This window comes from Pseudomonas uvaldensis, assembly GCF_021271205.1.
GTDB classification, from domain to species: domain Bacteria; phylum Pseudomonadota; class Gammaproteobacteria; order Pseudomonadales; family Pseudomonadaceae; genus Aquipseudomonas; species Aquipseudomonas uvaldensis.
Map to the genome: position 1 here is coordinate 57,672 of NZ_JAIWKS010000005.1, position 57,671 is coordinate 115,342.

Annotated in this window: 51 protein-coding genes and 1 tRNA gene (2 of these 52 cut by a window edge); 30 read left to right on the top strand and 22 right to left on the bottom strand. The window is 60.7% G+C overall.

Annotated elements, in window-relative coordinates:
- The 13 genes from LCU97_RS12640 to LCU97_RS12700 all read left to right on the top strand — a co-directional run.
- Nucleotides 1–1,037: the 3' end of a bifunctional diguanylate cyclase/phosphodiesterase gene (locus LCU97_RS12640; RefSeq protein WP_232776619.1), read on the top strand. Its footprint begins 2,707 nt before the window's first position; the window shows 1,037 of its 3,744 coding nt (coding positions 2,708–3,744); the start codon falls outside the window, past its left edge; it ends in the stop codon at nucleotides 1,035–1,037.
- Between the two features lie 15 nt (nucleotides 1,038–1,052).
- Nucleotides 1,053–1,129, top strand: a tRNA-Ile gene (locus LCU97_RS12645).
- Between the two features lie 139 nt (nucleotides 1,130–1,268).
- Complete coding sequence (locus LCU97_RS12650; protein WP_332875344.1) at nucleotides 1,269–3,659, top strand: sulfite exporter TauE/SafE family protein; 2,391 nt, start codon at nucleotides 1,269–1,271, stop codon at nucleotides 3,657–3,659.
- A 35-nt stretch (nucleotides 3,660–3,694) separates the two neighbouring features.
- The gene (locus LCU97_RS12655) at nucleotides 3,695–4,156 is read left to right on the top strand and encodes an Lrp/AsnC family transcriptional regulator (RefSeq protein WP_232776623.1); all 462 of its coding nucleotides are present in this window, start codon (nucleotides 3,695–3,697) and stop codon (nucleotides 4,154–4,156) included.
- A gap of 217 nt (nucleotides 4,157–4,373) precedes the next feature.
- Entirely contained in the window at nucleotides 4,374–6,056 is a 1,683-nt protein-coding gene (locus LCU97_RS12660; protein ID WP_053156321.1) for a flavin monoamine oxidase family protein, read from the top strand.
- A gap of 25 nt (nucleotides 6,057–6,081) precedes the next feature.
- A complete protein-coding gene (locus LCU97_RS12665) occupies nucleotides 6,082–6,876 on the top strand; it encodes a carbon-nitrogen hydrolase family protein (protein ID WP_232776625.1) in 795 nt (264 codons plus the stop codon).
- A 41-nt stretch (nucleotides 6,877–6,917) separates the two neighbouring features.
- Complete coding sequence (pqqF, locus tag LCU97_RS12670) at nucleotides 6,918–9,371, top strand: pyrroloquinoline quinone biosynthesis protein PqqF (protein ID WP_232776628.1); 2,454 nt, start codon at nucleotides 6,918–6,920, stop codon at nucleotides 9,369–9,371.
- Nucleotides 9,372–9,507: 136 nt separating this feature from the next.
- Complete coding sequence (pqqA, locus tag LCU97_RS12675; protein ID WP_053156473.1) at nucleotides 9,508–9,582, top strand: pyrroloquinoline quinone precursor peptide PqqA; 75 nt, start codon at nucleotides 9,508–9,510, stop codon at nucleotides 9,580–9,582.
- Between the two features lie 80 nt (nucleotides 9,583–9,662).
- On the top strand, nucleotides 9,663–10,574 hold the full coding sequence (gene pqqB, locus LCU97_RS12680; protein WP_232776630.1) for a pyrroloquinoline quinone biosynthesis protein PqqB: 912 nt from the start codon (nucleotides 9,663–9,665) through the stop codon (nucleotides 10,572–10,574).
- 198 nt (nucleotides 10,575–10,772) lie between these two features.
- Nucleotides 10,773–11,525, top strand: a complete 753-nt coding sequence (pqqC, locus tag LCU97_RS12685) for a pyrroloquinoline-quinone synthase PqqC (protein ID WP_232776633.1) — start codon at nucleotides 10,773–10,775, stop codon at nucleotides 11,523–11,525.
- Nucleotides 11,522–11,797 (top strand): pyrroloquinoline quinone biosynthesis peptide chaperone PqqD, encoded by a 276-nt coding sequence (gene pqqD, locus LCU97_RS12690; protein ID WP_053156306.1) that lies wholly within the window; start codon nucleotides 11,522–11,524, stop codon nucleotides 11,795–11,797. Before pqqC ends, pqqD begins: the two co-directional genes overlap by 4 nt.
- Nucleotides 11,769–12,920, top strand: a complete 1,152-nt coding sequence (gene pqqE, locus LCU97_RS12695) for a pyrroloquinoline quinone biosynthesis protein PqqE (RefSeq protein ID WP_053156303.1) — start codon at nucleotides 11,769–11,771, stop codon at nucleotides 12,918–12,920. Before pqqD ends, pqqE begins: the two co-directional genes overlap by 29 nt.
- On the top strand, nucleotides 12,886–14,715 hold the full coding sequence (locus tag LCU97_RS12700) for an alpha/beta hydrolase family protein (RefSeq protein WP_232776635.1): 1,830 nt from the start codon (nucleotides 12,886–12,888) through the stop codon (nucleotides 14,713–14,715). Before pqqE ends, LCU97_RS12700 begins: the two co-directional genes overlap by 35 nt.
- 63 nt (nucleotides 14,716–14,778) lie before the next feature.
- Here the strand turns inward: LCU97_RS12700 and LCU97_RS12705 are convergent, their stop codons facing one another.
- The 11 genes from LCU97_RS12705 to bioB all read right to left on the bottom strand — a co-directional run bounded on the left by LCU97_RS12705 (nucleotide 14,779) and on the right by bioB (nucleotide 27,696).
- Nucleotides 14,779–14,937 (bottom strand): YqaE/Pmp3 family membrane protein, encoded by a 159-nt coding sequence (locus tag LCU97_RS12705; protein ID WP_003177654.1) that lies wholly within the window; start codon nucleotides 14,935–14,937, stop codon nucleotides 14,779–14,781.
- 331 nt (nucleotides 14,938–15,268) lie between these two features.
- Entirely contained in the window at nucleotides 15,269–17,047 is a 1,779-nt protein-coding gene (locus LCU97_RS12710) for an acyl-CoA dehydrogenase C-terminal domain-containing protein (protein WP_232776638.1), read from the bottom strand.
- Between the two features lie 191 nt (nucleotides 17,048–17,238).
- The gene (locus tag LCU97_RS12715) at nucleotides 17,239–19,035 is read right to left on the bottom strand and encodes an acyl-CoA dehydrogenase C-terminal domain-containing protein (protein WP_232776641.1); all 1,797 of its coding nucleotides are present in this window, start codon (nucleotides 19,033–19,035) and stop codon (nucleotides 17,239–17,241) included.
- Between the two features lie 90 nt (nucleotides 19,036–19,125).
- Nucleotides 19,126–20,415 (bottom strand): GGDEF domain-containing protein, encoded by a 1,290-nt coding sequence (locus tag LCU97_RS12720; RefSeq protein ID WP_053156291.1) that lies wholly within the window; start codon nucleotides 20,413–20,415, stop codon nucleotides 19,126–19,128.
- 251 nt (nucleotides 20,416–20,666) lie between these two features.
- The gene (locus LCU97_RS12725; RefSeq protein ID WP_053156288.1) at nucleotides 20,667–22,472 is read right to left on the bottom strand and encodes a phenylacyl-CoA dehydrogenase; all 1,806 of its coding nucleotides are present in this window, start codon (nucleotides 22,470–22,472) and stop codon (nucleotides 20,667–20,669) included.
- A 273-nt stretch (nucleotides 22,473–22,745) separates the two neighbouring features.
- Nucleotides 22,746–23,042 (bottom strand): hypothetical protein, encoded by a 297-nt coding sequence (locus LCU97_RS12730; RefSeq protein WP_053156285.1) that lies wholly within the window; start codon nucleotides 23,040–23,042, stop codon nucleotides 22,746–22,748.
- A gap of 108 nt (nucleotides 23,043–23,150) precedes the next feature.
- Nucleotides 23,151–23,831 (bottom strand): dethiobiotin synthase, encoded by a 681-nt coding sequence (bioD, locus tag LCU97_RS12735; RefSeq protein WP_053156283.1) that lies wholly within the window; start codon nucleotides 23,829–23,831, stop codon nucleotides 23,151–23,153.
- Nucleotides 23,828–24,640: a malonyl-ACP O-methyltransferase BioC gene (bioC, locus tag LCU97_RS12740; protein ID WP_232776644.1), complete on the bottom strand. Its 813-nt coding sequence runs from the start codon at nucleotides 24,638–24,640 to the stop codon at nucleotides 23,828–23,830. Before bioC ends, bioD begins: the two co-directional genes overlap by 4 nt.
- Nucleotides 24,633–25,364 carry an alpha/beta fold hydrolase gene (locus tag LCU97_RS12745; RefSeq protein WP_232776645.1) on the bottom strand — a complete coding sequence of 244 codons (732 nt, stop codon included), beginning with the start codon at nucleotides 25,362–25,364 and terminating at the stop codon, nucleotides 24,633–24,635. The genes bioC and LCU97_RS12745 overlap by 8 nt, the downstream gene beginning before the upstream one ends.
- Complete coding sequence (gene bioF, locus LCU97_RS12750) at nucleotides 25,357–26,535, bottom strand: 8-amino-7-oxononanoate synthase (RefSeq protein WP_232776648.1); 1,179 nt, start codon at nucleotides 26,533–26,535, stop codon at nucleotides 25,357–25,359. Before bioF ends, LCU97_RS12745 begins: the two co-directional genes overlap by 8 nt.
- A 105-nt stretch (nucleotides 26,536–26,640) precedes the next feature.
- Nucleotides 26,641–27,696 (bottom strand): biotin synthase BioB, encoded by a 1,056-nt coding sequence (gene bioB / locus LCU97_RS12755; RefSeq protein ID WP_053156271.1) that lies wholly within the window; start codon nucleotides 27,694–27,696, stop codon nucleotides 26,641–26,643.
- 90 nt (nucleotides 27,697–27,786) lie between these two features.
- Here bioB and LCU97_RS12760 point away from each other — a divergent pair, with 90 nt between their 5' ends.
- From LCU97_RS12760 to rarD, 5 genes are all read left to right on the top strand, one after another.
- The gene (locus tag LCU97_RS12760) at nucleotides 27,787–28,527 is read left to right on the top strand and encodes a ComF family protein (protein ID WP_232776650.1); all 741 of its coding nucleotides are present in this window, start codon (nucleotides 27,787–27,789) and stop codon (nucleotides 28,525–28,527) included.
- 58 nt (nucleotides 28,528–28,585) lie between these two features.
- Nucleotides 28,586–29,350, top strand: coding sequence for a TOBE domain-containing protein (locus LCU97_RS12765; protein WP_053156266.1), 765 nt, complete (start codon nucleotides 28,586–28,588; stop codon nucleotides 29,348–29,350).
- 66 nt (nucleotides 29,351–29,416) lie between these two features.
- The gene (locus LCU97_RS12770; protein ID WP_053156263.1) at nucleotides 29,417–31,324 is read left to right on the top strand and encodes a PhoX family protein; all 1,908 of its coding nucleotides are present in this window, start codon (nucleotides 29,417–29,419) and stop codon (nucleotides 31,322–31,324) included.
- A gap of 122 nt (nucleotides 31,325–31,446) precedes the next feature.
- The gene (locus LCU97_RS12775; RefSeq protein WP_232776653.1) at nucleotides 31,447–32,421 is read left to right on the top strand and encodes a serine/threonine protein kinase; all 975 of its coding nucleotides are present in this window, start codon (nucleotides 31,447–31,449) and stop codon (nucleotides 32,419–32,421) included.
- 134 nt (nucleotides 32,422–32,555) lie between these two features.
- Nucleotides 32,556–33,443 carry an EamA family transporter RarD gene (gene rarD, locus LCU97_RS12780; protein WP_232776655.1) on the top strand — a complete coding sequence of 296 codons (888 nt, stop codon included), beginning with the start codon at nucleotides 32,556–32,558 and terminating at the stop codon, nucleotides 33,441–33,443.
- Between the two features lie 217 nt (nucleotides 33,444–33,660).
- On the opposite strand, the gene LCU97_RS12785 is transcribed toward rarD, so the two are convergent.
- Nucleotides 33,661–34,179: a glycine cleavage system protein R gene (locus LCU97_RS12785; protein ID WP_053156254.1), complete on the bottom strand. Its 519-nt coding sequence runs from the start codon at nucleotides 34,177–34,179 to the stop codon at nucleotides 33,661–33,663.
- Between the two features lie 416 nt (nucleotides 34,180–34,595).
- On the opposite strand from LCU97_RS12785, the gene LCU97_RS12790 reads away from it, so the two are divergent.
- Nucleotides 34,596–36,773 (top strand): malate synthase G, encoded by a 2,178-nt coding sequence (locus LCU97_RS12790; RefSeq protein WP_232776658.1) that lies wholly within the window; start codon nucleotides 34,596–34,598, stop codon nucleotides 36,771–36,773.
- Between the two features lie 103 nt (nucleotides 36,774–36,876).
- Here LCU97_RS12790 and LCU97_RS12795 read toward each other — a convergent pair whose 3' ends face one another.
- Nucleotides 36,877–37,323, bottom strand: a complete 447-nt coding sequence (locus LCU97_RS12795; protein ID WP_053126003.1) for a response regulator — start codon at nucleotides 37,321–37,323, stop codon at nucleotides 36,877–36,879.
- Between the two features lie 258 nt (nucleotides 37,324–37,581).
- Here LCU97_RS12795 and LCU97_RS12800 point away from each other — a divergent pair, with 258 nt between their 5' ends.
- The 8 genes from LCU97_RS12800 (at nucleotide 37,582) to LCU97_RS12835 (ending at nucleotide 46,659) form a co-directional block, all read left to right on the top strand.
- A complete protein-coding gene (locus tag LCU97_RS12800; RefSeq protein ID WP_332875345.1) occupies nucleotides 37,582–39,516 on the top strand; it encodes a putative nucleotidyltransferase substrate binding domain-containing protein in 1,935 nt (644 codons plus the stop codon).
- Complete coding sequence (locus LCU97_RS12805) at nucleotides 39,513–40,220, top strand: 3'-5' exonuclease (protein ID WP_232776663.1); 708 nt, start codon at nucleotides 39,513–39,515, stop codon at nucleotides 40,218–40,220. Before LCU97_RS12800 ends, LCU97_RS12805 begins: the two co-directional genes overlap by 4 nt.
- A 231-nt stretch (nucleotides 40,221–40,451) precedes the next feature.
- Complete coding sequence (locus tag LCU97_RS12810; protein ID WP_053156243.1) at nucleotides 40,452–40,970, top strand: RNA polymerase sigma factor; 519 nt, start codon at nucleotides 40,452–40,454, stop codon at nucleotides 40,968–40,970.
- The gene (locus tag LCU97_RS12815; protein ID WP_053156240.1) at nucleotides 40,967–41,947 is read left to right on the top strand and encodes a FecR domain-containing protein; all 981 of its coding nucleotides are present in this window, start codon (nucleotides 40,967–40,969) and stop codon (nucleotides 41,945–41,947) included. Before LCU97_RS12810 ends, LCU97_RS12815 begins: the two co-directional genes overlap by 4 nt.
- A gap of 161 nt (nucleotides 41,948–42,108) precedes the next feature.
- Complete coding sequence (locus tag LCU97_RS12820) at nucleotides 42,109–44,547, top strand: TonB-dependent siderophore receptor (RefSeq protein WP_232776666.1); 2,439 nt, start codon at nucleotides 42,109–42,111, stop codon at nucleotides 44,545–44,547.
- A 93-nt stretch (nucleotides 44,548–44,640) separates the two neighbouring features.
- Nucleotides 44,641–45,771: a PepSY-associated TM helix domain-containing protein gene (locus LCU97_RS12825; protein ID WP_232776668.1), complete on the top strand. Its 1,131-nt coding sequence runs from the start codon at nucleotides 44,641–44,643 to the stop codon at nucleotides 45,769–45,771.
- Nucleotides 45,768–45,947 carry a hypothetical protein gene (locus LCU97_RS12830; RefSeq protein ID WP_053156232.1) on the top strand — a complete coding sequence of 60 codons (180 nt, stop codon included), beginning with the start codon at nucleotides 45,768–45,770 and terminating at the stop codon, nucleotides 45,945–45,947. Before LCU97_RS12825 ends, LCU97_RS12830 begins: the two co-directional genes overlap by 4 nt.
- Nucleotides 45,948–46,029: 82 nt before the next feature.
- Nucleotides 46,030–46,659 (top strand): glutathione S-transferase, encoded by a 630-nt coding sequence (locus tag LCU97_RS12835; RefSeq protein ID WP_232776670.1) that lies wholly within the window; start codon nucleotides 46,030–46,032, stop codon nucleotides 46,657–46,659.
- A 181-nt stretch (nucleotides 46,660–46,840) separates the two neighbouring features.
- On the opposite strand, the gene creD is transcribed toward LCU97_RS12835, so the two are convergent.
- The 4 genes from creD to rloA2 form a co-directional block, all read right to left on the bottom strand.
- The gene (gene creD / locus LCU97_RS12840; protein ID WP_053156226.1) at nucleotides 46,841–48,214 is read right to left on the bottom strand and encodes a cell envelope integrity protein CreD; all 1,374 of its coding nucleotides are present in this window, start codon (nucleotides 48,212–48,214) and stop codon (nucleotides 46,841–46,843) included.
- Nucleotides 48,215–48,337: 123 nt separating this feature from the next.
- Nucleotides 48,338–49,756 (bottom strand): two-component system sensor histidine kinase CreC, encoded by a 1,419-nt coding sequence (gene creC / locus LCU97_RS12845; RefSeq protein ID WP_232776672.1) that lies wholly within the window; start codon nucleotides 49,754–49,756, stop codon nucleotides 48,338–48,340.
- Nucleotides 49,756–50,436 carry a two-component system response regulator CreB gene (creB, locus tag LCU97_RS12850; protein WP_232776675.1) on the bottom strand — a complete coding sequence of 227 codons (681 nt, stop codon included), beginning with the start codon at nucleotides 50,434–50,436 and terminating at the stop codon, nucleotides 49,756–49,758. Before creB ends, creC begins: the two co-directional genes overlap by 1 nt.
- Before the next feature lie 69 nt (nucleotides 50,437–50,505).
- Nucleotides 50,506–51,012, bottom strand: coding sequence for a retropepsin-like aspartic peptidase RloA2 (rloA2, locus tag LCU97_RS12855; protein WP_232776677.1), 507 nt, complete (start codon nucleotides 51,010–51,012; stop codon nucleotides 50,506–50,508).
- 172 nt (nucleotides 51,013–51,184) lie between these two features.
- Between rloA2 and LCU97_RS12860 the strand changes: the two genes are divergently transcribed.
- Nucleotides 51,185–52,072, top strand: a complete 888-nt coding sequence (locus tag LCU97_RS12860) for an acyltransferase (RefSeq protein ID WP_232776679.1) — start codon at nucleotides 51,185–51,187, stop codon at nucleotides 52,070–52,072.
- Here LCU97_RS12860 and LCU97_RS12865 read toward each other — a convergent pair whose 3' ends face one another.
- Nucleotides 52,073–52,642 (bottom strand): DUF2780 domain-containing protein, encoded by a 570-nt coding sequence (locus LCU97_RS12865; RefSeq protein ID WP_232776680.1) that lies wholly within the window; start codon nucleotides 52,640–52,642, stop codon nucleotides 52,073–52,075. It lies immediately after the preceding gene.
- Between the two features lie 301 nt (nucleotides 52,643–52,943).
- On the opposite strand from LCU97_RS12865, the gene LCU97_RS12870 reads away from it, so the two are divergent.
- Complete coding sequence (locus tag LCU97_RS12870) at nucleotides 52,944–53,366, top strand: DUF3757 domain-containing protein (protein ID WP_232776681.1); 423 nt, start codon at nucleotides 52,944–52,946, stop codon at nucleotides 53,364–53,366.
- A gap of 141 nt (nucleotides 53,367–53,507) precedes the next feature.
- Nucleotides 53,508–53,849, top strand: coding sequence for a hypothetical protein (locus LCU97_RS12875; RefSeq protein ID WP_232776683.1), 342 nt, complete (start codon nucleotides 53,508–53,510; stop codon nucleotides 53,847–53,849).
- Between the two features lie 102 nt (nucleotides 53,850–53,951).
- On the opposite strand, the gene fdhA is transcribed toward LCU97_RS12875, so the two are convergent.
- From fdhA to LCU97_RS12895, 4 genes are all read right to left on the bottom strand, one after another.
- A complete protein-coding gene (gene fdhA / locus LCU97_RS12880) occupies nucleotides 53,952–55,151 on the bottom strand; it encodes a formaldehyde dehydrogenase, glutathione-independent (protein ID WP_053151494.1) in 1,200 nt (399 codons plus the stop codon).
- Between the two features lie 225 nt (nucleotides 55,152–55,376).
- Nucleotides 55,377–56,234: a formyltetrahydrofolate deformylase gene (purU, locus tag LCU97_RS12885; protein ID WP_053156203.1), complete on the bottom strand. Its 858-nt coding sequence runs from the start codon at nucleotides 56,232–56,234 to the stop codon at nucleotides 55,377–55,379.
- An 80-nt stretch (nucleotides 56,235–56,314) separates the two neighbouring features.
- Entirely contained in the window at nucleotides 56,315–56,947 is a 633-nt protein-coding gene (locus LCU97_RS12890) for a sarcosine oxidase subunit gamma (RefSeq protein ID WP_232776684.1), read from the bottom strand.
- A gap of 160 nt (nucleotides 56,948–57,107) precedes the next feature.
- On the bottom strand, nucleotides 57,108–57,671 hold the 3' portion of the coding sequence (locus LCU97_RS12895) for a sarcosine oxidase subunit alpha (protein WP_232776686.1). 2,454 nt of this gene lie beyond the right edge of the window; only the last 564 of its 3,018 coding nucleotides appear in the window; the start codon falls outside the window, past its right edge — the gene reads right to left on this strand; it ends in the stop codon at nucleotides 57,108–57,110.

Sequence of the window (57,671 nt, forward strand, 5' to 3'; positions counted from 1 at the left end):
CCGAACACATCGCCATGAAGCTACTGAATTGTTTCGCCGCGCCGTTCCAGGCCGGCGAGCACGAATTTTTCATCAGCGCCAGCATCGGCACCAGCCTTTATCCCCAGGACGGTTGCGATGTCGCCACGCTGGTCAAGAACGCCGATGCGGCCATGTATCGCTCCAAGGCCAAGGGCCGCAACCGGGTGGAAAGCTATACCCGCGACCTCACCGCCCAGGCCAGCGAACGCGTGGCCCTGGAACACGAGCTGCGGCGGGCCATCGAGCGCAGCGAGTTGTCGCTGTCCTTCCAACCCAAGATCAGCCTCGCCGACAACCGACTGGTAGGTGCCGAGGCATTGATTCGTTGGACTCACCCCACATTCGGCGATGTGCCTCCAGAGCACTTCATTCCCCTGGCGGAGGAGAACGGGATGATCCTGCAAATCGGCGATTGGGTGCTGGAACACGCCTGCCGGCAGCTGTGTGAATGGAACAGCTCCTGCGAGAGCTTCGGCCCGCTTTCGGTGAACCTCGCCGGGGCCCAGCTGCGCCAACCCAACCTGCTGGGGCGCATCGAGCAATTGCTGCGGGAGCACCATCTCAAGCCCGGCCTGTTGCAACTGGAAATTACCGAAAACTTCATCATGAGCCAGGCCGAAGAAGCCCTGACGGTCCTGCACCAGCTGAAGAAGCTTGGCGTTCAACTGGCCATCGACGACTTCGGCACGGGCTATTCCTCCCTGAGCTACCTCAAGCGCCTGCCATTGGACATCCTCAAGATCGACCAGTCCTTCGTCCGCGGCCTGCCCGACGACCCCCACGATGTGGCCATCGTACGAGCAATCATTGCCCTGGGCCGCAGCATGCAGTTCTCCATCATCGCCGAAGGCGTCGAAACCCTGGCTCAGCAGCAATTCCTGGCCGAAGAAGGCTGTGAGCAGATCCAGGGCTACATCATCAGCCTCCCCCTCTGCGCCGAAGAGTTCGCCGCGACGTTTCTGCGTGTGACCGTATCGGATTTTTCGGATAGCACAGCCGAGAAACCGTCGCTATAATCCGCGGCCTACTGAGGGCCTATAGCTCAGTCGGTTAGAGCAGAGGACTCATAATCCTTTGGTCCACGGTTCGAGTCCGTGTGGGCCCACCAACTTGAAAGCCGCGCATTGCGCGGCTTTCGCGTTTCTGAGAGGGTAGCCGCTTCACTTCTTCGATCTGTTGCACCCATCCTCAACGAGACGCCCATCATCGCCAGCCCTACCCCCAGCCTCCCCCGCCTGTTCCTCGACTTGTTCTGGCAGCTCGGCATCCTGCTGGTGCCCGCCTTTTTCGTCACGGTGCTGCCACCCCCGCTGGCTTTACTGACGGTACTGTTCTTCGGCCTGTTGATGGGACTTGCGGCGCGGCTGGGCTTTCTATCGGTGGGACGGGGCTGTGCCCGGTTGATGATCGGCGCTGTGTTTGGCCTGGGATTCAGCCTGGGCAGGACATTGCCCGAATGGTGGGGCATCCTGGTGGCAATTGTCGCCATTATTGGCGGGCTCGCATGTGTCAGCAAATGGGAGCGGCGTCTTGGCCTGGTTACGGATCCTGTCAATGGGCCCAGCGCCTGGGGTGGATCCGAGCCGCAACAGACCCCTGAAGGCGAGCCGATCAGAGTGTTCAATCATGGGGAAATCGCAATGGGTGGCCCGACCTATTGCGACTTTCTGTTCCCCGATGGCGTGCTTCTGCAAGGCCTGGGTTCTTCTGCCGTGTTTTCTGATGACGGACGATATTTCGCCGCGCCTGTGCCGTCCCGACAGAGCTGGGGACTGGTGCTGCTCGATCGCCAACAGCGCCGAGTATACCGCTGCGAAAACAGCGAGTTCTGGGAACTGGATACGCTGGACCTCAACGGGTTGAGCGACCGCCACAGTCCGCTGGTGGACAACAGCGCACGTCAGGGCCGGCTCGATGAGCTGTTACAAACGGCCAACGTCGTCGATCTGGTGCCGGTCGTCGATCTGTGGCTGGAGCCCGGTTGGTATCCAGAGCATATTCCGCAAACTTTCGAACGACGCTCCGCGGATGGCCTGCAATGTCTGCGGGGCGAGCTATCGCTGCCCACGACTTTCCGCGACCTGCCCCAGCCGTTGGAGCCACTGAGTTCACCGCGCTATACGGTCAGCATCAATGAACAGCCGTCCGGCCTGACGATGGCAGCCGATACACCGGTGATATGGAGCACTGACCAGCGCGCCCTGGTGTGTCAGGCCCAGGAGCAAACCGGTCATCCGGAGGGCGACCGCTACTGGTTGTGGCGCGCCGACGGCGGCTGGCGAGCCCTCCCCTCTCCCTGGGTGAAAAGCGACGCGGAGCCCTCTTTCTATTGGCATGAATTGTTGAGCCTTGACGAGCAGCATGTGCGTATCGCCTCGTACCTCGACTATCCACGGCCCAGCAGCGGCCGCCATGGTTATCGCCTCGACAGCATCCACAGCGACACCGAAATCCAGGCAGGCCACGACGCCGAAGGGCGTGTGCAAGTCGCTGAGTTTCAGTTGACCCGCATGAGTATCGCAATGCCCCTGGACAGCCTGGGCCGGCGAGGCGACTCGTTCATCGAGACGCAGCCGATGCAGGACGGTGTCCGTGCCCATCTGGTCTGGCTGGCTGACAACCATGACGGCCTTGGGACCTACCGCTGCGAAATCGGCGACTGGAAATTACCGGGACGCTGGTTGATGGATCATCGCGTCTGCGATTGCGGGCGCTATCTGGCGTTGTTGCCCTTCACAGATTCGATGCCTTTAGCCACACGTGCGGTGGTGGTCGACGTGGAACACCAACGCCTGTGGGAGGGCCCTGAAATGTGGACGGCCCGAATCCTCGATTTTCGCGATGGCCGCCTGAGCCTGGCCGTCGCTGCCGGCGCGCTAGACGAGGGCCTGGAAAGCAGCGCACTGCAACGCTTCAACATTCCGGCGCCGCCAATAGGCAGCGACCCTGCGTTCTTTCACCCCAACGGACGCTACCGGCTGTTCTACGACACGGTTGAGCTGCAAGTGACCGACTCACAACTCTACCGCGTTGCTCCCTGGCGCCAAGTGGATTGTCCGCAAGTAGCCAACGCCGACGGCGACTTCATCCAGCCCGCCCCCGATCATCAGGACGCCGCCTGGTTGTTCGGCAGCGAGACAGAATATGCAGACAGTTGGGTGCGGCCCAATACGCCGCGACTCGGCGGTTATCTACTGACGGCTTCTGGCTGCGCCTTGAGCGATCTGGCCCCCTCGATGGTCTGGTCAGTGGATGGCCGCTACCTCGCCCTGACCCGTATGGCTACGGATGCGACAGAGCTCTGCGGAAACTACCGGGGCTGGCAGCTGCTGCTACTCGATATCCAGGAACACACGTTACGGGTGCACTCCCAATGGCTGGGCAACCGCCCGCTGTTCGAGGGGTTCGATGAGAAGTACGTGCATGTACGCTGTTTCGAGCGAGACTGGGAAGCCGAAGACGATGATGATCAGGGTTCGCTGCACGCGCTCGCCCTGGATCTGTTGCTGAAATTGCCGGCCGAACAACTGATTTGCCAGGACGGTTTGTGGCTCAGGGCTTCGCAAACGCACCTGGCTCCTGCCTGGCGAGCGCTGACTTTACCTTCTGTTGGCTATTTCGAGCGGCGGAGCCTGTAACATGCCCGCCACCGATGCCTGCACCGGAGTTCACCTTGTCTGACACCCGCCCTCCCGTCCTTGACGAAATCGACCGCCAATTGATCGCGGCCCTGCAAATAAACGCCCGGGAAAGCGTCGCCATGCTTGCCCGCCAGTTGGGCATCGCCCGTACCACCGTGACCTCGCGCCTGGCACGACTGGAAAAAGCCAAGGTCATTACCGGATATGGCGTGCGCCTGGGACAGCGCGTAATCGATGGTGGTCTGCAGGCCTACGTCGGCATCAAGGTCCAGCCGCGCTCCGGCAAGGACGTGTTGCGCCGGTTGAGCGCCATGGCCCAGGTCCAGCAGTTATGCGCGGTCAGTGGCGAATTCGATTATGTGGCTTGGCTGCGTACCGATTCGCCGGAACAGCTTGACCAGTTGCTGGACCAGATCGGTGGCGTGGACGGCGTGGAGAAGACCACCACCTCGATCATTCTCAGCAGCAAGATTGATCGGGGTCAGCCGGTCTAAAGGCCTATGTTGCAAAACCCCTTGTGGGAGCGAGCCCGCTCGCTCCCACAAAGGCCTGCTTCGTCATTTAGACCTGAGCAATTGTCGAAATGACTTGTATCGAATCAAATCGACGACACATTGCGTCTTATTAACGTGTTTCACGCTCTCTAGAATGACCGGCATCTTTCCTATACTCAGACGCGAATGCCGCGTCGAGTCGCCATCAAGGTCAGCCATGAACAAGAACAATCGCCACCCCGCAAACGGCAAAAAGCCCATCACCATTTTCGGGCCGGATTTTCCTTTCGCCTTTGATGACTGGATCGAGCATCCGGCGGGCCTGGGCACCATTCCGGCTCATAACCATGGTGCCGAAGTGGCAATTGTCGGCGCCGGGATCGCCGGGCTGGTGGCGGCGTACGAATTGATGAAGCTGGGCCTCAAGCCGGTGGTCTACGAGGCGTCGAAGATGGGCGGACGCCTGCGCTCACAGGCGTTCAATGGTGCCGAAGGCATCGTCGCCGAGTTGGGGGGCATGCGCTTTCCGGTGTCGTCCACGGCGTTCTATCACTATGTCGACAAGCTGGGCCTGGAAACCAAGCCCTTTCCCAACCCGTTGACCCCCGCCTCGGGCAGCACTGTCATCGATCTGGAAGGCCAGACCTATTACGCCGAGAAGATGGCGGACCTGCCGGCACTGTTCCAGGAAGTGGCGGATGCCTGGGCCGATGCGCTGGAGGACCGCTCGCGCTTCAGCGAGATCCAGCAGGCGATTCGCGACCGCGACGTGCCTCGCCTCAAGGAACTGTGGAATACCCTCGTCCCCCTGTGGGATGACCGCACTTTCTACGATTTCGTCGCCACCTCCAAGGCGTTTGCCAAACTCTCGTTCCAGCACCGCGAAATATTCGGCCAGGTCGGGTTCGGCACCGGTGGATGGGACTCGGACTTTCCCAACTCGATGCTGGAAATTTTCCGCGTGGTGATGACCAACTGCGACGATCATCAGCATCTGGTGGTCGGCGGCGTCGAACAGGTGCCCCACGGCATCTGGAAACACGTGCCGGAGCGCTGCGCGCACTGGCCGGAAGGCACCAGCCTGAGCTCGCTGCACCTCGGCGCTCCCCGCAGCGGTGTAAAACGCATCGCACGCGCCGACAATGGCCAGTTCAGCGTGACGGACGTATGGGATAACACTCGCGAATATGCCGCGGTGCTGGTCACTTGCCAGAGCTGGCTGCTGACCACCCAGATCGAATGCGAGGAAGCGCTGTTCTCGCAAAAGATGTGGATGGCCCTGGACCGCACCCGCTACATGCAATCGTCCAAGACCTTCGTGATGGTCGACCGCCCGTTCTGGAAGGACAAGGACCCGGAAACCGGTCGCGACCTGATGAGCATGACCCTGACCGACCGCCTGACCCGTGGCACTTACCTGTTCGATAACGGTGATGACAAGCCCGGGGTCATCTGCCTCTCGTACTCGTGGATGAGCGATGCGCTGAAAATGCTGCCGCATCCAGTAGAAAAGCGCGTGAAACTGGCGCTGGATGCCTTGAAGAAGATTTACCCCAAGGTGGACATCGCCGCGCGGATCATCGGCGATCCGATCACCGTATCCTGGGAAGCGGACCCGCATTTCCTTGGCGCATTCAAGGGCGCCCTGCCTGGCCACTATCGCTACAACCAACGCATGTACGCACATTTCATGCAGGACGACATGCCGGCCGAACAACGAGGGATCTTTATCGCGGGCGATGACGTCTCATGGACACCGGCCTGGGTTGAAGGCGCGGTACAAACCTCGCTCAATGCCGTGTGGGGAATCATGAAACACTTCGGCGGTGAAACTCACCCCGAGAACCCGGGTCCAGGTGATGTGTTCCACGAGATCGGTCCGATCGCACTGCCTGAATAAGCGGCCCGAATAAAAGGAGTTGTCGATGCGCGTAGCCCTTTACCAATGCCCACCGCTGCCACTGGATCCGGCTGCCAACCTGCAACGCCTGCACCGGGTGGCGTTGGAGGCCAGGGGCGCCGATGTGCTGGTACTGCCGGAAATGTTCCTGACCGGCTACAACATCGGCGTCGACGCGGTGAATGTATTGGCCGAGGTCTACAACGGCGAATGGGCGCAGCAGATCGGCCGCATTGCCAAGGCGGCCGGCCTGGCGATTCTCTATGGCTATCCCGAACGCAGCGAAGACGGGCAGATCTACAACTCGGCGCAACTGATCGATGCCGAGGGGGAACGCCTCGCCAACTATCGCAAAAGTCATTTGTTTGGCGATCTCGACCACGCGATGTTCAGCGCCGGTGATTCGGCGCTTCCGATCGTAGAGCTCAACGGTTGGAGGCTTGGATTCCTGATCTGCTACGACCTGGAATTCCCGGAAAACGCCCGGCGCCTGGCCCTGGCCGGTGCCGAGTTGATCCTGGTGCCGACCGCCAACATGCAGCCCTACGAGTTCATCGCCGACGTCACCGTGCGCGCCCGGGCCATCGAGAACCAATGTTTCGTGGCATACGCCAATTACTGCGGTCATGAAGGTGAATTGTTGTATTGCGGTCAAAGCAGCATCGCCGCACCGGACGGCAGCCGCCCCGCGCTTGCCGGGCTGGATGAGGCCTTGATCGTGGGCGAGCTGGATCGGCAGTCGATACAAGCCTCCCGCGAGGCCTACAACTACCTCCATGACCGTCGTCCCGAGCTTTATGGCGACTTGCACAAACGTTGACCTTATCCGAGCATGAGCGCTTCTCTGCCCTGGAAGCGCTCATGCCGGCCCCCGACTCCCTCCACCTTCATACTGAAACCCTGGCTAACGGTTTGCAGGTGACGCTGCGTCATGCATCCGATCTCAAGCGTAGCGCCGCCGTGTTGCGAGTGGCGGTCGGTAGTCATGACGCACCGCAGGCCTGGCCGGGAATGGCGCACTTTCTCGAGCATCTTTTCTTCCTCGGTACAGAGCGGTTTCCTGCAAAACAGAACCTGATGGCCTACGTGCAACACCACGGGGGCCAGATCAATGCTCGCACCAGTGAGCGCACCACGGATTTCTTCTTCGAGTTGCCATCCACCGCCTTCGCTGACGGGCTGGATCGGCTGGCGGACATGCTCGCCCATCCGCGCCTGGATGAAGCCGATCAGTTAAGGGAGCGGGAAGTGCTGCAGGCGGAATTCGTTGCCTGGTCTCAGGACGTCACGGCCCAGCGGCAGGTGGCCTTGTACAATGGATTATCGGCATCCCATCCATTGCGAGGCTTCCATGCCGGCAATCGAGACAGCCTCGCCGTGCAACAGCCTGAATTCCAGACAGCACTCAGGGATTTTTACCGACAGTTCTATCAGAGCGGCCAAATGACCCTGAGCCTGGCGGGCCCGCAGAGCTTCGACGAGCTAAAGACGCTGGCTGAACGTTTCGCTGGCAACCTGCCCCGGGGACAAACCGTTGTCAGGCCATCGCCGTCGAAGCTGATGGCCTCGCCAGCAGCCAGTTATCAACAGGTCGGCAAAGCTCGCCTCGACCTGCTGTTCACCTTCGAACAGTTGCCGGTCGCCTCGCCCCAAGCCATGGACTTTCTCTGCACATGGATGAATTCCAGTAAAGCTGGGGGATTGCTCGCCACGTTGCGCCAGCTAGGCCTGGTCGACAACCTAAAGGCCACGCCGCTTTACGCGTTTGCAGGGCAGGCGCTACTGCACATTGAATTCAAGCTGGAAAACGATCAAGCGATGGATCGTATCCGGCCGTTGTTGCACGACTGGCTGGGATTTTTCGCCGCCCAGGATGACTGGGCGCCCTTGCGCAATGAGTTCACAGCCGTGCTGCGTCGCCGACAGGAGATCGCCACGGCCTTGCAACTCGCCCGCCAGGACAACGAAGGGCGAGAAGCATCGCTGTCGGGAAATGACCTCGCGAGGCTCAGGGAGATCCTCAACCAGATGCAACCTGCTGAGCACGTCACGGGAGCCTGGCAACTGCCCGCGCCCAATCCTTTCCTGCAAACATCCGGCGAACCTCCCCGCACCGGGCTGATACGCGGCCAAACCAGCGCCCACCGGGGCTTGCGCACCTTCGCTCAGGACCGCTCCCGCAGTCGTCGCGAACGCTCGCCCATGCAGTTCAGCCAGGCACTGCCCGATCACACCCGTGAAGGAGCGATATACCTGCGCTGGCGTTTGGCGGGGCAAGCGCCGGGCGACCTTCAAACCAGGCTCGAGCGACATTTGCTGGATCTACATGAGGATGCCAGTCAAGCGGGCGTGGACGTCACGTTCGAAACCGGCAGTGACCAGTGCCTGTTGAAACTGACCGGCTTACAAGCGCCCATGCCGCAGGTTCTTGAGCACGTGCTGGCGAAGCTGGAACAGCCGCTGCCCCCGCCCCAAGCGGAAAGCGAAACGTCGTTGATGCCGATTCGACAGTTGCTCAAGGCATTGGCTGATCCCGGCTTACACCGCTCGCATCCAACGACGATGCCAACACCCGACGCATCCCTCTGGACCACGGCCCAGTGGGATGGATTGGCCTTGGGCCTGTCAGCGACCACCCAGGCGGCCATGGGCCCGGCATTGGCTCGGGTTCCGGGCATTGCAGGGCACCCTGCCGAATCCACGCGGCCAAACATGCAATGCACCTGGAACAGGCTTCAGACCGAGGGTGACGAACAGGCCGTATTGCTGTTTTGTCCGACACCCACGGCAGAACTGTCCGATGAGGCCTCCTGGTGGCTGTTGGCACAGCTCTGTCAGACACCGTTTTACCAGCGCTTGCGGGTGGAACTGCAATTGGGCTATGCAGTGTTCAGCGGCTTGAAGCAGATCAATGGACAAACAGGCCTGCTCTTCGGCGTCCAGTCTCCCGATATCCCGGCGCCTCAACTGGTCGCCCACATCGAACAGTTCCTGGAGGGGCTGACGGATCTGATCCGACAGACCGACGATTCGACTTTGTGCAGTCACCAGCGGACTCTGGCAGCACAATTCCAGGGCAATGCCCTGGCCTGCGCCCAAGCGGCCGAGCTGCTCTGGCAAGGGAAACTGGCCGGAAGGCCATCTGATTATCTCCAACAGCTGTCCGACGCCATCGGACAGATAAACAGAGAGCAACTGCTGACCGCCGCCCGGCGTTTGATCGATGCCGAAGGTGGGCGTCATTGCTTGAGCAACGGCCCTTGTCCGGAAGGACGCTGGCAAGCGGCACCACGATCGTTACAACCGCTGCAATGAGCTTTCTCAAAGAATCGCCGCGAACGAAAATGTCAGATTTAGTAACATAGCCGCCTAAGCATCTGAACATCTCCGAATGGAGGTGGACTAAATGTATAGATCTCACCTGTCCCACCCCAACCAAAGGAGTATTTCCATGTCCTGGTCCAAACCCGCATATATCGACCTGCGTATCGGTTTCGAAGTCACCATGTACTTCGCCAACCGTTAATTGCTGCAGGCGGTTGAACGCGCAGCAAACGCCTCGGTCAGCCGGGGCGTTTTTTATTTCGGTTTGCAGATGGAGCGGCCATGTTTGTCCAGATTCTAGGTTCCGCCGCCGGCGGCGGTTTCCCTCAGTGGAACTGCAATTGCGCCAATTGCGCCGGGTTTCGCGACGGCAGCCTGCGGGCCCAGGCCCGTACCCAGTCGTCCATCGCGATCTCCGATGACGGTGTGAGCTGGGTGTTGTGCAATGCCTCCCCGGACATCCGCGCCCAGCTCCAGGGGTTCGCCCCGATGCAACCGGGCCGAGCCCTGAGGGACACCGGGATCGGCGCCATCATCCTGATGGACAGCCAGATCGACCACACCACCGGCCTGCTCAGCCTGCGCGAAGGTTGCCCGCATCAAGTCTGGTGCACCGACATGGTCCATGAAGACCTGAGTACCGGCTTTCCGCTGTTCAACATGTTGACCCACTGGAACGGCGGGCTGAACTGGAACCGCATCGAGCTCGACCAGAGCTTCACCATCCCCGCCTGTCCGAACCTGCGCTTCACCCCACTGCCCCTGCGCAGCGCCGCGCCCCCCTATTCGCCTCACCGTTTCGATCCGCATCCGGGGGATAACATCGGCCTGGTCGTCGAAGACCTGCGCACCGGCGGCAAGCTGTTCTACGCCCCAGGCCTGGGCAAGGTGGACGGGCCGTTGCTGGAGATCATGGCCGGCAGCGATTGCCTGCTGGTGGACGGCACGATGTGGGATGACGATGAAATGCAGCGTCGTGGTGTCGGCACCCGTACTGGCCGGGAGATGGGGCATCTGGCGCAAAACGGCCCCGGCGGCATGCTCGAAGTACTGGAGCAACTGCCCGAGCCACGTAAGGTGCTTATCCACATCAACAACACCAACCCGATCCTGGACGAAAACTCGCCGGAACGCGCGGAGCTGGTACGCCGTAGGATTGAAGTGGCTTACGACGGAATGAGTATTGAGTTGTAGCAAGGGTGGGATGATTGTGGATTTGTGTTGTGTCAGTTGACGCTGGCGCCAGTTGGCAGGACGCCTTCGCGAGCAAGCCCGCTCCCACAATGGTCCGAGTAATACGGAACTTTCATACGCTGCGAAACCCCGTGGGAGCGGGCTTGCTCGCGAAGAGGCCGGTTCAGACAGCCCCAAACCCCATCACGGAGAACCAACATGATTGACACCCCCCTGTCCCCCGCCGAGTTCGAAGCGGCCCTGCGTGCCAAGGGTGTGTATTACCACATCCATCACCCGTATCACGTGGCGATGTATGAAGGCCGCGCCACTCGCGAGCAGATTCAGGGCTGGGTCGCGAACCGCTTTTACTACCAGGTGAACATCCCGCTCAAGGACGCCGCGATCCTGGCCAATTGCCCGGACCGGGAAATCCGCCGGGAGTGGATCCAGCGTCTGCTCGATCACGACGGTGCTCCTGGCGAAGACGGCGGCATCGAGGCCTGGCTGAGGCTGGGCCAGGCGGTGGGGCTGGACCCCGATCAACTGCGCTCCCAGGAACTGGTATTGCCCGGAGTGCGTTTCGCGGTGGATGCCTATGTCAACTTTGCCCGCCGCGCCAGTTGGCAGGAAGCCGCCAGCAGCTCGCTGACCGAGCTGTTCGCCCCGCAGATCCACCAGTCGCGCCTGGACAGCTGGCCGCAGCATTACCCTTGGATCGACCCGGCCGGCTACGAATATTTCCGTACCCGCCTGAGCCAGGCCCGTCGCGATGTGGAGCATGGCCTGGCCATCACCTTGCAGCACTACACCACCCGCGCCGGGCAGGAGCGCATGCTGGAGATTCTCCAGTTCAAACTGGACATTCTCTGGAGCATGCTCGATGCCATGAGCATGGCCTACGAATTGAATCGCCCGCCCTATCACAGCGTGACCGGGGAACGGGTGTGGCACAAAGGGATCAGTTTATGAGCTTTGACCGCAGCAAAACCCCTCGCTGGCGCCCCGGCTATCGCTTCCAGTACGAACCGGCACAGAAGGGCCATGTGTTGCTCTATCCTGAAGGCATGATCAAGCTCAACGACAGCGCTGCGCTGATCGGCGGCCTGATCGATGGCGAACGGGATGTCGCGGCCATCATCGGCGAGTTGGGCAAACAGTTTCCCGACGTGCCGGAACTCGGTGACGACATCGAGCAGTTCATGGAGGTCGCCCGTGCAGAGCACTGGATCACCCTTACCTGAAAAACCGGCGATCGGCCTGCCGCTTTGGCTGCTGGCCGAGTTGACCTATCGCTGCCCGCTGCAATGCCCGTATTGCTCCAACCCGCTGGACTTCGCCGAACAGGGCCAGGAGCTGAACACCGAGCAGTGGTTCAAAGTCTTTCGCGAAGCCCGGGAAATGGGCGCGGCGCAGTTGGGTTTTTCCGGCGGCGAGCCACTGGTGCGCCAGGACCTGGCCGAACTGATCGGTGAAGCGCGCAGACTGGGGTTCTATACCAACCTGATCACCTCCGGCATCGGCTTGACCGAGCAGAAAATCAGCGACTTCAAGAACGCCGGCCTGGATCATATCCAGATCAGCTTCCAGGCCAGCGACGAGCAAGTAAACAACCTGCTGGCCGGCTCGAAGAAAGCCTTTGCGCAGAAGCTGGAAATGGCTCGGGCAGTCAAGGCCCACGGCTATCCGATGGTGCTGAATTTTGTCACCCATCGGCACAACATCGACAAGATCGACCGCATCATCGAGCTGTGCATCGCGCTGGAGGCCGATTTCGTCGAGCTCGCTACCTGCCAGTTCTATGGCTGGGCGCAGCTCAACCGCGTCGGGTTGTTGCCCACCCGAGAACAGCTGGAGCGCGCCGAGCGCATCACCAACGAATATCGCGCGCGGTTGGAAGCCGAGGGCAACCCCTGCAAGCTGATCTTCGTGACGCCGGACTACTATGAAGAACGCCCCAAAGCCTGCATGAATGGCTGGGGCAGCCTCTTTCTGACGGTCACGCCGGACGGCACGGCGCTGCCCTGTCACGGTGCCCGACAGATGCCAGTGCAATTTCCCAACGTGCGCGACCACAGCATGCAACACATCTGGTACGACTCGTTCGGCTTCAATCGCTTTCGCGGCTATGACTGGATGCCCGAGCCGTGCCGCTCCTGCGATGAAAAAGAGCAGGATTTCGGCGGCTGCCGCTGCCAGGCGTTCATGCTCACGGGCGACGCCAGCAACGCCGACCCGGTGTGCAGCAAATCCGAACATCACGCTGTGATTATCCAGGCTCGAGAAGACGCCGAGCACGCCACGCAAACCATTGAGCAACTGGCCTTTCGCAATGAACGAAACTCACGCCTCATCGCCAAGGGTTGAATCGCTCAGCGCCGCCGAGGCCGTTGCCGCGGGCATCGATTTCGCCGAGCTGCACCTTGGCCCGCATGGCCTGTTCTGGAATGAATATCGCCCCGAAGACGGTGCGTGTCGGATCTGGCACTGGAAAGACGGCCACGCCCGATGCATGACCCCGGACGGGTTCAGCGCCCGCAGTCGGGTCTATGAATATGGCGGAGGATCGTTTTGCCTGAGCGACGACGGCGTCTTGTTCGTCAACGAAGCGGATCAGCAGTTGCACCACCAGCCACTGGTTGGTGGAGCGCCTGTCGCGCTCACTTCGGGCACTTGTCGATACGGGGATCTGGGGTATGTCGCCGGCCAGGTACTGGCGGTTGAGGAAGAGGCCGATCAGCATCGCCTGGTGTCGATCAGTCTGGCGGATCATCGCCGGCAGGTGCTGGCCGAAGGCGCCGACTTCTACGCTTCGCCGATCTTGAGCCCGAATGGCCAGCGACTGGCCTGGGTGGAGTGGAGCCGTCCTCATCAGCCATGGACAGCCACGCGGTTGATGCTGGCCGAGCGCAACGCGTCAGGTTGGGGTGAACCAAGTTGTGTGGCGGGCAGTGCTGAAGAGGAATCCATCCAGCAGCCGCGTTTCGATCATGCCAATCGTCTGTATTGCCTGACTGACCGGGGAGGTTATTGGCAGCCGTGGATTGAGTCGGGCCACGGCCTGGCACCGCTGCCATGCGCCGAAGCCGATCACGCGCCTGCGCCCTGGCAACTGGGCGGCCGAACCTGGCTACCATTGGACGCAAACATTTATCTGGCCAGTTGGACCGAAGCGGGCTTCGGACGGCTGGGCCTGCGCCGCAGCGGCACCGACAATGAAGAATTCACCGGCACTTATACCCGGTTTCGCAGCCTGGCGTTGGACGAACGGTTCATCTACGCCATCGCCGCCTCGCCGGTCAGCCCCTCGGCAGTCATTGCGATCAGCCGGCAAAGCCATGAAGCGGTCGTATTGGCCGGTGGAGTGGCGCCATTATCCGTCGATCGGATCAGCCGCCCCCGAACACTGCGCTATCCCAGCGCTTCGGGTGAAGTCCATGGTTTCTTTTATCCAGCCCTGCATTCGGAGGCGAAACCGCCGCTGGTAGTGTTCATTCACGGCGGACCGACCTCGGCCTGCTATCCCCTGTTCGATCCGCGTATCCAGTACTGGACCCAGCGCGGCTTTGCAGTCGCAGATCTCAATTATCGAGGCAGTAGCGGCTACGGACGGGCATATCGCCAGGCGCTGCATTTGAATTGGGGTGTGGTGGATGTCGAGGATGCCTGCGCGGTAGTCGCCTACCTGGATGAGCAGGGCCTGGTCGACGGCCAGTCTGCATTCATCCGCGGCGGCAGTGCTGGCGGGTACACAACCCTTTGCGCCTTGGCGTTCCATGACGTCTTCCGTGCTGGCGCCAGCCTCTATGGCGTCAGCGATCCGGTCGCCCTGGGCCGCGCCACGCATAAATTCGAAGGCGATTACCTCGACTGGTTGATCGGCGATCCGCAGCGGGACGCCGAACGTTACCGCGCCCGCACACCGCTGCTCCACGCCGGGCAAATCCGTTCACCGGTGATTTTTTTCCAGGGAGAGTTGGATGTCGTGGTCGTACCGCAGCAGACCCGCGATATGGTGAAGGCGCTGGAAGAGAACGACGTAACGGTCGAAGCGCATTACTATCCGGACGAACGCCATGGTTTTCGCAAGGCGGTGAACCAGGCCCATGCGCTGGAGCATGAGTGGCTGTTCTATCGCAGGGTGATTGACCACAACCTGTAAGCCAATCCAAAAGCAATGTGGGAGCGAGAGGCTCGCTCCCACAGAGGGGTTCGAGAAAAACTCTCAGCGCTTGGCGATGATGTACACCGCATGCACGATGCCCGGGATGTAACCCAGCAGCGTCAACAGAATATTCAGCCAGAAAGCGCCGCCGAAACCGACTTGCAGAAATACACCCAACGGCGGTAGCAGAATGGCGATGATGATACGAATGAAATCCATGGTGGGCTCCTGATGGGCGATGGCTACATTGCCATATAGCTCATTGACCCATGACCGCTTGTCAGGGTTCAAATCCCGTCAGTGAGTAGAAGAAGCCGATCGAGAAGAAAAAACGCGGGCAAAAGAAAACCCCGCCGAAGCGGGGCTTTGCAGACTGTTTCCCTGACATCCTTTTCACTCTGCCGTCCTGGCAGAATCCTACGTGTCCGTGTTGTTTCTCTTGCGCATCCTGCGCGACGTCCATGTGAAGTAGATTAGCCCTGGATCCAATCTGCCGGTAGAGGGAAAACGGCATCACGTCGTGTAAGCATTCGCTTACAAGCTTCCCTCATCAGAATTGCCCGGCATCCAGCAGAAACAGCGAGTCGCTGCCTGCCTTCACTGAAGCGCTCAAGGAATGGATACGCGGCAGCAGGCGTGCGAAATAGAATCGCGCCGTTCCCAGCTTGCTCGCGTAGAAATCATCCTGGTCTTCCTTGCCCAGCGCTGCTTTGGCCATCAACGCCCACATGTAGGCATACGCGGTGTAACCAAACGCTTGCAGATACTCCACCGACGCTGCGCCGATTTCGTTCGGGTTGCTCTTCGCTCGGTCCAGCAGCCACTCGGTCAGCTCGTCCAGCGTGTCAACGGCATTGCCCAACGGCTGGGTAAACTCCGCCAGATCCACACTCGCTGTGTTGATGAAATGGCGGATTTCCTCAGCGAACAGCTTGTAGAACGCACCGCCATTACCGACGATCTTGCGCCCCACCAGGTCCAGCGCCTGGATACCGTTGGTGCCTTCGTAGATCTGGGTGATGCGGACATCGCGAACCAGTTGTTCCTGTCCCCATTCGCGGATGTAACCATGACCGCCGAAAATCTGCTGGCCGTGGACAGTCGTTTCCAGGCCCAGGTCGGTCAGGAAGGCTTTCGCCACCGGTGTGAGCAAGGCCACCAAGTCTTCGGCACGCTTGCGGGTGGCCGCGTCTTCGCTGAACTTGGCGGTGTCCAGTTGCATTGCAACGTAGGTCGAAAATGCCCGGCCACCTTCGTTCGAGGCTTTCATGGTCAGCAACATCCGGCGCACGTCCGGGTGGACGATGATCGGGTCGGCAACCTTGTCCTTGTTTTGCGCGCCGGTTGGCGAACGGCTTTGCAGGCGGTCGCGGGCGTATTCGATAGCGTTCTGGTACGAGCGCTCACCAGAGGCCAAGCCCTGGATACCCACACCCAGGCGTTCGTAATTCATCATGGTGAACATGGCTGCCAGGCCTTTGTTCGGCTCGCCGACCAGATATCCCACGGCTTCGTCGAAGTTCATCACACAGGTAGCGGACGCCTGGATGCCCATCTTGTGCTCGATCGACCCGCAGTTGGCCGCGTTGCGGGCGCCCAGGCTGCCGTCGGCATTGACCATGAACTTGGGCACGAGGAACAACGAAATGCCTTTCGGGCCAGCCGGCGCGTCCGGCAGTTTCGCCAGCACCAGGTGAATGATGTTCTCGGTGAGATCGTGCTCGCCGCCGGTGATGAAGATCTTGGTCCCGCTGACCTTGTAGGAACCGTCGGCCTGGGGTTCGGCCTTGGTGCGGATGATCCCCAGATCCGTACCGGCATGGGGCTCGGTCAGGCACATGGAACCGGCCCAGATGCCGGCATACATGTTTGGCAGGTACGCCGCCTTGAGTTCTTCGCTGGCGTGGGCATTGATCGACAAGCAGGCCCCGGCGGTCAGCATCGGATAGAGACCAAAGGACAGACTGGCGGAATTGACCATTTCCTCGACCTGGGCCGAAACGGCCTTGGGCATGCCCATGCCTCCGTAGACTGGGTCGCCACCAACCCCCACCCAGCCGCCTTCAGCGTAAGTCTTGTAGGCCTGTGGGAAACCGGCCGGCGTGGTGACGGCTCCGTCAGCCCAGTGGCAACCCTCTTCGTCAGCGGCACGGCTGAGAGGAGCGATGCTCTTGCTGGTCACTTTGCCGGCTTCCTCAAGAATCGCCTCGACGGTTTCAGCGTCCACGGTCTCCGCCAGCGCCGGCAATTCGGCCCAGAGTTTCGCGACCTCGAATACTTCATTGAGGACGAAGCGCATATCGCGCAGGGGCGCTTTGTAGTCAGCCATGGCAAACCTCGCAGGATCTAAACAGTTGGTTCGTAAGAAACGGTTTTGGTATGGCTCGGAGTGTACCTCAACAACTTTTACGACACATAGGGTCAACCAATGACCGTTTTGTTATTTTTAGTCATACAGAAAGACAACATGAATCACTGCGGCGAGGGGCAAGCTCCCTCGCTGCAATTGGGTTTCTACCGTTAAAGGGCGAACAGCTCTGCTGGCAACTTCATCAAGCAGTCGCTCCCTGCCTCGACAGCGGCCCGATGGGCGGCGGTCCTTGGCAGCAGGCGCTTGAAGTAGAACTCACAAGTCGCCAGTTTCGCCTGGCAGAAATCCCCGTCGCCGGAGTCGCTGTCGAGCTGCGACTGAGCCACCAGCGCCATGCGCAACCACAGGTAGGCCAGGATGATGTAGCCGCTGTACATCAGGTAATCCACCGAGGCAGCGCCGACTTCATCCGGATTTTTCATGGCCGCCAGGCCGATCTGAGTCGTCAACGCCCCCCATTGACGATTGAGTTCGTCGAGTTGGGCGACATAACCCTTGAGCTGCGGATGCTCGGCATTCGCGATACAGAATTGATGGACGAGCCGGGTGAAGCCTCGCAACAACTTGCCTTGGCTGCCTAACACCTTGCGTCCCAGCAGGTCCAGCGCCTGGATGCCGTTGGTGCCTTCATAGATCGGAGCGATACGACAATCGCGCACCAACTGCTCCATGCCCCACTCGCGAATAAAACCGTGACCACCGAACACCTGCATGCCGTGGTTGGTCACTTCCAGCCCGGTGTCGGTCATGAAGGCCTTGCAGATTGGCGTGAGGAACGCCAACAGATCTTCGGCGTCCTGACGGGCCGCTTCGTCAGTGCTCAGGTGTGCGGTGTCCAACAGTTGCGCGGTGAAATAGGTCAGCGCCCGGTTACCTTCGTTGAAGGCCTTCATGGTCAGCAACATTCTTCGCACGTCGGGATGAACGATGATCGGGTCGGCAGCTTTTTCCGGAGCCTTGGGGCCAGTCAGCGAACGCATCTGCAAACGCTCGTTGGCGTATCGGATCGCTCCCTGGAAACTGGCCTCTCCCAGGCACAGGCCCTGCATGCCAGTGCCGAGCCGGGCATGGTTCATCATGGTGAACATGCAGTTGAGGCCCTTGTTCGGCTCGCCGATCAGGAACCCCTTGGCTCCGTCGAAATTCAATACGCAAGTGGCCGAAGCCTTGATGCCCATCTTGTGTTCGATCGAGCCGCAACTGACGCCGTTGCGCTGCCCCGCTTCGCCGGTCGCGTCGGGCAGGAACTTGGGCACGATGAACAGCGAAATGCCCTTGGTCCCGGCCGGGGCGTCCGGCAGCTTGGCCAGCACCAGATGAACGATGTTGTCGCTCATGTCGTGCTCGCCTGCGGAGATGAAGATCTTGCTGCCGGAGATCGTATAGCTCCCATCGGCCTGGGGCACGGCGCGGGTCTTGATGATGCCCAGGTCGGTACCGCAATGGGCTTCGGTCAGGCACATGGTGCCTGTCCACTGGCCAGCGGTAAGTTTGCTCAGGTAAGTCTGTTTCTGCTCTTCAGTTCCATGGGCATGGATGGCCGACATCGCGCCGTGGGTCAGGCCCGGGTACATGCCCCAGGACGTGTTGCTGGAACCGATCATTTCGCTGATGACCAGCCCCAGGGAACTGGGCAGACCCTGACCGCCGTAAACCGGGTCCGCCGCCAGGCCATGCCAGCCGCCTTCTACGTATTGTGCGAAAGCTTGCTTGAAACCTGTAGGCGTCGTCACCACGCCGTTATCGAAATGACAGCCTTCTTCGTCGCCGGAACGATTGAGTGGCGCCAGAACGTTCTCACAGAACCGTGCGCCTTCCTCAAGGATCGCGCTGATCATATCCGGGCTCGCGTCAACGGCCCCCAACTCTGCATAACGACCAGGGAAATCGAAGACGTGATCGATCAGAAAACGCATATCGCGCAAAGGGGCTTTGTACTCGGGCATGGTGGTTTCTCCGGTAGCAGATTGTTCAAACCTACTGCCGGCCACCGGGCCCCACAATCACAGTCCAGACGCTGAATGCGTCATCATCACTCAACCCGCGGCGGCTTCCATGCGCACCGCGCCACGACGATTCTGACCGAAAGCGACCACACAGTTACGCCCGGCCCCTTTGGCGTTGTAGAGCGCCTGGTCGGCGGACTTGAGCACTTCTTCGGGGGTGCGTTGCTCGATGCGTTCGGCAACGCCAATGCTCACTGTCACCGACACACTGGAAGCGCCGGCACCGGAGCGCCGCTGACGTCCTTGCTGATCATCCTTGGGGCGATTTTCCGGATTGCGCAACTGAATGCTGTACGTCTCGATGGACTGACGGATGACTTCCAAGTGAGGCATGCATTCATCGATTGTCTTGCCGGCGAACACCAGCGCAAATTCCTCGCCGCCGTAGCGATAAGCCCTACCGCCACCACCGATTTTCGACAGTTTGCTGGCCACCAGACGCAACACCTGATCGCCGACATCGTGACCATGGGTGTCGTTGAATTTCTTGAAATGGTCCACATCGCTCATCGCCAACACATAATTGCGACCCAGGCGTTGCATGCGTTCGTTCAGCGCACGGCGCCCCGGCAGCCCGGTCAGCTCATCGCGAAACGCCATTTGATAGGCTTCATGGGCGACCGCCGCCGCGATCATCAGCATCACTTGGCTGCACATGATGTTCAGGGTAAACGGCAGGATGAAGGTTTTGGGCAACATCCAGAATATCCCCAGCAGCCCCACCAGTTGCGCGGCGTGTAGAGGTCGGGGATTGCGCCAGTATTGCCAGGCCAATAACAGGAAGGCGGCAGCGAACACCGGATAGGACAATTGGATCAGGCTCATCCAGGCCCCATGCAGCGCAGGCCAGCGAATCTCCGAAAGCCACAGCAGCAAGGCTTGCGGAAAGCTCTGCTCCAAGGCCAGTGCCACGCCGCCGAAAGCCAGCAATACCGCGAAACGCGCCACCATGTCCTGGAACAGATGGGTGCGCTCCTGCCACGCGGCGAACAGGCCAAACAACAGCGGCAACAGCAGGCAAACAAGATGGAATACCACGGCGGCATCCTCGCGCACCTTGCCGTTGTCACGGTAGAAATCGGTCTGGGTATCCAGCAGAAAATAGGCGATGTACACCGTGACCATCAGAAACAGCTCACGTTGACGTCGGTAAACAGCGCAATACGCACCGCCAAGGAGCAACACCAACGTAGGAAGAACGTTGAAAAGCGAAGTGAAGAAGACGTTGAGATCCTTGACGTAGGCAGCCGCAAGCCCCGCCAGCAACAGCAACAGCGAGGGCAGGAAGTGACTGAAACGTACAGCGGAAGAACGCGACAAGGGTAAAGCTCCGACCCGGCTGATCAAAGATGGCATTGTGCCTGCTATCGCAGCAGTAAGGCACGAAAGATGTGACAGATGTCACACTGCCATTGCTGTAACGGCAGCAAGGAAGGTTTTCTTAGGGTCTGGCTGGATGAATATTGTTTCAACATCATCCTCACCCCTTTTGTGAGAGCCCGGCGCAAGCAACAAAAAAGCCGCTGCATCCCGAAGGAAGCAGCGGCTTTTCCAGAAGCACCGCGTAGGGCTTAGTAACCCAGCGCGAAGTCTTCCTCTTTCATGTCCATCAGGTTGTTGGCGCCCGACAGCATGGCCGCCACGTGAGTGCGGGTACGCGGCAGGATGCGCTGGAAGTAGAAGCGCGCAGTTTGCAGCTTGGCGGTGTAGAAAGCTTCTTCGGTGGTGCCGGCCGCGAGTTTTTCTGCTGCCAGGCGCGCCATGTCAGCCCAGAAATAGGCCAGGCAGGCGTAACCGGAGTACATCAGGTAATCCACCGAGGCTGCGCCGACTTCTTCGCGATCCTTCATGGCCGCCATACCGACCTTCATGGTCAGCTCGCCCCATTCCTTGTTCAGCGCAGCCAATGGTCCGATGAATTCCTTGACCGCCTCGTTGCCTTCATTGCCCTGGCAGAACTTGTGGACGATCTTGGTGAAGCCTTTGAGCGCTTCGCCCTGGGTCATCAGCACTTTGCGGCCCAGCAGGTCGAGGGCCTGGATGCCAGTGGTGCCTTCGTACAGCATCGAGATACGGCTGTCGCGTACGTTCTGCTCCATGCCCCACTCGGCGATGAAGCCATGGCCGCCGTAGATCTGTACGCCGTGGTTGGCCGATTCGAAGCCGACTTCGGTCATGAAGGCCTTGGCGATCGGCGTCATGAACGCCAGCAGCGCATCGGCTTTCTTCTTCTCTTCTTCATCCACGCCATACTTGACGATATCGACCTGCTTGGCGGTGAAGTAGACCATCGCACGGTTGCCTTCGGCAAAGGCCTTCATGGTCAGCAGCATGCGGCGCACGTCCGGGTGGACAATGATCGGGTCAGCCGCCTTGTCCGGCGCTTTCGGGCCAGTCAGGGAACGCATCTGCAGGCGGTCGCGGGCGTATTTCAGGCCACCCTGGAAGCCGATCTCGGCGTGGGCCAGCCCCTGCAACGCGGTGCCCAGGCGTGCAGTGTTCATGAAGGTGAACATGCAGTTCAGGCCTTTGTTCGCCGGGCCGATCAGGAAACCGGTGGCCGCGTCGAAGTTCATCACGCAAGTGGCGTTGCCGTGAATGCCCATCTTGTGCTCGATCGAGCCGCAGCTCACGGCGTTGCGCTGGCCGATCGTACCGTCGGCGTTGGGCAGGAACTTCGGAACGATGAACAGCGAAATGCCCTTGGTACCGGCCGGTGCGTCCGGCAGGCGCGCCAGGACGATATGGACGATGTTGTCGGCCATGTCGTGTTCACCGGCGGAAATGAAGATCTTGGTACCGGTTACCTTGTAGGAACCGTCAGCCTGGGGCTCGGCCTTGGTGCGCAACATGCCCAGGTCGGTGCCGCAATGGGGTTCGGTCAGGCACATGGTGCCGGTCCATTCACCGGACACCAGCTTGGTCAGATAAGCCTCTTGCTGCTCGGGCGTACCGTGCTCGGAGATGGTGTTCATCGCACCGTGGGACAGGCCCGGGTACATGCCCCACGACCAGTTGGCCTCACCAACCATTTCGCTGACCGCCAGGCCCAGGGACTCCGGCAGCCCCTGACCACCATGCGCCACGTCGTGAGCCAGGCTTGGCCAGCCGCCTTCGACGAATTGCTTGTAGGCTTCCTTGAAGCCGGTCGGGGTTTTCACGCCGGACTCGCTCCAAGTGCAGCCTTCGAGGTCACCCACGCGGTTCAGCGGTGCCAGCACCTGCTCACAAAACTTGGCGCCTTCTTCGAGAATGGCGTCAACCATGTCCGGCGTTGCGTCCTGGCAAGCCGGAAGGCTCTGATAATGCGCTTCATAGCCAAGCAGTTCGTCACGAACGAAGCGAATATCACGCAAGGGGGCCTTGTAGTCAGGCATAGCGATAAACCTCTGCTGATGTAACCGGGAATGAACGACCGCGTGGATTTTGTTGTGACGGTCAAACAGTTGTTTGAAACATACGTTTACGCCCAAATCTTGTCAAGCGTCGATCCTTGGCCGTTCGTCATCAGCTTGTAGACTTATCGGGCAAGTACATCCCGCGCGCAAAGAAATACGCGACGCGTGTGGGAAAAGACTAGTTGAGTCAGAGGTAGCCAGAGACGAAAACGCCGCGAATATTCGCGGCGTTCGGACAATGGACAGGCAGGATCAGGCAAAGGTATCGATCAGCGTGCCCAACATCTCGTCGGACGCCTTGGCGACATTAACACCCACCTGGAGCTGGAACTTGCCTTGGGACAGTTCAACCATGTTGCTGGCCAGGTCCGACTGCTGACTACGATCCACCGACCGCAGGCGATCGACTTGGATTTCGGACGATTGACTGGTGACCGCACGCTCGATCGTATTGTTGGCGATCTCGGCCGAGGCTTGATCGACGCGGTTCTGCCCTGTCTGAATCGTGCTCAGACCGGCATAAAACGCGGTATTTCCTGAGATTTCCATGGCAGGGCTCGTCTTCTTGAAGGGTCGACAGAAGCCATTGAACCAGAACCCCTGGGAAAACACCCGACAAAAACACTAATGGCACAGTGCCGCTTCATAGAGAAAAACCTAATCCAGCAGGTCCAGGTGCAGGTAGCCGGCCACGCCTTCGGCCGTTACGTCCTTGATGCGCGGAACCCGGCCCAGGCAGGGCGCCGGCAAGCGTTCTGCCAGGGTCGCGAGGTTTTCTTCCAGTCGCGATGTCTTGGGGTCGATGATGTTGGCTACCCAACCGGCCAATTGCAGGCCATCCCGGGCTATGGCTTCGGCAGTCAACAGCGCATGGCTGATGCAACCCAGGCGCACCCCCACCACCAGGATAACGGGCAAGCCCAACGCCATCGCCAAATCCGAAAGGTTGTCCTGGTCCGCCAATGGTACGCGCCAGCCGCCAGCACCTTCGATCAAAGTGAAATCGGCCTGCATCCCGAGCACATCTCGCATCGGCCCCACCAGCGATTGCACTGTCAGCGCCACCCCTGCTTCCCGTGCCGCCAGGTGAGGCGCAATCGGTGGCTCAAACGCCACTGGATTGACCTGTGCATACGTCAGTGGCACCGAGCATTCGGCCAACAGCGCCAGGGCATCGGCATTGCGCAGGCCCTTGGGTGTCACTTCGCAACCGGAAGCCACCGGCTTGCCGGCCGCAGTGCTCATGCCGGTCTGTCGAGCGGCATGCAACAGGCCTGCGGCGACGGTGGTCTTGCCGACATCAGTGTCGGTGCCGGTGATGAAATAGGCCTGTCTCATAGCGGTTTCTCCAACACGGCGTAGACCACCTGGTAGGTTGCAGGCAGCCCCTTGGCCTGGCGAAACCGCTCATAGGCTTCCACCAGCGCCAGGATTCTCGCCCTGCCCGTCAACCCACCGGGTCGACCAGGGTTCAGATTATGGGCACCCAACGCTTTCAATTCATGAGTCAACCCGCGCACGTCCGGGTAATGCAAAACATGGGGACGGGTCTCGAGACTGACGACCTTCAGTCCACTGGCTTCACACAGCTGCCGATAGATCTCGAATTCGCGGAAACGGTTGACATGCACCAGGCCGTCCACCTGACGCCAACTGTCGCGCAATTCGTACAAGGTACCGACACAGAGGCTCGTGAAGGCAAATACCCCGCCCGGCTTCAAGACACGGTGCGCCTCACTCAGCACCGAGGCAAAATCCGCGCACCACTGCACCGCCAGGCTGGAAAACACCAAGTCGCATGTCGTGCCCTGTAAAGGCAAGCGCTCAGCGTCACCGGCCAGGAAATACGCAGCCCCTCCCTGGGGACGCGCATGGTTGAGCATGCCTTCGGCAATATCCAGCGCCAGACCGCCTGTTGCGCCAAAACGCGCACCCAGCGCCCGGGTGAAATAGCCGGTTCCACAGCCCAAGTCCATCCAACGCCGCGGTGCGAACGATACAGGCAATCGCGCCAGCAATTGCCGTCCCACGTCGCGCTGCAACTCGGCCACGCTGTCGTAGCTGGTCGCCGCCCGGGAAAACGAAGCTGCCACCTGGCGTTTATCAGGCAGGACACTGGGCGATCTTGGAAGAGACAAATCAATCATCCCCGGACTCATGCAAAAAGGCCTGGATGGCTCCCGCGATGCCGTGCGGGTCATCCAGCAGGAAACCATGGCCGGCCTGTTCGATCAGACCGATTTCGACATCCGGCAGCAGGGTCAGCAATTCGCTTGCCGCTTCGGCCGGCACCAATGCATCGAGCCCAGCGAACAGATGCAACTGCGGCCCGCGAAAACGCTGTAGCGCGGCACGGGTATCCAGTCGAGCCAACAGTTCCAGCCCGGCCAGCAATACCTCTGTTGAGGTGGTTGGCGCCCCGGCCAGCAGCAACCGCGACAGCCCGCGTGGATCACTGCAGCCCTGGGCACACAGCAAACTGAAGCGTTTAAGGGTCTGGCGTGGATCAGCGGTGCATCCGGCGAGAAAACCGTCGAACATCTCGCCGGCCATCGCGGCCGGCCATTGTTCGTGGGAGACAAACGAAGCATTGCTCGCCAGGGTCAGTAAGCCACAGCAGCGCTCGCCCCGCCGCGCGGCCAACTCCGCCGCCAGCATGCCGCCCAAGGACCAGCCACCCAGCCAGGCATCCTGGGGCACATTGGCATCCAGTTCGTCGAGCCATTCATCGAGGTCGCTTGATGTCAGGGCCGGCAACGGTTCGATTTCAACTCGCAAATGTTCATCCAGCCCTTGCAACGCAGCGGCCAGGGGCTCCAGCGGAGAAATACCCAGGCCCCAACCGGGCAGCAGTATCAATCGATCACGCATGGTTTGGCTCCGCTCCCAGTAGTGCAAAACACTCGGCCAGTGCGCTTAACAATAGTTGCACCTGGGCTTCGCTGTGGGCGGCGGTCAGGGTCACCCGCAAACGGGCACTGCCCACCGGTACGGTGGGTGGCCGGATAGCGCCGACCATCAACCCTCGCTCTCGCAGCATTTGCGACAGCCGCATCGCCCGCCCCGCATCGCCGATCAGGATTGGCTGGATCGGCGTGAAACTGTCCATCAGTTGCAGGCCGATCCGCCCCGCGCCCTCGCGGAACTGACGGATCAGTAACTGCAGATGCTCGCGCCGCCAATGCTCGCTGCGCAGCAGTTCGAGGCTCTTGAGGGTCGCACAGGCCAGGGCCGGCGGCTGGCTGGTGGTGTAAATGTAGGGACGCGCGAACTGGATCAGGCTCTCGATCAGCGCCTCGCTGCCCGCCACAAAGGCGCCGGCAGTGCCGAAGGCTTTGCCCAGGGTCCCCACCAATACCGGCACGTCATCCTGGCTCAAGCCGAAATGCTCGACGATACCACCCCCATGGGTGCCCAGCGGACCGAAACCGTGGGCATCATCGACCATCAACCAAGCGCCCTTGGCCCTGGCTTCATGCGCCAGTGCCGGCAGATCGGCGATGTCACCGTCCATGCTGAACACACCATCGGTCACCACCAGGGTATTGCCGGTAGCTTTTTCCAGGCGCTTGGCCAGACTTTGAGCATCGTTATGCAAGTAACGGTTGAAACGCGCCCCCGATAACAGCCCGGCATCGAGCAATGAAGCATGGTTGAGCCGGTCCTCAAGCACTGTATCGCCTTGTCCCACCAGCGCGGTGACGGCGCCGAGGTTCGCCATGTAGCCGGTGGTGAACAGTAATGCCCGTGGGCGGCCGGTGAATTCGGCGAGGGCTTCTTCCAGTGCATGATGAGGAGTGCTATGACCGATCACCAGATGCGAAGCGCCGCCGCCCACGCCCCAACGGGCCGCCCCGGCGCGCCAGGCTTCGATCACCTGTGGGTGATTGGCCAAGCCCAGGTAATCGTTGTTGCAGAACGCCAGCAACGGCTGGCCGTCCACCCTTACTTCCGGCCCCTGGGGACTTTCCAGCAGCGGGCGTTGGCGGTAGAGGTTTTCGGCACGACGGGCAGCCAGGCGTGCGGCGAGATCGAAGGGCATGCAGGCCTCGGGAGAAACGCCATTTAAAGACTGAATGGGTTCCCTGTAGGAGCGACCAGGTTCGCTCCCACAGGGGTCCGCATTTCAAACAAGCAATCGGGTTGATCAGACGGCAGCGTTGTAGAACTGCTCGCTGCTCTTCTGCTCCACCAGCGCCTGCTCGATCGCCGCCTGATGCACTTCGTCGGCATGCTCTTCACGGGCTTCGGGCTGGATGCCCAAGCGTGCGAACAATTGCATGTCCTTGTCAGCCTGTGGGTTGGCGGTGGTCAGCAGTTTGTCGCCGTAGAAGATGGAGTTCGCACCCGCCAGGAACGCCAGGGCCTGCATCTGCTCGTTCATCGCTTCACGACCGGCAGACAAGCGCACGTGGGACTTTGGCATCAGGATCCGCGCCACGGCGAGCATGCGGATGAAATCGAACGGATCGACGTCCTCGGCATTCTCCAGCGGCGTGCCGGCGACTTTTACCAGCATGTTGATCGGAACCGATTCCGGATGCTCCGGCAGGTTTGCCAGTTGGATCAGCAGGTTGGCGCGGTCGTCCAGGGATTCGCCCATGCCCAGGATGCCGCCGGAGCAGATCTTCATCCCGGAGTCACGGACGTAGGCCAGGGTTTGAAGGCGCTCGCTGTAGGTGCGGGTGGTGATGATGTTGCCGTAGAACTCCGGCGAGGTGTCGAGGTTATGGTTGTAGTAGTCCAGGCCGGCCTTGGCCAATGCCTCGGTTTGCTCCTGGTCGAGTCGGCCCAGGGTCATGCAGGTTTCCAGGCCCATGGCCTTCACGCCTTTGACCATTTCCAGTACGTAAGGCATGTCCTTGGCCGATGGATGTTTCCACGCCGCGCCCATGCAGAAACGGGTCGAACCAATGGCTTTGGCGCGCGCGGCCTCCTCCAGGACTTTTTGCACTTCCAGCAGCTTTTCCTTGTCCAGCCCGGTGTTGTAGTGGCCGGATTGCGGACAATATTTGCAATCTTCCGGGCAAGCGCCCGTCTTGATCGACAGCAGCGTGGAAACCTGGACGCGGTTGGCATCGAAGTGCGCGCGGTGCACGGTCTGCGCCTGGAACAACAAGTCATTGAAGGGCTGGACGAAGAGTGCTTTGACTTCGGCCAAAGACCAGTCATGACGCAGGTTGGCAGTGGTGCTGGCGCTCATGGGCAATTCCTTGATTATGCTTGGCTGGCGCCTGGGCAATGCAATACCCACAGGCGCGACACGGATGTTCGGCATATTTAAGGAAGAGTCATGAGCTGTCAACCGCAACACGAAGGGATGGTTTACATCTGGTTAAAAAATAAACAATTCTGCCTCTTATGCGGCGAAACCACCGATACAGCACTCCCTCTGTGCACACCTTGCGAAAGTGAATTGCCCTGGCTGGGCGATCAATGCAGTCGCTGCGCCCTGCCGCTGCCCATGGCCGGCCTGCGGTGCGGACAGTGCGTCGTGCAGCCACCGGCCTACGAACGGGTCCTCGCGCCCTGGGTCTATGATTTCCCGGTGGACAGCTTGATTACCCGATTCAAGCACCAGGCCAAATGGCCCCTCGGCCGCTTGCTGGGCGAACTGCTGGCGCAGTCGCTGCAACATCATTTCAATGAAGGCCTGGAACGGCCCGACGCGTTGGTACCGGTGCCGTTGGCTGCGCGGCGCTTGCGCCAGCGGGGATTCAACCAGGCCGCACTGTTGGCTCGCTGGCTCAGCGGTTCGTTGCAGATGCCTTGCGAGGAACACCTGCTGCGGCGCATCCACGACACCCCGGCGCAACAGGCGCTCGACGCCAGGGCCCGACGCCGGAACCTGCGTCACGCCTTCGCCATGATGCCCGGCGCCCAGGTACGCGACCGTCACCTGGCGCTGGTGGACGATGTGCTGACTACCGGCGCCACTGCCCAGACCCTGGCCCGATTGCTGCTCGACGCCGGCGCAGCACGAGTGGATGTTTATTGCCTGGCCCGCACGCCAAAACCCGGCGAAGCGACTTGACGCACAGCGGCCGAGGCGCCAAGTTCCATTCACTCATTCCCGTGCATATTTCTACGCCATGTCACTACCCACGCTTCTGACCCAGCACATCGTCCGGCGCCCTCAACGCATCGCTTTGCTGCAACACATCGCCGAACAAGGTTCGATCACTCGAGCAGCCAAAAGTGCGGGCCTGAGCTACAAGGCCGCGTGGGATGCCATCGACGAGCTGAACAATCTCGCGGACCAACCGCTGGTGGAACGCAGCATCGGTGGCAAGGGCGGTGGCGGCGCCCGGTTGTCGGAAGAAGGCCAGCGCGTACTGCGCCTGTACCAGCGTTTACAAACTCTGCAAGCGCAGTTGCTGCAGGCGAGCGAAGACGCCGGCGACCTCGGCCTGCTGAGCCGCCTGATGCTGCGCACCAGCGCCCGTAATCAGCTGCATGGCAAAGTCCTGTGCATCGAGGCCCAGGGCCACAACGACCGGATACGCCTGGAATTGGCGCGAGGGCTGATGGTCGATGCGCAGATCACCCACGACAGCACCGTGCGCCTGGAACTGGACATTGGCACCGAGGTGGTTGCCCTGATCAAGGCCGGCTGGCTGGAATTGTTTCCCGTCGGGCAAACGCCGGAATCGGGAAATAACGTGCTGCCAGGTGTGATCGAGCACATCGCCAATGCCAGCGGCGGTCCCAGTGAAGTACGCATCGGCCTGCCCAATGGCCAGACCCTCTGCGCCCTGGCCGAGCCGCTTCAGTTGCAGACCCGGCACCTGGACGCCGGGTCGCCAGTACACGTGGCGTTTTCGCCGACGAATGTGCTGCTCGGCACACCGTTGTAGCGGGTTGCAACAATAGTTTCATCGACCCCCTTTAAGGTGACTGCCAAAACCAGCAGGGAGCCTGAGATGAGCCTATTAGAAGAAAACCAATCCACCGACCTGGAAAAAATCGTTGGTCTGAGCCGACGCAGCTTCATCAGCGCCGGCGCCCTGTGCGGCGCGGCGATGTTCCTGGGTGGCAACCTGTTGAGCCGAAGCGTCCTGGCCGCCGCCGTGAGCGAAGGCAACAGCCGCCTGCTGGGCTTCGACAGCATTGCCGCCACCACCACCGATACCATCACCTTGCCGCCGGGCTATAAATCCTCGGTGCTGATCAGTTGGGGCCAGCCGCTGCAAAAAAATGCACCGGCCTTCGACCCCAGCGGTAATGGCACCGCCCGGGCCCAGGAAATGCAGTTCGGCGACAACAACGATGGCATGAGCCTGTTCCCCTTCCCTGGTGACAATAACCGGGCGCTCATGGCGATCAACAACGAGTACACCAACTATCGCTACCTCTTTGCCCACGGCGGCCAGCCGCAGTCGGCCGAAGACGTGCGCAAGGCCCAGGCCAGCGAAGGCGTGTCGGTGATCGAGATCCAGCGTCGTCGCGGCGGCCAGTGGCAGTTCGTCCAGGAGTCGCGCTACAACCGGAGGATCCACGGCAACACGCCGATCCGCCTGCGCGGCCCGGCTGCCGGACACGAACTGATGAAAACCAGCGCCGACAAGAGCGGCAAGAAGGTCCTCGGCACCTTCCAGAACTGCGCCAACGGCATGACACCGTGGGGCACCTACCTGACCTGCGAAGAAAACTTCACCGACTGCTTCGGCAGCAGCAAAGCCGATCTGCAGTTCGATGAAGCTCAGAAGCGTTACGGCGCCACCGTTGCCAGTCGCGAGATCAACTGGCACCTGCACGACCCACGCTTCGACCTGGCGAAGAACCCCAACGAACTCAACCGTCATGGCTGGGTCGTGGAGATCGATCCGTTCGATCCGGACTCCACGCCGGTCAAACGCACCGCCCTCGGCCGCTTCAAGCACGAGAACGCCGCCCTGGCCCAGACCAACGACGGTCGCGCCGTGGTGTACATGGGCGACGATGAGCGTGGCGAGTTCATCTACAAGTTCGTCAGCCGTGAACGTATCAACCACCGCAATGCCAAAGCCAACCGCAATCTGCTGGACCATGGCACCTTGTACGTGGCGCGCTTCGATGCCGGCGACGGCAATCCGGATCATCCGAAGGGCAAGGGCCAGTGGATCGAGCTGACCCATGGCAAGAATGGCCTCGATGCCAGCAGCGGTTTCGCCGATCAGGCCGAGGTGTTGATTCATGCACGTCTGGCTGCCAGCGCGGTCGGCGCCACGCGCATGGATCGTCCCGAGTGGATCGTGGTCAGTCCGAAAGATGGCCAGGTCTATTGCACCCTGACCAACAACTCCAAGCGCGGCGAAGACGGTCAGCCGGTCGGTGGGCCGAACCCTCGGGCCAAGAACGTCTATGGCCAGATCCTGCGCTGGCGCACCGACCGCGACGATCATGCGTCCAAGACTTTCTCCTGGGACCTGTTCGTGGTCGCCGGCAACCCGACCGTCCATGCCGGTACGCCAAAGGCCGGTTCGTCCAACATCAACCCGCAGAACATGTTCAACAGCCCCGATGGCCTGGGTTTCGACAAGGGCGGACGGCTTTGGATTCAAACCGACGGCGACTCCAGCAACACCGGGGACTTCGCCGGCATGGGCAACAACCAGATGCTTTGCGCCGATCCGGACAGCGGCGAAATTCGCCGTTTCATGGTCGGGCCAGTGGGTTGTGAGGTGACCGGCATCAGTTTCTCGCCGGACTACAAGGCCATGTTCGTCGGGATTCAGCACCCTGGGGAAAACGGCGGTTCGACATTCCCAGAGCACCAGCCCAATGGCAAGCCACGCTCCTCGGTGATGGTGATTACCCGGGAAGACGGCGGAGTCATCGGCGCCCGTTGAACCTTTTGATCGTTCCCACGCTCGGCGTGGGAACGATCATCAGTCTCGCCAATCAATCCTGTCTGCTTTGCGCTACCATGCTGGGTCGGACGCGGCAGCCCTGCCGCTGAGCAGGAGTCAGCATGTCCCATCCCTTCGATACCCTCACACCCGACCTCGTACTCGATGCCGTTGAAAGCATCGGCTTTCTCAGCGACGCCCGGGTGCTGGCCCTCAACAGTTATGAAAACCGTGTCTATCAGGTTGGCATCGAAGACGGCGAGCCGCTGATCGCCAAGTTCTACCGCCCTCAACGCTGGACCAACGAGGCGATTCTCGAAGAGCACCGCTTCACCTTCGAACTGGCCGACTGCGAGGTGCCGGTGGTTGCGCCACTGGTCCACAATGGCGCCAGCCTCCATGAACACGCCGGGTTCCGCTTCACTCTGTTCCCCCGTCGCGGCGGTCGTGCACCGGAGCCGGGCAACCTCGACCAGCTCTATCGTCTCGGGCAGTTACTCGGGCGCTTGCACGCCGTGGGCGCCAGTCGTCCGTTCGAGCATCGCGAAGCACTGGGAGTGAAAAACTTCGGCCATGATTCATTGGCTACGGTGTTGGGGAGCGGATTCGTCCCCAGCAGTCTGCTACCGGCCTACGAGTCGGTCGCCCGGGATCTGCTCAAGCGCGTCGAAGAGATCTATGCCGCCACGCCCCATCAGAACATCCGCATGCACGGCGATTGCCACCCCGGCAACATGATGTGCCGCGACGAAATCTTCCACATCGTCGATCTGGACGATTGCCGTATGGGCCCCGCAGTGCAGGACCTGTGGATGATGCTGGCCGGCGATCGCCAGGCATGCCTGGGACAGTTGTCGGAATTGATGGACGGTTACCAGGAATTCCATGACTTCGACCCACGGGAATTGGCCTTGATCGAGCCCCTGCGGGCCCTGCGCCTGATGCATTACAGCGCCTGGCTGGCGCGCCGCTGGGACGACCCGGCCTTTCCTCGCAGCTTCCCGTGGTTCGGTAGCGAACGCTACTGGGGCGACCAGGTGTTGGCGTTGCGCGAGCAACTGGCGGCGCTCAATGAGGAGCCGTTGAAGCTGTTCTGAAAACCACCACAGCCCCTTGCGGGAGCGAGCAGCCTACAGTTTTTTTCATCGCTCCCTTCAATAACCCTCACCCCACAACCCGACAATTCTCCTTACAATCACTCTTTTGTTAGCTGCCTAAGCAAGGATTCTGCATGCAAGCCGCCAACCCGCGTCGCGGTTATATCCTGGGCCTGAGTGCCTACATCATCTGGGGACTGTTCCCCATTTATTTCAAAGCCATCGCCAGCGTGCCCGCCGTGGAGATCATTATCCACCGGGTGCTGTGGTCTGCCCTGTTCGGCGCGGCGCTGCTGATGGTCTGGAAGCATCCGGGCTGGTGGCGTGAACTGCGCGACAACCCGCGCCGCCTGGCCATCCTGGCCCTGAGCGGTACGCTGATCGCGGCCAACTGGCTGACGTACGTATGGGCGGTGAACAATGGAAGGATGCTCGAAGCGAGCCTGGGGTATTACATCAACCCCCTGGTAAACGTATTGCTGGGGATGTTGATCCTGGGCGAACGGCTGCGACGCATGCAGTGGGTGGCCGTGGGGCTGGCGGCGGTCGGCGTGGCGCAGCAAGTCTGGCAAGTGGGCAGCCTGCCCTGGGTGTCGCTGGCGCTGGCGCTGAGCTTTGGCTTCTACGGGCTGATCCGCAAGCAGGCGCCAGTCAAGGCCTTGCCTGGGCTGGTGGTGGAAACCTGGATGCTGGTGCCGATTGCCATCGCGTGGTTGCTGTTCAACCCGACGGCCACCAGCGCCCAAGCGGCATTCTGGACCACCTCCGAAGCCTGGTGGCTGGTGGCCGCCGGTCCGGTAACCCTGGTGCCCCTGGTGTGCTTCAACGCCGCCGCGCGGCACCTGCCCTACACCACATTGGGTTTTCTGCAGTACATCGCACCAACACTGGTATTGATGCTCGCTGTGCTGTTGTTCGGTGAACACCTGTCGTCCAGCACGCTGGTGGCGTTCCTGTTCATCTGGGCCGGGCTCGCCGTGTACAGCATCGATGCAGTAGTCAGCATGCGGCGGCGCAGCTGATCAAAAATCGTACAACCCTATACAGGCCACGTCCGACGTGGCCTGCGCAGATCCTTCCCAAGGTTATCCACAGCGTGATCCCCGCCGTTTGTGCACAAGCCATTGAAAAATGGTGATTTTTTGATCAGTACCCGGCAAGGCACGGCGGACCTGGCCTGGCGTCAAGTCTCTACAGGTTATCCACAGGCAGGCGCAGTTTTTCCTTGGATAACCGGCCTTACCCTTCATCGCTGAACTTGAGTTCCACCATTAACTCGTCGGCAAGGGTTTCCAGACGTTCTTGCAAGGTATCCAGCGACAGGGTCAAGGGCACCCCGAGGATGGCCTCGGCATGGAACAGCAATTCACTGCTCATCGGCGCCGGGCGCACGTGTGTCACCAACCGCTCGACATTCACGCCCTGCTCGCTCAGCAATCGGGTGATGTCCCGCACGATACCCGGGCGATCATTGCCCACCAGTTCCATGGCGATGGGTTTCCAGGTGCAGGACTCTTCAACCGCACTTTCAGCGATCAGCACTCGAATGCCATGGGTCGACAGTTCCTGCAGGGCTTCGATCAACTCGGCGTGGGATTCAGCCGGCGCACTGAGGCGCAGGATCCCGGCAAATTGCCCGGCCAGATGCGACATGCGGCTTTCCAGCCAGTTACCGCCATGCTCGGCAATGCACTGGGCAATGCGCTCGACCTGCCCCGGCTTGTCCGGAGCGAAAACGGTAATCACGAGATGGTCCATGGCGCAGCCCTCTTGTTGTGGAAGCAAGAGTATAGGCAGAGCAGTTCCAACCTGTGACAAGTACAAATCGTGTACAACCCTAAAGATTTATATGGAACAATCCATACATTTTTTGAGAACATCTCGTGCTTCGTCGTGACTGTACTGCTTTAGTCGGTCGCGGAACGACGCAATTAGTCTAATTTTCACAACCGCAAGTGATCATGTAGTATGCCTCGGCGCGCACTACATAACGTTGGACCGATGTCTGCTTAAGGCGCAGTCGCATCCCTGAAAAGCCCATCCGCAAGGCTTACTATCCCGCCGCCAGTGATGGCATGTACGGGTTCCGGGGTTTGTGGTTTAAATGTCCCGAGGCTTCATTGTCAAAATCGAAGAGCTGAAAAGCGAAATAGCTGAGCAGAGTGAGGCAAGCAATGACTGAACACGTTCAAGTCGGTGGCCTTAAGGTCGCCAAAGTCCTGTTCGACTTCGTAAATAACGAAGCCATTCCCGGAACCGGCCTCACCGCCGACGTGTTCTGGGCCGGTGCCGACAAGGTCATCCACGACCTGGCGCCGAAGAACAAAGCCCTACTCGCCAAACGCGACGATTTCCAGGCACGCATCGATGCCTGGCACCAGGCCCGTGCCGGCCAGGCCCACGACGCCGTGGCTTACAAAGCCTTCCTGCAAGACATTGGATACCTGCTGCCAGAAGCGGCGGATTTCCAGGCTACGACTCAAAACGTCGACGACGAAATCGCCCGCATGGCCGGCCCGCAGCTGGTGGTGCCGGTGATGAATGCCCGTTTCGCCCTCAACGCCTCGAACGCCCGCTGGGGTTCGCTGTACGACGCGCTGTACGGCACCGATGCCATCAGCGAAGCCGACGGCGCGGAAAAAGGCAAAGGCTACAACAAGGTACGCGGCGACAAGGTCATCGCCTTTGCCCGCGCCTTCCTTGATGAAGCGGCCCCCCTGGCGGCCGGCTCTCACGTCGACTCCACCGCCTATAAAATCGTCGACGGTAAATTGGTCGTCACCCTCAAGGGTGGTAGCAACAGCGGGTTGCGTGACGATGCGCAACTGATCGGCTTTCAGGGCGATGCCTCGGCTCCGGCCGCCGTCCTGCTGAAACACAATGGCCTGCATTTCGAAATCCAGATCGACGCGACCACCCCGATCGGCCAGACCGACGCCGCTGGCGTCAAAGACATCCTGATGGAAGCCGCACTGACCACCATCATGGACTGCGAAGACTCGGTCGCCGCCGTCGATGCCGACGACAAAGTGGTGATCTACCGCAACTGGCTCGGCCTGATGAAGGGTGACCTGTCGGAAGAAGTCGCCAAGGGCGGCCAGACCTTCACCCGGACCATGAACCCCGACCGTGCCTACACTGCCGTCGACGGTTCGAGCCTGACGCTGCACGGGCGTTCGCTGTTGTTCGTGCGCAACGTCGGTCACCTGATGACCATCGACGCGATCCTCGACAAGGATGGCAACGAAGTGCCGGAAGGTATTCTCGATGGCCTGGTCACCAGCCTGGCGGCGATCCACAACCTCAATGGCAACACATCGCGGCGCAACAGCCGTACCGGCTCGGTGTACATCGTCAAACCGAAGATGCACGGTCCGGAAGAAGTGGCATTCACCAACGAGCTGTTCGGCCGCATCGAAGACGTACTGAACCTGCCCCGCAATACCCTCAAGGTCGGCATCATGGACGAGGAGCGCCGTACCACGGTCAACCTCAAGGCCTGTATCAAGGCTGCCAGCGAGCGCGTGGTGTTCATCAACACCGGCTTCCTCGATCGTACCGGCGACGAGATCCACACCTCCATGGAGGCCGGCCCGATGGTGCGCAAGGCCGACATGAAAGCCGAGAAGTGGATCGCGGCGTACGAAAACTGGAACGTCGACATCGGGCTGAGCACCGGCCTGCAAGGTCGCGCGCAGATCGGCAAAGGCATGTGGGCCATGCCCGACCTGATGGCCGCAATGCTCGAACAGAAAATCGCCCATCCGATGGCCGGCGCCAACACCGCCTGGGTGCCATCGCCGACTGCCGCCGCCCTGCACGCATTGCATTACCACAAAATCGACGTATTCGCCCGCCAGGCCGAACTGGCCAAGCGCGCTCGTGCTTCGGTGGACGACATCCTGACCATCCCGCTGGCCGTCAACCCGAACTGGACGCCGGAGCAGATCAAGAACGAACTGGACAACAATGCCCAGGGCATCCTCGGCTATGTGGTGCGCTGGATCGACCAGGGCGTGGGTTGCTCCAAGGTGCCGGACATCAACGACATCGGTCTGATGGAAGACCGTGCGACGCTGCGCATTTCCAGCCAGCACATCGCCAACTGGCTGCGCCACGGTATCGTGACCCAGGATCAGGTGATGGAAAGCCTCAAGCGCATGGCGCCAGTGGTGGACCGTCAGAACGCCGGCGACCCGCTGTACCGTCCGCTGGCGCCGAACTTCGACAGCAACATCGCCTTCCAGGCGGCGGTCGAGCTGGTGATCGAAGGCACCAAGCAGCCCAACGGCTACACCGAGCCGGTGCTGCATCGTCGTCGCCGCCAGTTCAAGGCAGCCAATGGGCTGTGATTGAGTGGTAGCGTTAAGAAAGGGCCCTGATCTTGCGATCAGGGCCCTTTTTATTTGCACAGTTCCTGTGCGAGGAAGCTTTGGTAAAAATCACTACAACTGGCTAGAGATCCATCCCCAACTCATGCTTGACCAACCCCAGCAACTTTTCCGTATCGATGGGCTTGAGCAGGAAATCCACCACGCTCAGGTGCATCGCCTCGATGGCGTCTTTCACGTCGGCATCGCCAGACACGATGATGATCGGCAGCGCGGCGCGCTCCGACTCGCGCACCAGGCGAACCAGTTCCAGGCCATCGACATTGCCCATGCGAAGGTCAGTGATCAGTAACCCGATCGACGGCTTGGTCTCCAACATCTTGAGCGCGGTTTCACCACTGGCCGCAGTCATGCAGTGGATGCCGTCCAATGCCAGGATTTCCGACAACAACTCGCGGGCGTCCTTATCGTCATCGACAATCAGGACGCGCTGCGGCGGCAGGTCAGGTTCCAGCATGACGGCACTCAGCGCCTCGCGCTCGGCATCACTCAAAATATCGTGGTCGGACATGGTGCTCTCTACGTTCTATAAATCGATCCCCTGGCACAGTGGTCAGACATCGTTCGGCAGCGCTTCAATGTGCACTTCGTCGGATTTTTTTCCAAGAAACTTTGATGAAGTTTTTTTCAGCGTCCTGGGTGAGATGGTTCCGTCATTCCGGCGCAACGTCGGGACCTAGACTTACGTCCAATGGGCACTCCACTCGCAGAGGTCGACCATGGGGAACAGATCCGACCACAACAATTCAAAAAAGATTGCGCAATGGTTATGAAAAAAGCGGACGCCTTCATCCAGGCAGGGAAAACCGCGGTGTTACAGAACATTCAGGGCACGTTGCAGTTTCTCCAGCGCTTCCCCCCGTTCAACCAGATGGAAAACGCTCACCTGGCTTATCTGGTGGAACAATGCCTGCTACGTTTCTACGCACCGGGCGAAACCATTATCAAACCGGCCGACGGCCCGGTGGAGCATTTCTACATCGTCAAGCAGGGCCGGGTGGTAGGGGAACGCCCGCATTCGGCAAAGGGTGGCACCGAGACTACGTTCGAGATCACTACCGGCGAGTGTTTTCCCCTCGCTGCATTGCTTGGCGAACGGGCTACCCGAACCGAGCACAGGGCAGGTGAAGACACCTTCTGCCTGCAGTTGAACAAGCAGGCCTTCATCAAGTTGTTCGCCTTGTCCAGCCCGTTCCGGGATTTCGCCCTGCGCGGGGTCAGCAGCCTGCTCGACCAGGTCAACCAACAAGTCCAACAGAAGTCCGCGCAAACCCTGGGCACCCAGTACTCGCTCAACACACGCCTGGGTGAGCTGGCGATGCGTCATCCGGTCAGCTGCAGCCCGCAGACGCCGCTGCGTGAAGCGGTCAAGCTGATGCACGAGCAGCAGGTCGGCAGCATCGTGGTGGTGGATGAACAGAAAGCGCCGGTGGGGATCTTCACCCTGCGCGACCTGCGCCATGTGGTGGCCGACGGTACCGGGGATTTTTCCCAAGCCATCGCCGAGCACATGACCCAGACACCGTTTTACCTGACACCGGATCACAGTGCCTTCGACGCCGCCATCGCCATGACCGAACGCCACATCGCCCATGTCTGCCTGGTCAAGGAGCATCGTCTGTGCGGTGTAGTGTCGGAGCGCGACCTGTTTTCGCTGCAACGGGTCGATCTGGTTCACTTGGCACGGACCATTCGCAACGCTCCACGCGTAGATAACCTGGTCAGCCTGCGCGGTGAAATCGGCCAACTGGTGGAGCGCATGCTGGCCCACGGTGCATCTTCAACCCAGATCACCCATATCATCACCTTGCTCAATGACCACACCGTATGCCGGGTCATCGAGCTGACCCTGGCTGACAAAGGCGACCCGGGCGTGCCGTTCAGCTGGTTGTGTTTCGGCAGTGAAGGCCGTCGGGAACAGACCCTGCACACCGACCAGGACAACGGCATTCTTTTCGAAGCCCGGGATGCGGCCCATGCGGCGCAGATTCGGGGCCTCCTGTTGCCCATCGCCCAGCAGATCAACCAGAGCCTGGCGCTCTGCGGCTTCACCCTGTGCAAAGGCAATATCATGGCCGGCAACCCGGAACTGTGCCTGTCCCGTGCCGAATGGGCCCGTCGCTTCGCGGCGTTCATTCGCGAAGCGACGCCGGAAAACCTGCTGGGCTCGAGCATCTATTTCGATTTGCGGGTGGTGTGGGGCGATGAGCAGGGTTGTGAACAATTACGCCGACAGATACTCGACCAAGTGGCCGATAATCGCCTGTTTCAACGCATGATGGCCGATAACGCGTTGCGTCACCGACCGCCAGTGGGACGCTTCAGGGATTTCGTGCTGAGTCGCAAGAATGGTGAAAAAGCAACCCTCGACCTGAAAGTGCAGGGCCTGACCCCCTTTGTCGATGGGGCCCGCCTGCTGGCCCTGGCCAATGGCATCGAGGCCAACAACACGCTGGAACGCCTGCGGCAACTGGTTGCCAAGGGCGTGATTGAAGCGCTTGATGGCGCGGCCTATGAAGAGGCCTATCACTTCATCCAGCAGACCCGCATGCAACAACACCAATTGCAGACCCGCGAAAACCTGCCTTATTCCAACCGCGTCGACCCCGACAACCTCAACCATCTGGACCGTCGCATCCTGCGTGAATCCTTACGCCAGGCCCAGCGCTTACAAAGCAGCCTGACGCTGAGGTATCAGCTGTGAACCTGTTTTCCTGGCTGCGCCCGGCCCCGCCCCTGCTGCCGGACGCCTTGCAGCGGCGTCTGGAAAACCTGCCCGTGCCCTCGCCCCTGGGTGAATGCAGCCTGCGAGAACAGCGTTGGGTGGTGATGGACCTGGAAACCACCGGCCTGAATCTGAATAAGGATCAGGTGTTGTCCATCGGCGCCGTGGTGATCGAAGACGGCGCCATCGACTTCAGCCAGCAGTTCGAACGCACCCTGCAGTGTGACAAGGAAAAACTGGGGCCAAGCGTGTTGATCCATGGCCTGGCACCCAGCGCGATTGCCGCCGGCAGCGATCCGGCCGAGGCGCTGTTGGCGTTCATGGAGTTTGTGGGTGACAGCCCATTGATGGCCTTTCATGCACCCTTCGATGCCCACATGCTCGGACGGGCCTTGAAGGATTACCTGGGTTACCGCTTGCAGCATCCGTTCCTGGATGTGGCGGACCTGGCGCCGATGCTGTGCCCCCAGGCCAGCCTGCGCAAAGCGGGACTGGACGACTGGATCGGCTGGTTCAAGCTTGAGGTGCAGGAGCGCCATAACGCCAGCGCCGACGCGCTGGCCACCGCCGAGCTGGCGCTGATCCTGTTCAGCCGCGCTCGCCAGCAACAAATCCAGAGTCCGCTGGACCTGCAGCAGCGCCTGGGCCAATGGAAACGGCGACAACAGGCCCCTTCGCTTTGACCTGAGCTGACGAACACGGAGCGCTTGTGTGAGCGAGCCTGCTCGCGATGGCATCGCCCCGGTCCGACAGGCATACCGGGTTGTCCGCATCGCGAGCAGGCTCGCTCCCACAAGGGGCCGGCCCTCATGCAGGATGTGCAACACCACCCGACCAGCGCCAATTGCTTTCCCGCCCCCGCCTCTGCCACAATCGCGAACAATTCTCGTTACTTAAAACATCGGTGATACTCCGTGTCCTCAATTCCTGGCCCCCACAGTGATCTGGTTGGTGCGTTGTACCGTGACCATCGCGGCTGGCTATTGAGTTGGTTGCGGCGCAACGTGGCTTGTCCACAGCGGGCGGAGGATTTGAGCCAGGATACGTTCGTGCGCCTGCTGGGCCGCGAGGAATTCAAGACTCCCCGCGAACCCCGGGCATTCCTGGTTGCCATCGCCAAGGGCCTGCTGTTCGATTACTTCCGTCGGGCGGCGTTGGAACAGGCTTACCTCACCGAACTGATGCTGATTCCCGAAGACGAACAGCCGTCGCTGGAAGAACAGCAACTGATCCTCGAAGACCTCAAGCACATCGATCGTCTGCTCGGCCAGTTGTCGAGCAAGGCCCGGGCCGCCTTCCTTTATAACCGCCTCGACGGCCTCGGCCATGCCGAGATCGCTGAGCGCCTGGGGGTTTCGGTTCCGAGGGTGCGTCAGTACCTGGCCCAGGGCATGCGCCAGTGCTACATCGCACTGTATGGGGAGCCGACATGAGCCCGGCCCATTCCAAACCGGTGTCCTCCAAAGTCCTGGATACGGCCATCGCCTGGCAATTGTCCCTGGATTCAGGCAGCGGCAGCCCTCAGGATCGCGAGGCGTTCGCGCAATGGCACGCCGCCGACGAAGAACATGCCCGGGCCTGGCAGCAACTGGGCATGCTGGATCAGCGTTTCAGTGTTGCCAGCGGCCCCGCACGGGCCGCGCTGCTGCAATCGAGAGTGAGCATCCGGCGTCGGCTGCGCAAGGCAGGCAGCGGCCTGGCCAGTATTGTCGCGGTCATCGGCCTGGCACTGTTCGCCGGGGAGCGTTTCCTGCCGCTGGATTACTGGCTGGCCGACCAGCGCACCGCCACCGGCGAACAGCGCACCTTGCGCCTGGCCGATGGCACGCTGATCAACCTCAACACCCACAGCGCGCTGAATGTGCGCTTCGACGACCAGCAACGGCGCATCGTCCTCCAGGAAGGCGAGATCCTGGTGGAGACCGGCCACAACGACCCCCGTCCGTTCATCGTCGAAACCCGCGAAGGCAGCCTGCGTGCCCTGGGCACACGGTTCCTGGTCAAGCGCGAAGAAGACGCCACGCGCCTGAGTGTTTTGCAATCCGCCGTGGCGGCCCATCCCCAGGCATCGGCGCAGGAACAGATCCTGCGCGAAGGTCAGCAAGTGTTGATGCGTCGCGATGGCTTCGGATCGACGCAGGCGTTGCCCCTCGGCGCCGATGCCTGGACCCGAGGGATGCTGGTGGTGGACAACGCCCGCCTCGGGGACCTGGTCGATGAGCTGGGCCGCTACCGCCGTGGCTACCTGGGCGTTGCGCCACAGGTGGCCGACCTGCGCATCACCGGCAGCTTCCCGCTGCACGACACCGACCTGGCCCTGGCCGCGCTGCTGCCGACCTTACCGGTGCAGATCGAGCATCACACACGGTGGTGGGTGAAGGTGGGGCCGAGGACTGGGGTCAAGCCCTGAGAGGACTTTCTGTCAGGCAAGCCGTCTTCGCGAAGAGGCCCCTTGGCCTCCCCACAAAAATCCAGACCTGAATCTAAATTATTTTCATCCACCCCTATCACTTTTCAATTTTCATCCGGCATCCAGGCAATTGAGAAATATTTCCATTCAGGAGTCGCCGTATGTCCCGTCCGCTAGACACCCTGTTGCGCCCCAGCCTGTTGGCCGTTGCCATTGCCTTTGCCGCCCCGTTGGCCAGCGGCCCGTTGCTGGCAGCCGAACAGGCTTCCAGCGTGCGCGCCTACAACCTGCCTTCCGCGCCATTGGCCAGCACCCTTAACCAGATTGCCAGCCAGGCCGGCCTCGCCTTGAGTCTGAACCCTTCCCTGGTTTCGGGTAAGCATTCGGCTCCGGTCCAGGGCCAGTTCGATGCCATCGGCGCATTGCGTGAAGCCTTGCGCGGCACCGGCCTGCAACTGGAACAGAGCAGCGCCGGCACCTACAGCCTGGCCGCCGTGCCCGAAGGCATCATGGCCCTGCCGGAAACCAGCGTGATCGGCGCCGGTATCGGAGAAACCGCGTGGGGCCCGACCGAAGGTTATGCGGTCACCCGCACCGCCGCCGGCACCAAGACCGATACTCCGATTGTCGAACTGCCACGCTCGGTTTCCGTGGTCACGCGCCAGCAAATGGAAGACCGCTCCGTCCTCAACCTCAACGATGCCCTACGCTACACCGCTGGCGTGCAGAGCAGCGGCTACGGCTCGGACTCGCGAAACGACTGGTTGTTGGTACGCGGCTTCGTGCCGACCCAGTTCCTCGATGGCCTGCCATTGCCCAAGGGCAACTACGTGACGCCGAAAATCGAGACCTGGAACCTGGAACGCATCGCCGTGTTGCGCGGCCCGGCCTCCTCGGTCTACGGCCAGACGCCACCGGGCGGCATGCTGGACATGGTCAGCCGTCGCCCACAGGCCGAGAGCAGTCATGAAGTGGAAGTACAGGCCGGCAGCTACGAGCACAAGCAGATCAATTTCGACAGCACCGGCAAGGTCGATGACGAAGGCCAGTTCCTTTATCGGGTCAGCGGCACCGTGCGCGACAGCAATTCCCAGGTCGATCACATTCCGGACAAGCGCTACAACCTCGCGCCGAGCCTGACCTGGAACATCAACGACGACACTCGCCTGACCTTGCTGTCCCAGTTCACCCGCGACGACACCGGTATTACCGGGCAATTCCTGCCATTGCAGGGCACCAAGCTGTCTTCGCCGGCGGGCAAGATTTCCCATCACAAGAACCTGGGGGATCCGGAGTGGGAATTCTATGACCGTACCTACTACGCACTTGGCTACGCGTTCGAACATCGCCTGAACGATACCTGGCAGTTCCGTCAGAACCTGCGCTATACCAAGAGCGACCTGGAGACCCAGGGCATCTCCGCTGGCGGACAATTCTGGCCAGCGGGGCCTGACGAGGCGGTAAGCGCCGATGGCACCATCAAGCGCAGCGCCAGTGTCATCGATGAAGACATCAGCCAGTTCGCTGTGGATAACAACTTCCAGGCCGACTTCCAAACCGGCGTTCTCAGCCACACCTTGCTGCTGGGCCTGGATCACCAGCGCTCGAACAGCAATGCGCGCTGGGACTGGGGCTCAAACGGTGTGCCGACCAGCAACATCCACAACCCGATCTACGGACAGGATTTCTCCAACGTCCAGTACTTCACCATGTATGACTACAACCAGAAGACCAACCAGACCGGCCTCTACATCCAGGACCAGATGGCCCTGGACAACTGGCGCCTGACCCTCGGTGGTCGTGAAGACTGGATCCATACCGGCACCGAGTTCCACAACCTGAACAACGTCACCAACACTCAGCGGGACAAGAAATTCAGCGGCAACGCCGCCCTGAGCTACGTCTTCGATAACGGCGTAACACCTTACATTTCTTTCGCCCAGTCCTTCCAGGCCGCGGCCGGCTCGACGGTCAATAGCACCGATGCGTTCAAACCGACCGAGGGTGAGCAGTACGAGGCCGGGATCAAGTACCAGCCCCCTGGCACCAAGACGTTACTGACCGCCGCAGTGTTCGACCTGACCCAGAAGAACAACGCCGTGAGCGAAAACAACATCACCCGCCAGGTGGGCGAAGTCCAGATCCGAGGCCTGGAGCTGGAAGCGTCGGGTGACGTAACCGACAACCTGAAACTCATCGGTTCCTACACCTACAACGACAGCGAAATCACCAAAGGCACCGCAGCCGAAAAAGGCAAGCGCATGGCCCAGGTGCCGCGCAACCAGGCCACCGCATGGGCCGATTACACCTGGCACAACGGCCTGCTGGATGGCTTCGGCGTGGGAGCAGGCGTGCGTTATGTCGGTGACACCTATGGCAATACCACCAACACCGATTGGGGCCATGTCGGCTCCTACACCGTGTACGACGCCTCGGCCCATTACGACCTGGGCCGCCTGAACAAGACCCTCAAGGGGGTTACGGTGGCGGTGGACGCGAAGAACATCTTCAACAAGGACTACCTGTCCACTTGCGACGGTTTCTATTGCTACTACGGCGACCAACGCAACGTCGTTGCTAGCGTGAATTACAAATGGTAATCGGTTAGCCTTTGCGGCAAACCTTTCGAGGGTCGGCCGTGGCGAGGGATTTTCCTCTCGCCACGGCCGGTCCCTTTTGCATCCGGATCCTTCATGAAAAGCAAAACCATCCGCCGCTGGTCGTTCATCCACACCTGGACCAGCCTGATCTGCACGGTGTTCCTGCTGATGCTGGCGATCACCGGGTTACCGCTGATTTTCCATCATGAAATCGAACACTTGCTGGGCGATGCTCCCGAGTTCCGGGAGATGCCCGTCGACACGCCACACCTGGACCTTCAGCAACTGGTGGAAAAAGCCAAGGCCCATCGTCCGGGTGAAGTGGTCCAGTATTTTGGCTGGGACGAAGACGAACCCAACGGCGTCATCACCATCATGGCGCCGACGCCGGACACCGAGCCCAACGCCTCCCACACCTTCATGCTCGATGCGCGCACTGGCGAAGCCCTGGAAATGCCTTCCGCCAATGGCGGCTTCATGATGGTCATGCTGCGCCTGCACGTGGACATGTTCGCTGGGTTGCCCGGCAAGCTGCTGCTGGCGTTCATGGGGCTGTTGTTCGTGATTGCCATCATTTCCGGCGTGGTCCTGTACCTGCCGTTCATGCGGCGCCTGAAGTTCGCCACGGTGCGCCAGGACAAATCCACCCGCCTGCGCTGGCTCGATCTGCATAACCTGATCGGCGTGGTCACGCTGGTCTGGGCGCTGACCGTAGGCGTCACCGGAGTCATTGCCGCCTGTGCCGACCTGATCATTGCGGCCTGGCGCAACGACAGCCTCAGCGCGATGGTCGAGCCCTACCGCAACGCTCCGCCGCTGACTCAGTTGGCGCCGGCTACCCACCTGCTCGACATCGCCAAGGAAGCCGCGCCAGGCATGGAGCCCAGTTTTATCGCATTCCCCGGCACGCTGTTCTCCAGCCAGCATCACTATGGCGTGTTCATGAAAGGCAACACCCACCTGACCTCCCACCTGCTCACACCGGTATTGATCGACGCCAGCACCCTGCAGGTCACCGCCGTGGCCGAGCGGCCTTGGTACATGGACGTCATGAGCCTGTCCCTGCCCCTGCATTTCGGCGATTACGGCGGCAGGCCCATGCAGATTTTCTGGGCGACCCTCGACGTATTGACCATTATCGTCCTCGGCAGCGGTGTTTATCTGTGGGTAGTGCGGCGCAAAGCAGCCAGACGGGCAACCGTTGGCGCGGAGGTCGCCTCATGAAACCCCGGCAGTCGAGTTTCTGGAAGGTGTTCGGCGCGCCCATTGCCATCGGCGCTCTTTGTGCGGCCGGATTGTTCAGCGCATTGCTGGGCGACGGCCCATGGGACGCGGTGAGTTGGCTGGGGCTGGGCCTTCCTTGTGTATTGGCGATGTGGGGACTGGTCCCCCGTCGCTGAGTCATCCGGCGTGTCCCATTTGCCTTGAGCCCAAGGTAACGCGCTATGCTGCGCAACCAGTCCTATTGACCGAGACGCTGCCATGTCCACACCCAGCATGACGCTGTTCTACAACCCCGCCTCCCCCTTCGTTCGCAAGGTCCTGGTGCTGCTGCACGAAACCGGCCAGCAGGATCGCGTGGGGTTGCAACTCAGCCAGCTCACGCCGGTCAAGCCGGATCGGGCGCTCATCGATGACAACCCGTTGAGCAAGATCCCGGCCTTGCGCCTGGCGAACGGCAGCGTGATCCATGACAGCCGCGTCATCCTCGACTATCTCGACCACCAGCACGTCGGCAATCCGCTGATTCCCCGGGATGGCGCGGCCCGCTGGCGGCGCCTGACCCTGGCTTCCCTGGCCGACGGAATCATGGATGCGGCGGTGATGATCCGCTACGAAACCGCCCTGCGTCCCACGGAAAAACACTGGGACGAATGGCTCGATGCGCAACGGGACAAGATCCGCCGCGCCCTGGGCGTGCTCGAAGCCGAAGCCATTGCAGAACTGGCCAGCCATTTCGATGTGGCGTCCATCAGCGTGGCCTGTGCCTTGGGCTACCTGGACCTGCGCCATCCGGACCTGGAATGGCGCAAGCACAATCCGCAATTGGCGGCTTGGTTTGCCGAGGTGAGCTTGCGGCCTTCGATGGTGGAGACGGTGCCCAGGGTCTAGATCTGCATTGACCGATCCGGCCTCTTCGCGAGCAAGCCCGCTCCCACAGGATCTGCGCCGTCCCTGTGGGAGCGGGCTTGCTCGCGAACGGGCCGACACGGATCCAAAGGAAACAACCCGCAAACCAGCGCCACCAGGGCTTCCCCCAACCGCTGATCCTCACGCAACCCCAACGACCGACTCATTTCACCTCTCCCAGATCGAAGGTCATTGCGGCAGCAGGCTTGGCCCCCACTCCATACCAGTCCAGCTTGCGGGTCAGCACCATGAACACCCCCAACAGGCCGAACAACAGCAGCGAGCCCATCAACAGCGCGTAGTCCTCGGCGCTCAGCAAGCCGTAGAGCAAGGCGTACAGCGCCGCCAGCCCCGCCGAGAAGCCCAGGCCATGGCTCACGCTGCGCAGCACATGGCACACATAGAATCCAATCAGCAGCACACAGGCACTGGCCGACAACAGGTACGCCAGAGCAAAGCCGATGTGCTCCGACAGTGACAACAGCAACAGGTAGAAAAACGCAAGCGCCACGCCCACCAACGCGTACTGGACCGGGTGCACCGCCAGGCTCTTGAGCACTTCGAAGAGGAAGAAACCGGCAAAGGTCAGGGCTACGAACAGCAGCGCATATTTAATCGCCCGATCACTCTTGAGGTACTGATCCACCGGATCGATGAAGCTCACCCCGAAGGCCCGGCTGCGGAAGGTTTCACAGCCTTCGCTCGACACACAGTCCGCCAGCGCTTCTTCGAGGTTGGTGGAAAAGAACGAAGTCTGCCAATCGGCACTGAAACCCTGCTCGTTGATTTCGCGATTGGTCGGCAAGTAATGACCGATGAAGCTGGGGTGCGGCCAGTCGGCGCTCAAGTGCACTTTGCTGGTCTTGCCCACCGGCAAAATCTGTAGCTCGCCAGTGCCTTGCAGGCTCAGGTCGAAACCGAAGGTCAGCTCGGCGACATTCTGGCCGTTGACCATCGGCAACGGCACATGCACCCCCTGCCCCAGCCAGCCAACCCGCGAGCCGGGCAGGAAATCGACGGTCTGTTGGTTGAGCGTCATGGTCAGGGCATTCTCGATACCACGGATGTCGCTGATGCCCACGGTCAGGTAGGGTTCGTCGAAGCGATAATCGGCCACTTCCTTGGCTGACAGACCAAAGCGCTCGGGCACCTTGAAACGGCCATCGATCCGGCTCGCAGCATGGAACAACCGCGCCTCGTAAATACCCCGGGCACGGGTTTCGGTCCGGACCTGACCGTCGAGTTCGAATTGCTCCGGCAGGAAATACAACTCGCCCTTATGCTCGACGGTTTCCAGGAAACGCACACCGGTCTTCTCGTTGGTGTTCCAGACCCGCACGTCCTTGCGAAACGGCACCACAATCATCGGCCCGATGAGCTGCTGGCTATGGCTGGAACTGCTGGCAATCTCCTGCAACACGCCATCACGCAGGGACTGGCGCTCATCGATGAGCCCGCTGATCATCAGCAGCGGGATCATCAGCAAGAGAATCAATAAGGCGATCATGCCCAGTTTTATGGCGAGACTGCGGTTCATGTGGGGCTCTCCCTGTTCGAATGGGGAGAGTCTGGCGAGCTTGTGTGGGGTGTTTATGGGGTGAATGTGGAGATTGTGTGGAGACTGTACGGGACCTGCTCGCGAAGGCCGCACCGCGGAATTTCAAGGCAACCGCAACACCACCTCCACCCCACCCTCGACATTGCCGATCCCGAACTCGCCGCCGTGCAACTGCACCACCTCCTCCACGAAATTGAGCCCCAGGCCGGTGCTCTTGCGACCGCTGTCAGGGCGTGGCAAGGAGTAGAAGCGCTCGCTCAGGCGTGGCAAGGCGTAGTCGGGAATCGGATCGGCCTGGTTGAACAACCGGATTTCGACACGGCTGCCGATACGCTCGGCGCTGAGGCGCAACAGTCCATTGGCAGGTGTGAAGTCCAAGGCGTTGTCGAGCAGATTGCCCAGGGCCTGGCGCAACAGAAAGGCTTCCCCGGTCAGGACCAGGTCACGGGCAATGCGGCATTCGACGTTCAACTGACGACGCTCGATCCAACCACCCCGAGCCTCCAGCAACTCATCGAATAACGCGGCCAGCGGCACGGCGACGACGTCCTCCAACCCTTGGCGCTGCTCGACCTGGGCCAGGTTGAGCAGTCGCTCGATCAGCTGCTGCATGCGTACGCTTTCGTTGTCGATGTTGCTGACGAAACGTTGGTGCTGGGCCGCCGGCATGTCGCTTTGCAGCAGCTCGGCGGCGCCGCGAATCGCCGCCAGCGGGCTCTTAAGTTCGTGGGTCAGGGTATGCACGTAACGCTCGACATACGCCTTACCCTCGAGCTGCGTGCGCATGTGCTCCAGGGCATGGGCCAGCTGTTCGAATTCGCCGCCGCGATAATGCGGCACCTCCACCCGTTGCCCCTGGCTGACGGCCTGGGCATAGCGCGTCAAACGGCGCAGCGCCGAGCTGAGCCACCAGGACAGCAGGGCTCCGAGCACCAGGCCCAGGCCGATCAGCCCCGCGCCATAGAGCAGCAATCGCCGCTCCGTGCGGTCGATATAGGGTTGCAACGAGCTGTTGGGCTTGGCCACGGTGACCACGCCGATGATCCGACCGTTATCGCGGATCGGCGCACCGACATGCATCACCGAGGAGGCCGGGTCATCAGCGATGCTACGGGACGAGCGGGCGCCATACTGACCACGCAGGGTCAGGTAGACGTCGTTCCAGCGCGAGTAGTCCTGGCCCACCGCGACACCGCTGGAGTCGAGCACAACGATGCCCTTGGCATCGGTAACGTAGATACGATGGCTGACCTGGTTCTTCGGCAACCCCCAGATCGTCGCCGCCGGCTGGCGCTCGCCATAGGCCTTGAGCAACTCGGGCCAGCGATTCTGATTGAGGGTGCCGGCCTTGAAATCGTCCCGCAGAATCTCGGCCATCAGATTGGCCGTGTCCACCAGGGTTTCCTCGGTGGACTGACGCACACCGGGGCGGATCTGCTCGATCACCGTGCCGAGCACAAAATACCCGGTCAGGCCGATAAAGAGCACATAGACCAGGAAAATCCGGATCCCCAACGGCATCAGCTGTGCCCCGGACTGTAGCTGTAGCCCAGGCCGCGGTGAGTCTGGATTGGCTCAGCCTCGGCCCTGACCAGGCGAAGCTTGGCGCGTACGCTCTTGATGTGGCTGTCGATGCTGCGCTCGTAGCCGGCATCGCTGGCCACGCCCAGGGCGTCGAGCAATTGTTCGCGACTGAAGACCCGCTCCGGTTGCTCCAGCAGGCAGTTCAGCAAGCGGAATTCATGGCGAGTGAGGTTCAGTGGTTTACCGCGGTAGCTGATCTGCACCCGATCACTGTCCACCTGAAACAAGGCCACGCCCGGCTCCGCGGCAGGCCTGGGCGCCACCCGCTTGAGAATTGCCCGGACCCTGGCCGCCACCTCCCGGGGACTGAACGGTTTGACCACGTAGTCGTCGGCACCGATTTCCAACCCCACCACCCGGTCGATCTCGCCATCCCGAGCTGTCAGAAAGATGACCGGAACCTCGCTGAAACGTCTGAGATTCTTGCAAGTTTCAAAACCGCTGATATCCGGCAGGCCCACATCGAGGATGATCAAGTCCGCCGGGGTGTTTTTCTGGTGCTCCAATGCAGCTGCGCCAAGGCTCACCCAGGTGGTGTCGAAACCCTCGCCTTGCAGCGCAAATACCAGCGTATCGGCAATGGCGGCTTCGTCTTCGACAATCAGAATATGAGGCATGTCTTGCGAGCCCGACAATAAAGTTGCCGGAACGGTGCCCCAACCCTGGGGGCACGTCAATCGGGGAAATCAGCAGTCTGGCTTGTCTGCCGTGAAACGTCGGGCCGGGTTCACCGCCGCACCGAACTCGCGCATGGCCTTGGCACCGATCAACAGGGGGTAATTGAAGCTGCTACGGTCGGTCAGGTTGACCTCCACGGTGCGCTTGACGTTGCCCAGGCACATCTCCAGCTCGACCACCGGACGCTTGCTGGGGGCGATTTTCTCGTCTTCGTCCTCGTCTTCTTCGGAACGGGTCTTGATCTTGCTGATCCGTGCGATTTTGTGCTCGTAGAGCTTGTTACTCGCATCCTTGGTGGCCAGGCGGAACCGCACCCAATCATCACCGTCGCGGGTGAAAGTTTCGATGTCCTTGGCCGACAACGAGGCCGTCAGGGCACCGGTGTCCATCTTGGCCTTGAGCACTTCACCACCGATTTCCGGCAGTGCAATGTATTCGTAGCGACCGTACAGGGTCGGCTCGGCGGCCAGCACTGGAAGGGCTATCAGGGAAAGCAGGGCGAGGATGGATTTCATGTCATGAGGCTTCCTGTGTGAAGTGGTTTTTTAGACCGTGGCCCGACAATTGGTTTCATTCGCGAATGAGCCCAGCCTACCCAGGCCAATGTGAAACATTCGTCCATACCGATTTGGCCTGCCGCCCGAAGCTGCTTATCATGGCCCGCCTACCTGTTTCCAAGAGTCCTTTATGCGCCGCCTGCTCACCGGCTGTTTCGTCACCCTGCTGCTGTTGCTCAACACCCTGGTGCTGTTCGGGCCGTTGATGGTGTTCGCGCTGCTCAAATTGATCCTGCCGGGGCGCTTTCGCGACTATGCCTCATGGGCAGTGATGTGGATCGCCGAGACCTGGGCCGAAATCGACAAGTTGATCTTTGCCCTGTGCATCCCTACTCGCTGGGACATCCGCGGCGGCGCGGACCTGCGCGGCGACACCTCTTATCTGGTCATCAGCAACCACCAGTCCTGGGTGGACATCCCCGCGCTGATTCAGACCCTCAACCGGCGCACGCCGTTCTTCAAATTCTTCCTCAAGAAAGAGCTGATCTGGGTTCCATTCCTGGGCCTGGCCTGGTGGGCGCTGGATTACCCGTTCATGAAGCGATACACCAAGGCCTTCCTGGCGAAGAATCCGGAACTGGCCGGCAAGGACCTGGAAATTACCCGGGCGGCCTGCGAGCTGTTCAAGCGCCAACCCGTCACTGTGGTGAACTACCTCGAAGGCACGCGATTCACCGCCGCCAAAAGTCAGCAGCAACAATCGCCCTTCACCCACCTGCTCAAGCCCAAGGCCGGTGGCGTGGCGTTCGTACTGGCGGCGATGGGTGAACAACTGGACGCGATTCTGGATGTGACGGTGGTGTACCCGCAGGATCGGATTCCCGGTTTCTGGGATCTGATCAGCGGCGCAGTGCCCAGGGTCATCATCGACATCCAGACCCGGACACTGGACCCGGCACTGTGGCAAGGCGACTACGAGAACGATTCGGTGTTTCGCCAGCACGTCCAGGACTGGGTCAACCAGCTCTGGACCGAAAAAGACCGGCGCATCGTCGCTTTGCGCAACGAGCGCGGCTGATCAGATACCGGCGCCGGTGCCCCAGATACCGCCCAGGTTCTGCAGCAACGAACTGGCCACGCCCTGCTGCCCGAGGTACTCCAGGATCACCGGGGCAAACCGGCCAATCATGCCGCTGTCCATGCCCAGGGCGCTGAAGGTGTTGTTCAGGTCATTGAAGTCCTTGACGTTGCCCAGCAGGCCATCGAGCAGTGCGTTCTTTTCCGCCCCTCCCCCCAGCAGGCCGCCCAAACCGTTAAGCCCGCCAATGAGGTTATTGCCGGCGATCTGGTCCAGGCCCGGCACGCTTTTACTCAACTCGGAAAACTGCGGTTCGCTGAGGCGGTTCTTCGCCAGCCCCAACATTGCACCAGCCCCCCCGATAGCCTGCTCCGGCGTGATGTTCAGCTCCGATCCCAATGTATTGAGCAACCCGGCGGCCTCTGGCGCCGCCGCAACAGCACCGTCCCCCTGATTTCCCTGAATTGCCGCCACTGCGTTGACCGCGTCATTGAGGTTGAACTGCGCGAAGGCCGGACTGGCTGCCAACGACAGCAGGCAAGACAGTGCAAAACCGCGTGAAACCTTCATCCCGAACGTCCTCTGGAGCATGAAAAGCCACCCAAGGGATGGCGCGAAATCGTGGGTTGGACGGGGGTAGGCAGGAATTGTTCCCAGTCGCTCCTCACCAATTCCCATGCCTGTTTCAGAAAACGATTCCACAACTATCGGACACAGCTGACAGCTACGAAAAAAGGAAGCGGTTATAACCAATTCGTCATAAATATCCATTAATAATTCAAAATTGACATAAATAACTGTCAGCATTGACAGTAGCCCGTCCCGCCGTAATCGCGACCATAGAATTGAATCGAGCCACGGAGTCTTGAAGATGCATAAGATACTGGCTGGGGGCGCGGGACTATTCATGTTGTTGAACGGCTATGTTCATGCCGGCGAAATAATTTGTCCTGCCGTTACCGACATTCATAAAGTCGTCGGAGCCGTGGAAGACGTTTATTCGGTGGACATCCCGGATGAACATGAATGGGCGAGCGAAAGCCTCGTAGACGTCGTCGATCCGAACTCATTGAAATTCAACGGCGCCGAATATGCTCCTCATGAGATCAACGAGAACGGGCAAGCGACACGACGAGCAACCCTTACGTGCAGGTACGGCCAGATAAACCTGACCTTGGAATATATTCAGCTCCAGGAATCCTCATTCTCGCAATGGGCCGAAAACCGATGCGAGAGCCACGAGCCCAGGATATGCGCGCTAATCGATGCCGATTATTTCAACGTGAGCTTCTGATCAATCGCCACTGCCCAAGCGTGCCTCTATATAAAACAGCTGAGTTATCACTTCTTGGTCTTGCCTACTGTCAGTGTCGACAGTAGGCAAGACCAAGCCCAACCAGGAACATCTGATAACAATAAACAACGGAGACGGGCCATGTACAAAACCATGATAACCAGTATGCTCCTGGCGACAAGCTTGTCGGGAAATGTTCACGCGGCAGTCTCCTGCCCCGCCGTAAGTGCTCTCAAGGCGTCCTTCGCCTCGGCAAACAATCCACCACCCAATAACGAAGGCTATAAATACGACGCTGTCGATTCAAACGGAAATGCCTGGTCGGGACAGTATTTTCATAATGCAGAAGACATCAAGAACTACAACCTGCGATTAATAGGTCCCTCACCCGCGGGAAACACTTGCTTGTACAAGGCAGATCCAGAGAGAGACCAATATGGGGACGAGGTATTCTTCCGGGAGTTGACGTTGACGAAGCAATGACGATGGGTCATTCAGAACACGCCACGGCCTTGCGCGACTATAAAACCAGGGACAAATAAAAAGGGCGACATCGCTGTCGCCCTTTTCCCGTCTTGCCTCCAACTACGCCGCGCTGAACATCTTGTGCGGGTCGATCACGAATTTCTTCGGCACGCCGGCATCGAACTCACCGTAGCCTTTCGGTGCGTCATCCAGGCTGATGACCTGCACACCGACGATTTCTGCGATGTTGATACGGTCCCACATGATCGCTTGCATCAGCGCGCGGTTGTACTTCATCACCGGGGTCTGGCCAGTGTGGAAGCTGTGGGACTTGGCCCAGCCCAGGCCGAAGCGGATGCTCAGGGCACCGATCTTGGCGGCGGCATCCACCGCGCCCGGGTCTTCGGTCACGTACAAGCCGGGGATACCGATCTTGCCCGCGACGCGGGTGACTTGCATCAGCGAGTTGAGCACCGTGGCCGGGGCTTCGTGCTTGACGCCTTCGTGGCCGTGACCACGGGCTTCGAAGCCCACGGCGTCAACGGCGCAGTCCACTTCCGGCTCGCCCAGCAGATCGGCGATCTGCTCGTGCAACGGGGTGTCCTTGGACAGGTCGGCGATTTCGAAACCCTGGGCCTTGGCGTGGGCCAGGCGAACCGGGTTGACGTCGCCGACGATTACCACCGCCGCACCCAACAGGCGCGCCGAAGCCGCAGCGGCCAGGCCAACCGGACCGGCGCCTGCGATATACACGGTGCTGCCAGGACCGACACCGGCGGTGACGGCACCGTGATAGCCGGTCGGCAGAATGTCGGAGAGGCAGGTCAGGTCACGGATTTTCTCCATGGCCTTGTCGCGGTTCGGCAGTTTCAACAGGTTGAAGTCGGCGTACGGCACCAGCACATACTCGGCCTGGCCGCCGGTCCAGTCGCCCATATCGACATAGCCGTAGGCGCCACCGGCACGGGCCGGGTTGACGGTCAGGCAGACGCCGGTGTGTTGCTCTTTGCAGGAACGGCAGCGCCCGCATGCGACGTTGAACGGCACGGACACCAGATCACCGATTTTCAGGTTCTCGACGTCGCTGCCCTTCTCGATCACTTCACCGGTGATTTCATGGCCCAGGACCAGACCGGTCTGGGCGGTGGTGCGACCGCGTACCATGTGCTGGTCGGAGCCGCAGATGTTGGTGGATACCACGCGCAGGATGACGCCGTGCTCGATCTTCCTGCCACGCGGGTCCTGCATTTTTGGATAGTCGATTTTCTGTACTTCGACCTTGCCTTGGCCGAGATACACGACACCACGATTACCGGACATGCTTTCACCTCGCTGTTGTTTTTATGAAACTGCGATGCCCAGGCAGGCAGCGCGTTGATTGCTCGGGTTTTGCTAGTGGCTTGTTTCTTTGTTGTCTGTAACGGCCTCTTCGCGAGCAAGCCCGTTCCCACATTTGGATCGCTGGTGGATCTGAGATCTGTATGTCGACAAAAATCCTGTGGGAGCGGGCTTGCCCGCGAATGGACCGCTAAGCGGTCCTGAAATCTAGAGGACAACCGTTCTGTTGGCGTTGAGAAATACCCGCCGTTCAATGTGGTACCCCACCGCCCGGGCCAACGTCAGCCCTTCGATATCCCGGCCCTTGGCGATCAAGTCTTCGGGATAGTGGCTGTGGTCCACCACTTCCACGCCCTGGGCGATGATCGGGCCTTCGTCCAGGTCGTTATTGATGTAGTGCGCCGTGGCGCCCACCAGCTTCACGCCTTTGTTGTAGGCCTGGTGATACGGCTTGGCGCCTTTGAACCCCGGCAGCAGGGAGTGGTGGATGTTGATGGCCTTGCCGTCGAGCTTGCGGCACAGCTCCGGCGACAGCACCTGCATGTAGCGGGCGAGAATCACCAACTCGGCGCCGGTTTCTTCGATGACCTGCCACACCTGCCGTTCCTGGGCCGGTTTGTCGTTCGGGTCCAGGGGGAAATGGTAGTAGGGAATCTGGTGCCAATCGGCCAGCGGCTTGAGGTCCGGGTGGTTGGACACCACGGCCACCACGTCCATGGACAACTGGCCGATGCGCTGGCGATAGAGCAAATCGTTGAGGCAGTGATCGGCCTTGGAAACCATGATCACCACTTTGGGCCGGTAGTTGGGTGGGGTCAGTTCGAACACCATGTCGAAGGCTTGCGCCCGCTCGGCCAGGCCGGCGCGGAAAGCCTGCTCGGCAAAACCGTCAGGCTGGCGGAACTCCACACGAATGAAGAAACGCCCCGAGAGTCGGTCATCGAAGGAGTGGTGTTCAGTGACGTAGCAGCCCTGCTCGAACAGAAAGCGGGTCACCGCGTCCACCGTGCCGAGCACGCTGGGGCAGTCGGCGGTCAAGATCCATGTATCCGGGGCGCGGCTCATTGCGGTGACTCCTGTTCGTTATGGCTAAACCCTGTGGCGAGGGGATGCATCCCTCACCACAGGGCAGTGTGCAGCTTTGGTTAAGCCTGGACGCTCAACCCATACTCAGCCGACGCATCCTGCAACCACAGCCACCAGTAATCGGAGAAGCTGCGACGGATCAGCAGTTCCCAGGTGTTCTCCGCGGTGTGGCGGATAACCAGTTGCGACTTGGCGAACACCGTGCCCACGGCCTTGCCCACCGGGAAGTTGCTGGGGTGGACGTCGTAGCTGGTGGATTTCATCAGCACGTCGCGCACGTTCGGGCCGGACAGCTCGAGGATCTGCTGGCCGCCACTGACGTTGACGATCTGGATGTGCAGGTCGCCCAGCGCTTCGCGCAGCTTCTTCTCGGCGGCGAATTCTTCACCGGTCGGCACGACCAGCAGCCATTCATCCGGCCCCATCCATTGCAGGCTGGTATCGCCCTTGACGATGATGCTCAGTGCGCCCGGCAATTCAATGCCCAGCGCCTTGTGGACACCGGCAGCGAAGGCCGCATCATGACCATCGCCACGGATGGTCAGGTGACCCAGGAGTTTTTTCTCGCGCACGATCACGCCGGCGTTCTTGCGACCCTTGCCCACCAGGCTGGCGAGGTCGGCATGGTGCAGCGACGACTCGGCCTTGGCCCCTGTGGTCGGGCGTTGTTGGTACACGTTGACTGCGGTCATATGGAGCACCTGTCTTGAATCTTGCTTGGCCTGCCGGTGTGTGGGGCCGTGGGAGCAAGGCTTGCCCGCGATGAACGATAATGCGGTCTGACGGCTACCGCGTCGCCTGCATCGCGAGCAAGCTTTGCTCCCACTCGCCCCCACCCACAGGGCTCGAGTGTTAAATATTCTGCCGATCACCCTTCGGATCGAAGAACACCGAAGAAACGATCTCTGCCTCGATCACGCTGCCATCGGCCTGGGGCGAGAACACCCGCTCGCCGATGCGCTTCAGACCACCCTTGACCACGCCCATGGCAAACGAATAGCCCAGGGAGTTGTGCGCGTAGCTGGAGGTCACGTGGCCAACCATGGTCATCGGGATCGCCTGCTTGGAGTTGAAGACCAGTTGCGCGCCTTCCGGCAGCCAGACGTTCGGGTCGATCGGCTTGAGGCCCACCAGTTGCTTGCGGTCTTCGCGCAGGCAATCTTCACGGTTCATGCCACGCCAGCCGATCCACGAGAACGGTTTGGTACGGCCCACGCACCAGCCCATGTTCAAGTCGTCCGGCGTCATCGAGCCGTCGGTGTCCTGGCCGACGATGATGAAGCCCTTTTCGGCCCGCAGTACGTGCATGGTCTCGGTGCCGTACGGGGTCAGGTTGTACTTCTTGCCGGCCTCGACGATCTGTTCGAGCACGCCCATGGCGTAGTCGGCCTGCACGTTGATTTCGTACGACAGCTC

Bases quoted from the DNA above. Each gene is read 5' to 3' on its own strand.
- LCU97_RS12660 (WP_053156321.1), top strand. From the start codon at position 4,374: ATGAACAAGAACAATCGCCACCCCGCAAACGGCAAAAAGCCCATCACC.
- LCU97_RS12665 (WP_232776625.1), top strand. From the start codon at position 6,082: ATGCGCGTAGCCCTTTACCAATGCCCACCGCTGCCACTGGATCCGGCT.
- pqqF (WP_232776628.1), top strand. From the start codon at position 6,918: ATGCCGGCCCCCGACTCCCTCCACCTTCATACTGAAACCCTGGCTAAC.
- pqqB (WP_232776630.1), top strand. From the start codon at position 9,663: ATGTTTGTCCAGATTCTAGGTTCCGCCGCCGGCGGCGGTTTCCCTCAG.
- pqqC (WP_232776633.1), top strand. From the start codon at position 10,773: ATGATTGACACCCCCCTGTCCCCCGCCGAGTTCGAAGCGGCCCTGCGT.
- pqqD (WP_053156306.1), top strand. From the start codon at position 11,522: ATGAGCTTTGACCGCAGCAAAACCCCTCGCTGGCGCCCCGGCTATCGC.
- LCU97_RS12700 (WP_232776635.1), top strand. From the start codon at position 12,886: ATGAACGAAACTCACGCCTCATCGCCAAGGGTTGAATCGCTCAGCGCC.
- LCU97_RS12705 (WP_003177654.1), bottom strand. From the start codon at position 14,937: ATGGATTTCATTCGTATCATCATCGCCATTCTGCTACCGCCGTTGGGT.
- LCU97_RS12710 (WP_232776638.1), bottom strand. From the start codon at position 17,047: ATGGCTGACTACAAAGCGCCCCTGCGCGATATGCGCTTCGTCCTCAAT.
- LCU97_RS12715 (WP_232776641.1), bottom strand. From the start codon at position 19,035: ATGCCCGAGTACAAAGCCCCTTTGCGCGATATGCGTTTTCTGATCGAT.
- LCU97_RS12725 (WP_053156288.1), bottom strand. From the start codon at position 22,472: ATGCCTGACTACAAGGCCCCCTTGCGTGATATTCGCTTCGTTCGTGAC.
- LCU97_RS12730 (WP_053156285.1), bottom strand. From the start codon at position 23,042: ATGGAAATCTCAGGAAATACCGCGTTTTATGCCGGTCTGAGCACGATT.
- bioD (WP_053156283.1), bottom strand. From the start codon at position 23,831: ATGAGACAGGCCTATTTCATCACCGGCACCGACACTGATGTCGGCAAG.
- bioC (WP_232776644.1), bottom strand. From the start codon at position 24,640: ATGATTGATTTGTCTCTTCCAAGATCGCCCAGTGTCCTGCCTGATAAA.
- LCU97_RS12745 (WP_232776645.1), bottom strand. From the start codon at position 25,364: ATGCGTGATCGATTGATACTGCTGCCCGGTTGGGGCCTGGGTATTTCT.
- bioF (WP_232776648.1), bottom strand. From the start codon at position 26,535: ATGCCCTTCGATCTCGCCGCACGCCTGGCTGCCCGTCGTGCCGAAAAC.
- bioB (WP_053156271.1), bottom strand. From the start codon at position 27,696: ATGAGCGCCAGCACCACTGCCAACCTGCGTCATGACTGGTCTTTGGCC.
- LCU97_RS12760 (WP_232776650.1), top strand. From the start codon at position 27,787: ATGAGCTGTCAACCGCAACACGAAGGGATGGTTTACATCTGGTTAAAA.
- LCU97_RS12765 (WP_053156266.1), top strand. From the start codon at position 28,586: ATGTCACTACCCACGCTTCTGACCCAGCACATCGTCCGGCGCCCTCAA.
- LCU97_RS12770 (WP_053156263.1), top strand. From the start codon at position 29,417: ATGAGCCTATTAGAAGAAAACCAATCCACCGACCTGGAAAAAATCGTT.
- LCU97_RS12775 (WP_232776653.1), top strand. From the start codon at position 31,447: ATGTCCCATCCCTTCGATACCCTCACACCCGACCTCGTACTCGATGCC.
- rarD (WP_232776655.1), top strand. From the start codon at position 32,556: ATGCAAGCCGCCAACCCGCGTCGCGGTTATATCCTGGGCCTGAGTGCC.
- LCU97_RS12785 (WP_053156254.1), bottom strand. From the start codon at position 34,179: ATGGACCATCTCGTGATTACCGTTTTCGCTCCGGACAAGCCGGGGCAG.
- LCU97_RS12790 (WP_232776658.1), top strand. From the start codon at position 34,596: ATGACTGAACACGTTCAAGTCGGTGGCCTTAAGGTCGCCAAAGTCCTG.
- LCU97_RS12795 (WP_053126003.1), bottom strand. From the start codon at position 37,323: ATGTCCGACCACGATATTTTGAGTGATGCCGAGCGCGAGGCGCTGAGT.
- LCU97_RS12800 (WP_332875345.1), top strand. From the start codon at position 37,582: ATGAAAAAAGCGGACGCCTTCATCCAGGCAGGGAAAACCGCGGTGTTA.
- LCU97_RS12815 (WP_053156240.1), top strand. From the start codon at position 40,967: ATGAGCCCGGCCCATTCCAAACCGGTGTCCTCCAAAGTCCTGGATACG.
- LCU97_RS12820 (WP_232776666.1), top strand. From the start codon at position 42,109: ATGTCCCGTCCGCTAGACACCCTGTTGCGCCCCAGCCTGTTGGCCGTT.
- LCU97_RS12825 (WP_232776668.1), top strand. From the start codon at position 44,641: ATGAAAAGCAAAACCATCCGCCGCTGGTCGTTCATCCACACCTGGACC.
- LCU97_RS12830 (WP_053156232.1), top strand. From the start codon at position 45,768: ATGAAACCCCGGCAGTCGAGTTTCTGGAAGGTGTTCGGCGCGCCCATT.
- LCU97_RS12835 (WP_232776670.1), top strand. From the start codon at position 46,030: ATGTCCACACCCAGCATGACGCTGTTCTACAACCCCGCCTCCCCCTTC.
- creD (WP_053156226.1), bottom strand. From the start codon at position 48,214: ATGAACCGCAGTCTCGCCATAAAACTGGGCATGATCGCCTTATTGATT.
- creC (WP_232776672.1), bottom strand. From the start codon at position 49,756: ATGCCGTTGGGGATCCGGATTTTCCTGGTCTATGTGCTCTTTATCGGC.
- creB (WP_232776675.1), bottom strand. From the start codon at position 50,436: ATGCCTCATATTCTGATTGTCGAAGACGAAGCCGCCATTGCCGATACG.
- rloA2 (WP_232776677.1), bottom strand. From the start codon at position 51,012: ATGAAATCCATCCTCGCCCTGCTTTCCCTGATAGCCCTTCCAGTGCTG.
- LCU97_RS12860 (WP_232776679.1), top strand. From the start codon at position 51,185: ATGCGCCGCCTGCTCACCGGCTGTTTCGTCACCCTGCTGCTGTTGCTC.
- LCU97_RS12865 (WP_232776680.1), bottom strand. From the start codon at position 52,642: ATGAAGGTTTCACGCGGTTTTGCACTGTCTTGCCTGCTGTCGTTGGCA.
- LCU97_RS12870 (WP_232776681.1), top strand. From the start codon at position 52,944: ATGCATAAGATACTGGCTGGGGGCGCGGGACTATTCATGTTGTTGAAC.
- LCU97_RS12875 (WP_232776683.1), top strand. From the start codon at position 53,508: ATGTACAAAACCATGATAACCAGTATGCTCCTGGCGACAAGCTTGTCG.
- fdhA (WP_053151494.1), bottom strand. From the start codon at position 55,151: ATGTCCGGTAATCGTGGTGTCGTGTATCTCGGCCAAGGCAAGGTCGAA.
- purU (WP_053156203.1), bottom strand. From the start codon at position 56,234: ATGAGCCGCGCCCCGGATACATGGATCTTGACCGCCGACTGCCCCAGC.
- LCU97_RS12890 (WP_232776684.1), bottom strand. From the start codon at position 56,947: ATGACCGCAGTCAACGTGTACCAACAACGCCCGACCACAGGGGCCAAG.